Here is a 56159-nt window from a genome sequence, read left to right as displayed (position 1 = left end):
CCTCGGGCATGTCGTCTGGGCGGTCTGCGGGTGGACGGCTCCCGATCAGGGGCAGCATATGGGCGCCGGTTGCGCTGGCGATCTCCGGGGTTTCCGGTCGGCGCCAGCTCAGAGTGTCGAAACTGCTGCAGTTTTCGCAGACCGGCACCCATTCGGCGTGGATGTGATTGCAGCTGTCGCAGATCCATTGCGGGCCGCGTGGCGCATTCAGCGCCCGGGTGAGCCAGCCCTGCACCACCGCATCCGAGGCGCCCTCGCCGCGTTCGATCGCCGCCATCAGTGTAAAGGCCCGCGCATCCGGTGCGCGCTCGACCAGATCGCCCAGCGCCCGGCGCGCCTCGGGGAAGTCCTCGGCCACGATATTGAGTTCCGCCATCACCAGACGGGTTTCCTCGTCATGAGGTTTCAACCGCGCCAGCTGGCCGAAGCGTTTCACGCGCTCGGCAGCGGACTCAGTCGGCGCCACCTCGGCAAAGGCATGGGCCAGATCCGGGTGCGGCTGCGCCTCCCAGGCTTTTTTCAGGATCCGCACCGCGTTGCGGGTCTTGTCCCGCGCGATATAGGCGCGGGCGGCCATGGCGGCGGCAGGCACCAGATCGGGGGACAGGCGGTTGGCCTCGATGGCCTGTTCCTGTTGTTCAATCGTGGCGCCTTTTTCGATCACGCCCCTGGAGGCCGACAGCGCCAGCACCGCGTCACGCCGCTTGAAGACATCGCGCGGCAGGGTACCGGTCTTCAGCTTGGTCGCAAGCGTCTTGCGCGCGCCTGCCCAATCCTCGGCCCGGGCCTGCAGGTGCAGCAGCGTATCCTGCACCTCTTCGTGCTTGGGGCGCAGGGCCAGCGCCTTTTCGGCCAGTTGCCGGGCGGTATCGGTGTCGCCATCCGACAGCTTCTGCTTCATGATCCCACGGATCCCGACGAAGCGCGTGTTCTGATTGCCCAGAAGCCGCTTGTAGGCCTCGGCGGCCTTCTTCGTGTCCCCGGCCATTTCGGCAGCCTGGGCGGTCAGGAGATCGGTCAGCTCGGGTTTTTCCAGATAGCGCGCCGCGCGCGAGGCCTTGGCCAGCGCCAGACGCCCCTCGCCCGAGGCCAGCGCCATCATCCCGTCCGACAGCGCCTGATAGCCCTTCGCCTCGCGCCCCTTGTCGAAATAGCGCGACAGCGCGGTTTCATCCCCATTGAGGAACCGCAGCGTGGCGACCAGCAGCGACAAGAGCTTGAAGAACAGCCAGACCAGCAGCACCAGAACAACAAGGGCCATCACCGATTGCAGCGCGCCAAGGGTGTATTCCGTGCCCGCAACGGTGATCTGCACCCCGCCGGCGGTTTCCATCAGGATCCCGGCGCCCAGGGCCAGAAGCGCGACGATTGCAACAAAGACGAGGATTTTCAGCAGTGACCAGAGCATGGCAGGGTCCCTATTTGGCGTTCAGGCTACGGGAAAGCTCGGCGGCGGCAGACACCGCTGCGATGCGGCTGCGGGCAGCGGCCTCCCAATCGGAAAGAGCCGCGCGGGCAGTGTCGGGCAGAGCGTCAAGTTCCGACAGCGCAGCAGCGATCTTGCCCTGATCGACAAGGGCACCCGCGCGGGACAGCACCGCATCCGGATCATCGCCTTCCCGTGGCGCAACCGACCGTGCGCCCAGATGGCGCTTGACATAGTCCATCACAGTCCCGCTGCCCTTGGCCTCTTCGCGTGCTGCGGCAAGGGCGGTGCGTGCGGCGGGGGCAAATGTGTCGCGCAGGCCGGTGAGGGTAGCCACGCCGCTCTCTGCCGGGCCGGTCAGCGCATCCGGGGCGGTCACGTTCAGGGCCTGCAGTTCAGCGATCAGGGCCGCATAACCGCTGCCATTGTCCAGAGCGGAGCGCAGATGCGCCAGGACTGTTTGGGCGCTGGCAATGCGCGCGGCCTCGGCGCTGGCGGCATCCATCTGGCGCGCCTCTGCCAGCATCTGTTCCACCTCGGCGCGCTGCGCGGCAAGGCTGTCCTGCAATTTCGCCAGCTGTGCATCCACGGCGGCAATCGCTTCCGGAGATCCGGCATCGGCGATCGGGCGCTGTTCCAGCGCGGCCAGCCGGTCGGTGATCGCCGCAAGCTCTGCCTGTAGGGTATCACTTTGCGGTGCAGCTTCAGCGGCGGCAGCAAGAGCCGCATCAAGAGCCTCTAGGCGCGCATTGAGCGGTGCCAGATCCGGGATAGCGAGATTTGAAACCTGGGACTGCAAGGCATCGAGATCAGAGCGCAGCGCAGCTTGCTGTGCCTCAATCGCGGCAACATCCACGGTGGGCGTTTTCAGGCTGGACGGCAGGACAGCATCCAACACGCCGCCCTGACCAAGCACAAAACCGATAACCGCTGCGGCAGCTCCGCCAAGCAGAGCGGCGCCGAACCCACCGCGTTTTTCCACGACACGTTCGATGACCTGTTGCGGTTCAGGCTGGGCGGGCGTGGTGTTTTCAGGCTCTGGCTCTGCGGTCGCTTCGGCTTCGGCTTCGGCTTCGGCTTCGGCTTCGGCTTCGGCTTCGGCTTCGGCTTCGGCTTCGGCTTCGGCTTCGGAAGCCTCAACGACGCTCACCTCTGCGCTGTCAACCGGATCCGGCACGTCCGTTTTGCCATCCTCGGGCGGCGTGACATCGACGATCTCCGCGTCCGTTCCATCATCCGGAGTTTTCTTCTCAGCCACGTCGACCTCCCACTCAAATAACACCGCCTCAAGTCTCGTACGATTCTCGCAGCGTTGTCGCTCAAATCCATGCGCGACACTACTGCCCGCGCGCAGCACCCTCAACCCGAACCAGCCGGGCTGCGGCATCACGAACCAGTGCAGCCATGGCATCGGCTTCCGGCGATGTACATACCTGCAAGTCCTTGCAGTTCAAGGCTTTCAGGGGCTGTTCCACCGCGTGACTGAACGCAATCAAATGCAAATTCGACGCATCCGGGCAGATCTCGGCGAAATGCCGCGCAGTTCGGGGCGAAAAAATTGGCACGATCAGCCTTGTCTGCGCGCGAAATGCGCGCTTTGCCTCATCACTCAGCGGCAAGAGGATCTGATCGTAGACCTCCTGACCCCGGCACGGCAGCCCCGCTGCGGCGAGGCGATCTGCCACATCCCCGCGCGTGTGGCGCCCATGCAGGTGCAACAGGGGGCATTCCGGGCGCAGGTCCTTCAGGGCCTCAATCAACTCCTCTGCCGTTCTGCCGACACTTTGCGCGGACCAGCCCGCCGCGCCCGCCTCTGCCGTGGTGCGGGCACCGACGCAATAGGCGGGCAGATCCACCGGGACACGCCCTTTGGCCGCCGCAACACCATTGCCAGAGGTAAAGATCAGCCCGGCAGTGTCCGATGCATCGATCTCTCCGTGGATGACCTCAATCTCCATCAGCGGGTTGTAGATCACCTCCAATTGCGCAGGGGTTTCAGCGGGCAGATCGGCCACGAAGCGGCGCGCCGAAGCCAGGGGGCGCGTCATCAATAGGCCCACGGCAGGGCTGGTCTTCGCATCGCTCACGTCACGCTCCCGGGATTGTTTGCGGCTGTCATAGGTGGTAGCTGCGGCGCGGAGCTGATGCAACGGTAGCCATATGACACAGAGCCTGACGATCCTCGGACTGGAAAGCAGCTGCGACGATACCGCGGCCGCCGTGGTGCGCCAATCCGATGGGGATATGGCCGAGGTTCTCTCTTCTGTCGTCTTCGGCCAGACCGAGCTGCACAGCGCCTATGGCGGTGTGGTGCCGGAAATCGCCGCCCGCGCCCATGCGGAAAAGCTGGATCTCTGCGTGATCGAGGCGCTGAAAGAGGCGGGCGTCAGCTTTCAGGATCTGGACGCCGTCGCGGTCACCGCAGGTCCCGGCCTGATCGGCGGCGTCATGTCCGGTGTGATGTGCGCCAAGGGGATCGCGGCTGCCACTGGCCTGCCCTTGGTCGGGGTAAACCATCTGGCGGGCCATGCGCTGACGCCGCGGCTGACCGATGACATTGCCTTTCCCTATCTGATGCTGCTGGTGTCCGGCGGACACTGCCAATATCTGATCGTGCGCGGCCATGAGGATTTCACCCGTCTGGGCGGCACCATTGATGACGCTCCGGGCGAAGCCTTTGACAAGACCGCGCGGCTGTTGGGCCTGCCGCAGCCCGGTGGCCCCTCGGTTCAGGCCGAGGCGGAAACCGGAGATCCCAAACGCTTCCGCTTCCCGCGTCCGCTATTGGATCGGCCTGACTGCAACCTGTCCTTTTCCGGCCTGAAAACCGCGCTGATGCGAATGCGCGATCAGATCGTTGCTGAAAAGGGCGGGCTGACGCGGCAGGACCGGGCCGATCTCTGCGCCGGGTTCCAGGCCGCCGTGGTCGACACCCTGGCCGAGAAGACCCGCCGCGCGCTTACGATCTACATGGAGGAAAACCCGGCCACTCCGACCGTTGCCGTGGCCGGCGGTGTCGCTGCCAATACCGCCATCCGTGCCGCCTTGCAGACAGTCTGTGCCGATGCGGGCGCCGCCTTCACCGCGCCGCCCCTGCGCCTGTGCACCGATAACGCCGCGATGATTGCCTATGCCGGACTTGAGCGGTTCAAATCCGGCGCCCGCGATGGGCTGGATCTGACCGCCCGCCCGCGCTGGCCGCTGGATCAGACCAGCCCCGCCCTGATCGGATCGGGCAAGAAGGGGGCCAAGGCATGAGCGTTTCGGTTCTCGGTGCCGGCGCCTTTGGCACGGCGCTTGCCATTTCGCTGGCGGGCAATGGGCCGGTCACCCTTTGGGCCCGCAGCACGACCCATGCAGATCAAATGGCACAGAGTGGCCGCAATGACGCGCGCTTGCCCGGTGTCGATCTGCCGGAAGACCTGCGCGTTACCTCCAATCTGATCGAGGCCGCAACGGCAGACACGATCCTTCTGTCCGTTCCGATGCAGAAGCTGCGCAGCCTGCTGAAAGACAACGCCGCAGTTCTGCAGGGAAAGGTCCTTGTGGCCTGCTGCAAGGGGATTGAACTGTCGACAGGACTTGGCCCCATTGCGGTCATTCGCGACTGCCTGCCGGATGCCCGGCCTGCGCTGCTGACCGGTCCCAGCTTTGCCGCCGATATTGCACGCGGCCTGCCCACCGCGCTGACGCTTGCCTGCGAGGACCGCGATCTGGGCGCCTCCTTGCAGGCAGAGCTGACCACGGCGAACCTGCGCCTCTATCGCACCACCGATACCGTTGGGGCGGAACTGGGTGGCGCCTTGAAGAACGTGATTGCCATCGCCTGCGGTGCTGTGATCGGTGCGGGTCTGGGCGAAAGCGCCCGCGCCGCCCTGATGACCCGTGGATATGCCGAGATGCAGCGCATGGCGCTGGCCTGCGGCGCCCGTGCGGAAACCCTGGCAGGGCTGTCGGGCTTTGGTGATCTCACACTCACCTGCAGTTCGGAACTGTCGCGCAACTACCAGCTTGGCCTTGCCATCGGGCGGGGCGACACCTTCGATCCATCGGTTACAGTCGAAGGGGCGGCCACCGCCCGCGCCACCGCCGACAAGGCCGCCGCGATGGGCCTCGACATGCCGATCACAAGCACTGTCGTGGGCTTGCTCGATGGTGACTTGACGATCCAGGACGCAACCGCTCAACTGCTGTCACGACCACTGAAAGAGGAATGAAATGCTTATTGCATTGATTGCACGCGATAAACCTGGCCACCTGGAAACCCGGAAGGCGAATCGCGCCGCGCATCTGGCCTATATCGACGAGACCGGAGCCGTGGCGCAGGCCGGGCCCTTGCTGGACCAGAACGGCGAAATGGTCGGATCGCTGATCATCCTGGATGTGGAAGACATGGCCGCGGGCGAGACTTGGGCCGCGAATGATCCCTACAACAAGGCGGGCCTGTTTGAAGCGGTCGAGTTGATCACCTGGAAAAAGGTCGTCGGCTGATGGCCTATTGGCTGTTCAAATCCGAACCCTCGACCTGGAGCTGGCAAGATCAGCAAGCCAAGGGAGACGCGGGGGAGGAATGGGACGGCGTGCGCAATTACCAGGCGCGCAATTTCATGCGGCAGATGAAACTCGGCGATCGCGGCTTCTTCTATCACTCTCAAAAGGAGAAATCCGTGGTCGGTATCGTCGAGGTCTGTGCCGAGGCGCATCCCGACAGCACAAGTGACGACGACCGCTGGGACTGCGTGGACATCCGTGCGATCCGATCCTTTGAACACCCCGTCTCCCTGGCGCAGATCAAGGCGGATCCGCGCCTTGCCGAGATGGCGCTGGTCAAAAGCTCTCGCCTGTCGGTGCAACCTGTCACGGATGAGGAATGGCGCGTGGTCTGTGCCCTGGGCGGCACGAACGCCGAGTGAACCCGTTTCACGCCCGAAACGCAGCCCATAAACCGAAAAAGGGAAGACCCTGTGAAAGCAGGACCTTCCCTTCACCCCGCGTGCTCCGTAGCCACCACACGCGTATGAGAAATTCGGTTCCTGCCTTCCTGGCGGGTTGATCCCTTGATAGCCCGAAGGCGCTGGATCGCGCAACTGAATAGACCGGACAATACCTTTAAAATACGACGGGTATTGAGGCGATCTGCACCAAACCATTGACCGCGCCATTGAAGGTTTGCGCCGCGCGCGCCAAGCGGATAGGCAGGGGCAAAATCGCCGCAAGACCCGGATTCACCCGATGCCCCCAAAACCCGTCCGCGCCTGGCAACGCATGTTGTCCGGGCGCCGCCTTGACCTTCTGGACCCCACCCCCGTCGATATCGAGATCGAAGATATCGCCCACGGGCTGGCCTTTGTGGCGCGTTGGAACGGCCAGACCCAGGGCGATTTTGCCTATACCGTGGCTGAGCATTCTCTATTGGTCGAAACCCTGTTCACCCGCCTTTACCCCAAAGTGCCGGTGAAATGGCGCCTGGCCGCATTGCTGCACGATGCGCCGGAATATGTGATCGGCGACATGATTTCCCCGGTGAAGGCCGCGGTCGGCCCCGGCTATGAAGAGCTGGATCAGCGGCTGACCACGGCAATCCACGTGCGCTTTGGCCTGCCCGCCGCCCTGCCCAAGACCATCAAGTCCAAGATCAAACGCGCCGACAAGATCAGCGCCTGGATGGAAGCGGTGCAGATCGCGGGGTTTTCGGAAGCCGAAGCCAACAAGTTCTTTGGCCGCGTGGATCAGCAGGTCATCGGCGACCTTTCCATTCACCTGCGCCCGCCGGTCGAGGTGCGCCGTGATTTCGTGGCCCGCCACGCAGAGCTTCTGGCGCAGATCTAGACCTCTGCGCTTTTTGTCTCGCGCCGGGCGCGGCGGGTCCGGCGCGCCTCTCGGACCCTTTGCTGTTTGAACTCGGGCGATTCGATGAAACGGTCCCCGCCGCCAAACCCCTTGTCCAACAGGATCTGGCTGCGTTCTTTATCGCTCAGCACCGGCCATTTGGCATCGGGTGAAATGAACCCGTGTTGCGCCAGGGCCCGTCCGATCAGCGAATGATCAATCTCGCCAAAACTGTTGCGGCTGGATTTTGGCTTGTCCTTGGGCACCCATTCGGTCCTCAACCCGCCGATCACCAGCGGGGTGCACTTGCAGAAATGCGCCACGTTGGCCGCCAGGAGGTTGTGCGCGCCCGACCGCCGCCGCAGCACGATGGCAACCTTCTGATCCGGGCGGCCCACCATGGCATAGAGATGGATCGCCGACCCATCCGCAGCGATCACCTGTTTCGCAGCCTTGTAGCGCGCCAGCTGTTCCGACAGGCTGTGATCCTGCGGGTGAAAGATCTCATAGCCTTCGGCGCGCAGCCGCTCTTCCATCTGTTCTTCGCCCAGCAGCCCACCCTTGCCGAGGCCAAGCTTGGAGCGGGAGATATAGATCTTCTCAGGCCCTTCGGGTTTTACATCACGGGCAAAGCGGCTGTGCACCGCGTTGCGGAACTTGCGCGTGCCTTGGGTGATCTGCCCCAGGCCAAATCCCTGCCCCGGCACCACGAGTTCCTCCACCCGGCTCGGTTCGGCGACAACGCGGATCGGCAGGCCGGGCGCGAAAAGATCGATGAACTCATGCTGATAGCCGTGCGTTTCATCCCCGACAGAGGGGCGCTTGGGGATGAACAGGATCCCGTCCACCGGCTGATCGAGATGCGCCAGCGCCCATAGGCGAGAGGAGCTTTCCACCAGGAAATGCCCGAAATGCACCCAGAGCACACCGCCCCACAGCCAGCGCCCGGAAATCGTTTCCTTGATCTCCTCTGGCTGGTCCGGCGCGATGGTGATGGGGCGAAACTTGCGCCAGAGCGCAGCTTCGGGACAGTAGCTCCCATCGGCCTTCAGGACACCGGCCTGCTGCACGAGGGCGCTTTCGACCGGGGGCACAACGCAGGCGTCTTGCAGGGTCAGGATCTGTTCCGACCAGCCACCGCCCGGCAGCGGTTGATCTTCTGGTCCGGTGCCAAGCTCTGTCATCTGCCGTCCTACCGTGGAATGCGCCGCTTATTTCGGGCTGCGTTTGGCCAGGATCCGCTGCAGGGTCCGCCGGTGCATGTTCAACCGTCGCGCGGTTTCCGAGACATTGCGGTCGCACAGCTCGTAGATCCGCTGGATATGTTCCCAACGCACGCGATCCGCGCTCATCGGGTTTTCCGGCGGCGGCGGCAGTTCATCGGCCGAGGCCAGAAGCGCATTTGTGATATCCGTCGCATCGGCAGGCTTGGACAGGTAATCCGTCGCGCCGATCTTGACCGCGGCCACGGCGGTGGCGATGGCGCCATAGCCCGTCAGCACCACAACCCGGCTATCGGGGCGTTTTTCGCGCAGCACCTCGACCACATCGAGACCATTGCCATCCTCAAGCCGCAGGTCGACCACGGCATAGGCAGGCGGGCGAGCGGTGGCGATGGCACTGCCTGCCGCCACAGATCCAGCCGTCTCTACGTCGAAACCGCGTTTCTCCATGGCCTTGGCCAGGCGCCGCAGAAATGGTTCATCATCATCGACCAACAAAAGCGATTTGTCCGGCCCGATGTCCCTTTGCGTCGCTTCGCCCATGACCGCTCCTCCGCGTTCGTTCATCATATTCTTGTTTTTGATATTAAACGCCGGGTGGCAAAGGTCAAATACCAGAACGGCTTACATGTTGTCGATGAAACAGCCGATCTTGTCAGCAACCTGTTCGGGCGTGTCGTCGCGGCGGAAGAATTCCACAAAGCCTTCCTCGGGCAGGACCAGGTAGGCGAAGGTGGAGTGATCCACCAGGTAATACTCCTCGTCCCCGTCCTGTTTCTTGTAATAGGTCTTGTAGGCTTGGCTGGCGGCCTTGATCTGCTCGGGCGAGCCGGTGAGACCGATCATCTTCTCATGCATGTTATAGGCAAAATCCCCCACCACTTCGGGCGTGTCGCGTTCGGGATCGATAGAGATGAACACCGGAGTCACGCTATAGCCGCGCTCGGCCAGAACATCGATCGCCTCGGCATTGCGCGACACATCCAGCGGGCAGACATCGGGGCAGAAGGTATAGCCGAAGTACAACAGCGAGGGCTCGGTGATCACATCCTTGTCGGTGACCGTCTCGCCCTTGGCATTGAGCAGTTCGAAGGGACCACCGATGGCACCCGCGCCGCCGGCAATCTGGCTGCTGCGGCACTGGGCGAACTTGTCGTCACTATCGCCCGGTCGGGTCAGGAACCAGGTGCCCCCGGCCAGGGCGGCGATGAACAGGGCGGCAAGCAATGCGTAGAGACGGGTCATTTGATCACACTTTGCGACAGGGTTGAGTTGTTGATCGTTTGCGGCGCCAGACCTATCAAGAAACTCAGCCGATGCAACTGGCGCACGGCGTCACACCGCCGATGGCGCGTGATCGTGATAACGTGCGGCAAATCAGGAGGCCCGGATGAGCGAGACCCAATTTGGCCTGATGCAGGGCCAGGAGCGCAGCCACTGGATTCGTCTGCGAACGCTGATCCTGCTGCGATGGGTGGCCCTTGCCGGGCAGATCACCGCGATCCTGGTCGCCCAGTACATATACAAGCTGCAGCTGGAACTGATCCTGTGCTTTGCCGCGGTCGGGGTCGCGATCCTTGGCAATCTGATCGTCACCTTGATGTTCCCCGAGAACAAGCGACTTTCAGAATTTGAAAACTTCCTCATGGTCCTCTTCGACCTGCTGCAGCTGTCCTTTTTACTTTACCTTACCGGCGGCCTGCACAATCCCTTTGCCTTGCTGGTCCTCGCGCCGGTCACGATTTCCGCTGCCATGATGGGGCTGCGATCGACCCTGATCATCGGCGGAGCGGCGATCATTCTGGTCACGTTGATGGCCGAGTTTCACATCTCCCTGCGCACCGAACAGGGGTTCCTGTTGCGCATTCCGGATATCTTCGTTTTTGGCAACTGGACGGCCATTGTCATCGCCATCCTGTTCATCGGCGCCTATTCCTTTCGGATCAGCGCCGAAATCCGCAGCATGTCCGACGCGCTTGCCGCGACTCAGCTGGCGCTGTCGCGGGAACAGAAACTGACCGATCTGGGCGGTGTGGTTGCGGCTGCCGCGCATGAGTTGGGCACCCCCCTTGCGACGATCAAACTTACCAGCGCCGAACTTCTGGACGAGTTGGAAGACCGCCCCGACCTGCGCGAGGATGCCGCCCTGATCCGCGAACAGGCCGACCGTTGCCGGGATATCCTGCGCAGTATGGGACGAGCCGGAAAAGACGATCTGCACCTGCGTCAGGCGCCCCTGTCCACGGTGATCCACGAAGCCGCCGAGCCGCATGTAAATCGCGGCAAGACAATCATCTTCCACGAAGCACCGCTGGCCGAGGACAACCTGCAGCAGCCCAAGATCCTGCGCAAACCCGAGATCATCCACGGGCTGCGCAACCTCATCCAAAACGCGGTGGATTTCGCGGGCAGCACCGTCTGGATCGATGCCGCCTGGGATGATGACAGGATCACCATCACGATCAGCGACAACGGGCGCGGCTATCCCACGCAGATGCTGGGGCGGATCGGCGATCCCTTTGTGCGGCGGCGACGCAGTTCCTCGGAACGCAGACAGCGCCCCGCCTACGAGGGCATGGGACTGGGTCTCTTCATCGCCAAGACCCTGCTGGAACGCAGCGGCGCTTCCTTACGGTTTACCAATGGATCAAACCCACTGCCGGGCCTTGCCCTGCCGAAGGAACGGCGCGGCGCTATCGTTGAGGTTGTATGGCCTCGCGCTCAGGTTGACGCGATTCGCGGCGAGAACGCCGTTCCGACCGGAGAAAACAGACGAATAGAATTTTAACTATTCATTTTTTGGCAACTAATTAAACTTCGCTTAACCATTATTGGTGAACCATTGGTAAAACGATACGCTAGCAAGGCAGAACAAGATGCAGAACATCGTTTCGATCGAATGGTTGGTTTTGGCAGCCCTCTGTGCGGCAACCGCAGCCGTCGCGGTCTGGTGGCTGTCCCCCGGCACCCACGGCAAATCGCTGGAGCAGGACCTGCTGTCCAGTGACGGGCGGACCGATGCGGTGTTCCTGTTCGACGACACCACTCTGATTGGATGGTCATCGGGCGCGCGCAAGTTCATCGGCGAACATGCCGAAAGCTTCAGCTGGAACATGCTGCGCGATCAGCTTGCCCGCAACTATCCCGGCCTGCCGCAATCCCCCGGTTTCCTGAAGGATGTCGGCCCGCTGGTCCTCTCGGGTACCGCCGCCGCCGAAAGCCGCGAAGCGCACTGCGAATGGATCGACGGGATCACCCGCGTGCAATTGCGCCGCTCCACCCTGGAAGAGCAGAACCGGTCCCTGGATCAGGAGCTGACCACCCTGCGCGCCGCCGTCCATCAGGCGCCCTACCCGGTCTGGCTGCAATCGGACGAAGGCGCGATCACCTGGTCGAACCTTGCCTATGACAACCTCATCCACAAGATCCGCGGCCGCGAGTCGGACGTGACGGACCCCTTGTTCACCAATCTTGAAAAGCCGAAATTCAGCGGCAAGCCCGAGCGGATCTCGATCCCGCTGCCCGAGAGCAATAAGCAGCTCTGGTACAATATCTCCACCACGGAAACCGAGGCCGGCTGGCTGTGCCATGCGGTCGATGTGAACGCGGTGGTGGATGCCGAAGTGGCCCAGCGCAACTTCGTGCAGACCCTGGCAAAGACATTCGCCCAGCTCTCCATCGGTCTTGCGATCTTCGACCGCAACCGTCAGCTGGTTCTGTTCAACCCGGTTCTGGTCGATCTGACCGCCCTGTCGCCGGATTTCCTCAGCTCGCGCCCCAATCTGATGAGCTTTTTCGACCGCCTGCGCGATCAGCGCATGATGCCGGAACCGAAGGACTATACCAGCTGGCGCCAGCAGATCGAAGAGCTGCTCGCCGCCGCCGCCGAGGGCCGCTATCAGGAAACATGGTCGCTGCCGTCGGGGTCTGTCTACTCCGTGTCGGGCCGCCCGCATCCCGATGGAGCCATCGCCTTCCTCTTCGAGGACATCACCGCCGAGGTGACCCTCACCCGTCAGTTCCGCTCCGAGCTGGAGATGGGTCAGTCGATCATGGATCAGATGGACGAAGCCATCGCGGTCTTTGCCAATGATGGCACCATGACCTTCTCCAACACCGCCTATCACGGTCTTTGGAAGATGGATCCCGATGCCAGCTTTGCCAAAGTGTCGATCATGGATGCCAGCCGTGTCTGGCAGGACACCTGTGCTCCCACGCCGGCCTGGGGCGAGATCCGCGATTTCGTGGCCGCCAGCGAGACACGTCAGCCCTGGTGGGCAAAGGTGAAGCTGCGCGACGGCACCCCGCTGATGTGTAAGGTCACCGGCATCCAGAACGGCGCCACCATGGTCAGCTTCCGCAATCCGCAGGCCAGCCTGCCGCGCGCCGATCAGGAACGTTTCGCGATCACTGATCAGAGCTGAGATGCAATCCCGTCCGGCGCCCCATGCGCCGGGCAATCCCGCTTGCAGCGACGGGCCCACGAGGCCATTGTGTCGCCATGACGACAAGCCCTGCATCCTGCACCCTCCACACAGCCGAAGACACCGCCGCACTGGCGGAAAAGATCGCCGGGGCCGTAGGCCCGGGCGATTGCCTGCTTCTGGAGGGCCCCATTGGCGCCGGAAAGACCCATTTCGCCCGCCATCTGATCCAGTCCTTGCAGGATCCCCCCGAGGATGTGCCCTCTCCCACCTTCACGCTGGTGCAGACCTATGACGTGGCTGCCGGGGAACTCTGGCACACGGACCTGTACCGCCTGACTTCGCTGGACGAGATCGAGGAACTTGGTCTGATCACCGCCTTTGACGAGGCGATCACCCTGGTGGAATGGCCGGACCGGCTGGCCGAGCTGACCCCCGCCCATGCCCTGCATCTGACCTTTGCCCTTGATCCCGACGACGAAAACGCGCGTCAGTTGACGCTCGAATGGGGTGATAAGAAATGGCAGCCCCTGATGGAACGGATCTTGCCATGACAGACAGAACAGAGCTGATTACCACCTTCCTGGAGCAGGCCGGATACGGCAGCTGGACGCGCAGCCCGCTGGCCGGGGATGCCTCCATGCGCCGCTATGAACGGCTCAGTTCAGCGCAGGGGGAGACCCTGGTGCTGATGGATGCGCCACCAGAGAAGGGCGAGGACATCCGCCCCTTTGTCGAGGTGGACAGCTATCTGCGCGCACAAGGCGTCAGCGCACCGGAAATCCTGGCGGAAGATGCGGAAAACGGCTTTCTCTTGACCGAGGATCTGGGCGATGCACTGTTCAGCACTGTCATCCGTGACGACCCGAGCCAGGAAATGCTGCTCTACCGCGCGGCAACCGACCTGCTTCTTGCCCTGCATCGCGCGCCGGTGCCGGATCTCGCCCCGCTTGGCCCGCGTGTGATGGCCGAAATGGCCAGCCTTGTGATGACCTCCTACCGTGCGGGCATCCTGGGAGAGGAGAACGAGGTTCTGACCCATCGGTTCGAGGACCAGTTCGAGGACATCCTGCGCCACAGCGTCAAGGGCGACATGGTCTTCGTACATCGGGATTTTCACGCCCAGAACCTGTTGTGGCTGCCACAGCGAGAGGGCATTGCCCGCGTCGGCGTCATCGATTTCCAGGACGCGCGCACCGGCCATCCGGCCTATGATCTGGTCTCGCTTCTGCAGGACGCGCGTCGTGACGTGCCCGCCGGGGTCGAGATGCAGATGATCGACCACTATATCGAAGCATCCGGCGTTGATGCCTCGGGCTTTCGCACCGCCTATGCCGTGATCGGCGTGCAGCGCAACCTCCGCATCCTTGGCATCTTTGCGCGGCTGTCGCAGGAGATGGGAAAACCGCAGTACCTGGAGCTGATCCCACGCGTCTGGGCGCATGTCATGCGCGGGTTGGAGCACCCGGCCCTGGCAACCCTGTCAGACTGGCTGCGCAACGAATTGCCTGCGCCCAGCGCCGAAAACCTGGATAGGCTCAGATAGATGGACTGCGATCTTCCCCGTTCCGTGATGGTCTATGCGGCCGGTTTCGGCACCCGCATGAAGGCGCTGACCCGTGAGATGCCAAAACCGATGATCCCGGTCGCCGGGCGGCCGCTGATCGACCACACGCTGGATCTCGCCCGCGCGGTTGATCCCGAGCGTATCGTCGTCAACACCCACTACAAGGCTGCGATGCTGCAGGATCACCTGGCGCCGCAGGGTGTTCTGATCAGTGATGAACAGCCCACGATCCTGGATACCGGCGGCGGGCTTCGCCATGCGCTGCCGCTCTTGGGCGATGGGCCGGTCTATACCTCAAACTCGGACGCGATCTGGGCCGGGCCCAACCCGTTTCAGATGCTGCGCGCCGCCTGGGATCCGGTCCGGATGGATGGTCTAATGCTTTGCTTGCCACTGGCCCGCGCGGTCGGGCGCCAAGGTGGCGGCGATTTCTCGGCCGATGACACGGGGCGTATTTCATGGAGCGGCGATCTGGTCTGGGGCGGGGTTCAGATCATCAAGACAAACGGGTTGCATGCCATCGATGAGGCCGCCTTCTCCACCCGCCTGCTGTGGAACCCTATGATCGAAGCCGGGCGCCTGGTGGCCCTGGAATACCCCGGTCACTGGTGCGATGTGGGCCATCCCGAAGGCATCACCCTGGCCGAACAAATGCTGGCAGGTGCGCATGTTTGAGAGCCAAGACAAGCCCCGCGTCTTTGCTCTGCCCTGCGGCGTCGATTTCCCACGCGCGCTGGTCGATGGGCTGATCGCCCGCAGCGCGGGCCAGCCCCCCGAGGCGCTGGCCCGCGCCGAGGTGATCGTCAACACCGCTCGGATGCAGCGGCGGGTGCGTAGCCTGTTCGATGCCGGTCCCACATTGCTGCTGCCGCGCCTGATGCTGCTGACCGATCTGGCCCAGCGCGCGGCGCGCAGCGGTCTGCCCCCGGCCCTGCCCGCCCTGCGCCGCAGGTTGGAACTCTCACAGCTGATCGCCAAGCTGCTCGATGCGCAGCCGGATCTGGCCTCTCGCGCCTCGCTTTACGATCTCTCCGACAGCCTGGCGACGCTTTTTGATGAAATGCAGAGCGAGGGCGTCAGCACGGACATCATCCGCAATCTGGACGTTTCCGACCTCTCCGATCACTGGTCGCGGGCGCAGCAGTTCATTGCCATCGCCGATGAATTCGTGGACCGCACCGATGACGCCATGGATAAGGAAGCCCGGCAGCGGCAGGTGGTGCTGAGCCTGATCGAACAATGGCAAATCGCCCCGCCGCAGCACCCGGTGATCCTTGCCGGCTCCACCGGATCGCGCGGCACCACCCTAATGCTGATGGAGGCGATCGCCCGCCTGCCCCAGGGCGCCGTGGTGCTGCCCGGGTTCGATTTCGACCAGCCGGACCGCGTCTGGGCGGGGCTCGACGATCCGCTGATATCGGAAGATCACCCGCAGTACCGCTTCTACAAGCTGATGAAGGATCTGGAGCTGTCGCCCCGTGATGTGCAGCCCTGGACCATGGACAGCCCGCCTTTCCCGGCGCGCAACCGGATGGTTTCTCTGGCGCTGCGCCCGGCGCCCGTCACCGACGCCTGGATGAGCGAGGGACCAAGCCTGACCGATCTCGACCACGCCACGGATACGGTGACGCTGGTGGAGGCCCCAAACCCGCGGGCCGAAGCGCTCACCATCGCGCTGCGCCTGCGCCAGGCTGCCGAAGACGGGCAGAGTGCCGCCCTGATCACACCCGACCGGATGCTGACGCGGCAGGTTTCGGCCGCTCTCGATCGCTGGGACATCCTGCCAGACGATTCCGCCGGCCAGCCTCTGCAACTGTCACCACCCGGCCGCTTCCTGCGCCATGTGGCAGAGCTGTTCTGTCACGAATTAACACCGGACAGGCTGCTGACACTTCTGAAACACCCGCTGACCCATGACGGACCAGAGGCCGCACGCGGGGAACATCTGCGCCACACCCGCGACTACGAGTTGCACCTGCGCCGCAATGGTCCTCCCTTTCCCGATGCAGACAGCTTTGCCGCCTATGCCGCCGCGCATGAGTTGATGCCCGGCTGGGCCGATTGGCTGAGTGAACATTTCGCCGCTCAGACCGTCTTTGGCACCTTGCCCCTGACGGATTGGATCACCCGCCTGCGTGCACGCGCCGAGGGCATCGCCACGGGCAGTCAGGCAGATGGCAGTGGCACCCTCTGGGACAAGAAGGCGGGACAGAAGGCGCTAGAGGTTATTACCGATCTCGAAGACAACGCCCATTACGGCGGCGAGATGACTGCGCGCGACTTTGCCGATCTCTTGGGTGCGCTTCTGGCACAAGGAGAAGTGCGCGACCGCGATGCGCCCTATGGCTCGATCATGATCTGGGGCACGCTGGAGGCCCGGGTGCAGGGCGCCGATCTGGTCATCCTTGCGGGCCTCAAAGAGGGCAGCTGGCCCGAGGCTGCCAGCCCCGATCCCTGGCTCAATCGCCAGATGCGCCACAAGGCAGGGCTATTGCTGCCCGAGCGGCGCATCGGTCTGTCGGCGCATGACTTCCAGCAAGCCGTCGCCGCGCCCGAGGTCTGGCTGACCCGCGCCGTGCGATCCGAAGAGGCCGATACCGTGCCGTCGCGCTGGCTCAACCGGATGCAAAACCTGCTGCGTGGCCTGCCGGATCAGGGCGGACGTGCAGCATTAGACGCCATGCGCGCCCGTGGTCAGATCTGGCTGGACTGGGCATCGGCGCTAGAGGTACCACTGCCAAGCGATCCGGCCCAGCGCCCTGCTCCACGCCCGCCAGTTGCGGCCCGCCCGCGACAGCTGTCGATCACGGAAATCCCGAAGCTGATCCGCGACCCCTATGCGATCTACGCCAAACACGTGCTGCGCCTGAAACCGCTGGACCCCTTGATGCGCGAACCCGATGCACTGCTCCGAGGCATCGTGGTGCACAAGGTCTTCGAGGATTTCATCCGCGACAGCCGTGACAACCCAGATCTGCTGACTCCTGAGATCCTGATCGAACGCACCCGCGCCCAATTGCAGGCCGAGGTTCCCTGGCCCGTCGCCCGCAGCCTGTGGCTGGCCCGGATCGCCCGCATCGCCGAAAGCTTTGTTGCCGGTGAGCAGACCCGACGCGCCGCCGCGCTCCCCTCGGGGTTTGAAAAGAAGGGCACGGTGCGCCTGGATCCGCTGGATTTCCACATCACAGGACAGGCGGACCGGATCGACGTGGACGCGCGCGGTTGCCTGCATCTGTTCGACTACAAGACCGGTGATCCGCCGACCGATAAACAACAGCGCTCCTTTGACAAGCAGCTGTTGATTGAGGCCGCCATGGCCGAACAGGGCGCCTTTGCAGACTATGGCGCGGCGCGGGTGGAGCGCGCTGTGTTCATCGGCCTGAAATCCCCGATCAAGGAGGTGCCCGCCCCGCTGGCCGATGAACCTCCGGCCAAGGTCTGGTCCGAACTCAAGACGCTGATCGAGGCCTATTTCGACCCTGCGCAGGGATATAGCAGCCGCCGCATGGTGCACCGGGACGATTTTGCCGGGGATTACGATCATCTGGCACGCTACGGCGAATGGGATCGCAGTGACATGCCCAAGCCGGAGGATCTGACATGAGCGCTCCCCGCGATGCGGCCTCAGAGGCGCAGTTTCGCGCCGCGCGGCCCGATTCCTCCACCTGGCTGGCGGCCAATGCCGGATCGGGCAAGACCAAGGTTCTGACCGACCGGGTGGCGCGGCTTTTGCTGAAGGGCGTGCAGCCACAGCACATTCTGTGCCTGACCTACACCAAGGCCGCCGCCAGCGAGATGCAGAACCGCCTGTTCCAGCGTCTGGGCGAATGGGCGATGCTCGAGGATGTTGAGCTTGCCAATTCGCTGAATGATCTCGGCGCGGGCGATGTGGCCCATGGCGAGGGGCTGGCGCAGTCGCGCACGCTCTTTGCCCGCGCGATCGAAACGCCCGGCGGGCTCAAAATCCAGACGATCCATTCCTTCTGTTCCTCCCTGTTGCGCCGCTTCCCGCTCGAGGCCGGCGTCAGCCCACAATTCGCCGAGATGGAAGACCGCGCCGCCACGCTGTTGCGCGGCGAAATCGTGGAGGACATTGCCAAGGGGCCAGAGGCGCATCTGGTCGATGCACTCGCCCGCCACGTGGCGGGCAGCGATTTCGACGAGCTGACCGCCGCCATCTGTCAGCGCCGCGCCGAGTTTGCAGACCCCCTGGACCGCGCGGGCCTGCTGAGGCTCTTCGACCTGCCCGAACAGTTTGACGCCGCCACACTGGAAGCCTTGGTGTTCCTTGGCGGTGAGGCTGACCTGCTGACCCGCACCCGCGAAATGCTGGCGACAGGCGGCACAAACGATCAGAAGGCCGCCGCGAAATTGGCCGGGATCGGCACGCCCTCTATCGAAGATTTGCCCGTGTTAGAGTCTGTTTTCCTGACAGGCGCCAGCGCCAAAGAGCCGTTTACCGCCAAGATCGGCAGCTTCCCGACCAAGAAGCTGCAAAAGGACAATCCCGACCTGATGGATCGGCTTGAACCCTTCATGCTGCGGGTGGAGGATGCCCGCGCCAAACGGCTCGCCTTGATGGCGGCGGATAAATCCGAGGATCTGCACGCCTTTGCTTCCGTGTTCCTGCCGGAGTACGAGCGCCGCAAACAGCTGCGCGGATGGCTCGACTTTGATGATCTGATCCTGAAGGCCCGGGGCCTTTTGAACGATCCGGCGGTGGCGGCCTGGGTGCTCTATCGCCTGGATGGCGGCATCGACCATATCCTGGTGGACGAGGCGCAGGACACCAGCCCGGTGCAATGGGATGTGATCGAGAAACTGGCGCAGGAGTTCACCTCCGGTGCCGGGGCGCGCTCCGAGGTGGAGCGCACGATCTTTGTCGTCGGCGACAAGAAACAGTCGATCTATTCCTTTCAAGGCGCCGACCCGGATGCCTTTGACCGGATGCAGCAAGAGTTCGGGCAGCGTCTGGCCGAAACCGGCGCTGGCCTTCAGAACGCGGCGCTGGAGTTCTCCTTCCGCTCCTCGGCGGCGATCCTGAAACTGGTGGATCTGGTATTTCAGGACTTTCCCCGCGCAGGATTTCACAAGGACTCGCTGCACCGCGCCTTCAAATCCGACCTGCCGGGGCGGGTGGATCTTTGGCCTGCGGTGGACAAGCTGGACGAGGAAGAGGATCGCGACTGGACCGATCCCGTGGACCGGCCTGGCGCACGCCATCACACGGTGATCCTGGCCGAACGGATCGCCCGTGAGATCAAGCGGATGATCGATCAAAAGGTCACCATCCCCGAAGACGGCCCCACGCGCGGAACCTTCCAGCGCCGCCCGGTGCATGCAGGCGATTTCCTGATCCTGGTGCAGCGCCGGTCCGAGCTGTTTTCCGAGATCATCCGCGCCTGCAAGGCAGCCCGCCTGCCCATCGCCGGGGCCGACCGGCTGAAGGTGGGCGCGGAACTGGCGGTGAAGGATATCGCCGCGCTTTTGTCCTTCCTGGCAACACCCGAGGATAACCTGTCGCTGGCCGCCGCGCTGAAGTCGCCGCTGTTTGGCTGGTCCGAGCAGAGGCTGTTCGACCTTGCTCATCGCCGCAAACCGGGCAGCTATCTTTGGACGGCCCTACGGGAGCGGGCGGCAGACTTTCCCGAGACGATGGAGATCCTCGACGATCTGCGCGGGCAGACAGATTTCCTGCGCCCCTATGACCTGATCGAACGGGTTCTGACCCGGCACAAGGGGCGGCAAAAACTGCTCGGCCGTCTGGGCCCCGAAGCGGAAGACGGGATCAACGCGCTTTTGTCTCAGGCACTGGCATACGAGCGCACGGATATTCCCAGCCTCACCGGGTTCCTTGTCTGGATGCAGACGGATGATCTGGAGATCAAACGCCAGATGGGCGCGGCTGGCGATATGATCCGGGTGATGTCAGTGCATGGCTCCAAGGGACTGGAGGCGCCGATCGTGATCCTGCCTGACACCGCCAAACGCAAGCCGCCCATGGATGCCGAAATCATGGTGGCCGAGGGCGCGCCGCTGTGGCGGGTGCCGAAGGATCAAATGCCAGCAGCCATGGGGGCCGCCCGCGAGGCCGCGCAGGAAAAGCAGCGCAACGAACGGCTGCGGCTGTTGTATGTGGCTCTGACACGGGCTGAGAAGTGGCTGATCGTCGCCGGCGCCGGGGAGCTGTCGAAAGAGGGCGATAGCTGGTACCAGATGGTCGAAGGCGCCCTGCGGACCGGCGGCGGGGTCGAGGCCGATATGCCGGGCGGACCGGGCCTCAGGATGCAGCATGGCGATTGGGACGGGCTGGAGCTGGTCCATCGCGATGCGCCCGAAACCAAAGCGGTTTCCCTCCCGGATCTGTTCACGCGCCCTGCGCCCGCCTATGTGGCGCCCGAGGCGACCCTCAGCCCATCGGAGCTAGGCGGCGCCAAGGCCCTGCCCGGCGATCTGGGGCTGGAGGAAGAGGCCGCCAAGGCGCGCGGAACCGCCCTTCACCTGCTATTGGAACATCTGCCGGGCCAGCCCGAGGAAACCTGGCCCGCTCTTGCACAGGCGCTGCTGAACGGGGCTGAGATCGCCGAGACCCTTCTGGATGAGGCCAGCGCCGTGCTGCGCAATCCCGATCTTGCCCATGTGTTTGCACCGGAAACGCTCGCCGAGGTGCCTGTCACCGCCGCTATCGATGGGGTGCGCCTGCATGGGGTGATCGACCGGCTGATCGTCGGGGCCGACAGGGTTCTGGCAGTGGATTTCAAATCCAACGCCACCGTGCCGCAAACCCTGGCCGCCTGCCCTGAAGGATTGCTGCGGCAAATGGGCGCCTATGCCCTGGCGCTGGCGCAGATCTACCCGGAGAAAACCGTGGAAACCGCCCTGCTATGGACGCGCAATGCGACCCTCATGCCCCTGCCGCACGATCTTGTGACTGCGGCCTTTGCGCGGCGCGGGGAACCTTGACGAGTCCTTAAGCCCTACCTAGGTTCTGCAGCAAGTTGCCATTCATCTCAGGAGACATGAGCATGTCCACCGTAGCCGTCACCGACGAAACATTTGACGCCGAAGTCAAGAACTCCTCCGTTCCCGTAGTGGTGGATTTCTGGGCCGAATGGTGTGGTCCCTGCAAGCAGATCGGCCCCGCTCTGGAAGAGCTGGCCGCCGAATACGGCGACAAGGTGAAGATCGCCAAGGTCGATGTGGACAGCAACCCGAACTCTGCCGCCGCCATGGGCGTGCGCGGCATTCCGGCGCTGTTCATCTTCAAGGACGGTCAGGTTGTGTCCAACCGCGCCGGCGCCGCCCCCAAGGCCGCGCTGCAAAGCTGGATCGACGACAGCATCTGATCCCGCCTTTGAAGGTACGGATTTTCAAGGGGCGCCCAAGGGGCGCCCCTTTTCCTTGGCACTTGCCCATCGATCGAAAACATGTGCTTCGCTATTTCGACGTGCGGGAAAACACCATCTTCTGGTTGGCCAGCTTGTCCTGATCCCCGACCCAAGCGTAGCACAGCAGCGACGGGTTATGTTCGGCCACGGTGATGCGATGAAGCTGCCCCGGCGGGTTGAAGATCAAGGACCCCGGCGCATAGACGCCCTGGTCGTTTTCCGAAACGGCACCAGACAGGCAGATATAGCTTTCCGAGATCCCGTCATGGGCATGGGCAGGATAGGTGCATCCCGGCGCAAACAGCACCAATCCCAGGATCACCTCGTCGGTCATCACCGGGCCGGTGGGGCCGGCCAGTTCGGCATAGGCATATCTGCGCTCCAGCCCACGCGGCACCTTTTCATAGCCGTATTGCCAGACCAGATGGTCGCGCACGGCTTCGATCGCGCGGATAAAGGCGCCGTGACGTTCCTGCCGCCCATTGTCGAGCGCCCGCTGCAAATGCGCCGTCACCGGTTTGTCGACACTGGCACCGGCGCGCACTTCGGCATTGGATTTCAGAACCCGGCTGATCCGCTCGCGAACCATGCGCTGGTGGGCGCGGATCTTGACGCTGCCACCGGCCGACAGGCGACGATAGAGCTCGTAGAAGTCCCTGAGGAGATATTCCCATTCAGGGCATTCCCTGAGACGTGTCTGATCTGTCATGCCCCTGTCCCCTTTGTTGGCCTGCGCCAAACATGTCATCCGAGTTCACCGCCTCTATCTTCGGCGCGACGGCCTGGTGTCGCATTCGGAACCCAAAGCACTTCCGACCCTTTCCTCCGTTCTCCATTCCCGGCAAAGTGAGTGCAAAGAACAGGAGGATCCTCATGGCCAAAACCCGGGTATTGGTGGAGTTCGGCATGGGCACTTCCCTGCGCCGCGCCGATTACACCGAAGCGGCGAAACGTGCGATCAGGGATGCGCTGTGGCACAACTCGGTCAATATGGCCGAGCTGTTCGATTTCCCGAAGGAAGCGATGATCATCGATGCCGAGATCGGCGTGCAAGAGCCCGATCAGGTCGATGCAGAGGCCCTGAAAGAGATCTTCCCCTATGGTCGCCCCGATATCCGCATCAGCAAGGGCGGCCTTGATATCGACAAACCCGGCGGTGGCAAGACTGTCATCGCCAATGCCGCCGTGATCGTCTCGTTCCAGATGGAGGCCGTGTGATGGCAGACAAACGCATCATCCTGGAAATGGGTGCCGGCAACGACCTGTACGGTCAGGATTACACCAAGGCAGCCCGACGGGCGGTGCAGGATGCGCTGCATCATTCCTCGATCACTCTGTTTTCCGAACTGGGGATCGATCACAGTGAAATGCGGGTCGAGGTCACCATCGGTGTGCAAAACCCTGAAGCCGTGGATTGCGATCTGGTCGCCTCCGATCTGCCGCGCGGGCGGGCAAGGGTGCGGGCCGTGTTTGGCGGGCTGGATGTGGCGGGCGCGGATGGCAAGGCGCCGCATGTGATCGCCACGGCAGCTGTGGAAGCCTGGCTGCCGGATCAGGCGGGGCGTTTTCGCTGGTCGGAGTAGACCCCTACAATAGCGAAAAGCCGCCCTGGGATGGACGGCTTTACTAGCGATAAGATGTCATTGGAAAGTCTGCCTGTCAGATCTTTGCAATGTCGTCGCGGGTCAGACCGATATCGGTCAGCTGGGCGTCGCTCAGACGGGACAGAGCGCGGCGGGTGATGCGGGCTTCGCGCGCGTCACGGAATGCGGATTTTGCGTTGAGGACAGTATCCACCACGCGCAGAACGGCAACAGCGCCGAGCGGTGCATGGATGTTTGCAGTTGTGGCCATGTGAAGGCTCCTGAAATAGCGAAACCGGCCCCATGCCGGTTCTGAGGCCCATGTAGGAAACCAATGTGAGTCTCACAATTGCCGGTTTTACAGCCCCGATCTGCGTGTGATGCATAACAAATGAACAGTTTGTTAACTTTTGCCCCAGCACCCCCCTGCGCGATACGCCCAGATACAAGGTTGAGCATGCCGCCCCCAGCGCCCATATATGCTGCAACGAGATTGGAGGCGCATATGGCAGACGACCAGTTCCCCGGATGGCACGGGACCACCATTATCGGTGTCAAGAAAGACGGGCTTGTGGTGATTGCCGGCGATGGGCAGGTCTCTTTGGGGCAGACCGTGATCAAGGGCAGCGCCCGCAAGGTGCGCCGCCTGTCGCCGGGCGGCTATGATGTGGTGGCGGGCTTTGCCGGGTCAACCGCCGATGCCTTTACCCTGCTGGAGCGTCTTGAAGCCAAGCTGGAAGCCACCCCTGGCCAACTGGCCCGCGCCAGTGTGGAACTGGCCAAGGACTGGCGCACCGACAAGTACCTGCAAAAACTCGAAGCGATGCTCATCGTGACAGATGGCACCGACCTGTTGGTGATCACCGGGGCCGGCGATGTGCTAGAACCGGAACATGATGTGGCCGCCATCGGATCGGGGGGCAACTTTGCCCTGGCCGCCGCGCGCGCCATGATGGACAGCGACAAATCCGCCGAAACCGTTGCCCGTGAAGCCATGGCGATCGCCGCGGATATCTGCGTCTATACCAACGGTAACCTGACGGTTGAAACCATCGGGGCGGGTCACTGAGGTGTCGGACATCGACCGCAACGACCTGCGCGCCGCAGTTGGCTCGGGCCTGTTGAGCGAGGCCCAGGCGGCCTCGCTGCTGGCCCTGGCCCAAAGCCGCAAGGGCGCGCGGGAGAACCTCGCCGAAGGTGATGAGCCGTTTGAGCTGTTCAAGGGCTTCAACGAGATCTTCATCGTCATCGGCCTGTTGATCCTGGCCTCGGGCTGGGCGGCGGTCACAGCAACCAATCTGGCGGTCAGCGTCGGTGGCTATCAGGGCAAGACCGTCACCGCTGCCATCCTGGGTGCCGCGGTGCTTTGGGCCCTGTCCGAGTATTTCATCCGCCGCCGCCGCATGGTGGCCCCGGCGATTGCCCTGTCGATCCTATGGGCCTTAAATGCCGGGATGGGGCTGACAGCGCAGTTTTCCCAGCCCTTCATGATGGCACAGTCGGATTACTCCAGCATGCAACTGCCCATCGCGCTTTGCACCGGGGCGATTGCGATCTACTGGCTGCGGTTCAAGGTGCCCTTTGCCATGGCGCTGATCGCGCTTGGTGTCTTTGCGCTGGCGCTGTTGATGGGGGCGATCCGCATGGGGACCCCTGCGGATATCGGCGAATTCTTCCTGCTGTCCGCCTCTGGTCCCTTTGCCTGGATCACGCTGCTGGTGGGGCTTGCGGTCTTCATCGTTGCGATGGTCTTTGACATGAGCGATCCGCACCGGGTCACCCGCCGCTCGGCCCAGGGGTTCTGGCTGCATGTAGTGGCGGCCCCTGCCCTGGTGAACACCATCGCGCTCAGCCTGCTGGAAAACGGCAGCAACGGCGCGCATCTGCTGCTTCTGGCGGTGCTGGTCGGTTTTGCCTTTGTCGCCATCGTGATCGACCGGCGGTCCTTCCTGATCGCCGCCATCGGCTATAGCGTGACGCTGGCAGGCACCGTCTTCGATGGCGAAGGCGCTGCTTCCACCATCCTGGTGCTCGGCGTCTTCCTGGTGGCGCTGGGGGCCTTCTGGACCCGCATTCGCGCCGCGCTTCTTTCACCCTTGTCCGGGCTGGTGCCGCTGGATCGGCTGCCGCCCTCTCATTGATACGGGACTATACATGACTGACCTCACCCCCCGCGAAATCGTTTCCGAACTGGACCGATTCATCATCGGCCAGAAAGAGGCCAAGCGCGCCGTTGCCGTCGCCCTGCGCAACCGCTGGCGGCGCAAGCAGTTGGGCGATGACCTGCGCGACGAAGTCTATCCCAAGAACATCCTGATGATCGGCCCCACCGGCGTCGGCAAGACCGAGATCAGCCGCCGCCTGGCGAAACTCGCCCGTGCGCCTTTCATCAAGGTCGAGGCCACCAAGTTCACCGAAGTGGGTTACGTGGGCCGCGACGTGGAGCAGATCGTGCGGGACCTGGTGGATACCGCAATCCTGCAGACCCGTGAATTCATGCGCGAAGATGTGAAGGCCAAGGCCCATAAGGCGGCCGAGGATCGCGTCATCACCGCCATTGCCGGCGCCGAAGCCCGCGAGGGCACCCGCGAGGTGTTCCGCAAGAAACTGAAATCCGGTGAACTGGATGACACGGTGATCGAGCTGGAGGTCACCGATACCTCGAACCCGATGGGTGGCATGTTCGACATTCCCGGCCAGCCGGGCAGCCCCATGGGCGGCATGATGAACCTCGGGGATCTCTTCGGTAAGGCCATGGGCGGGCGCACAGTAAAGAAACGCCTCACCGTCGCCGAAAGCTACGAGGTGCTGATCGGCGAAGAGGCGGACAAGCTCTTGGACGATGAAACGGTCACCCGCACCGCGCTGGAATCGGTTGAACAGAACGGCATCGTCTTCCTGGATGAGATCGACAAGGTCTGCGCCCGCTCGGACGCGCGCGGCGGCGATGTCAGCCGCGAAGGCGTGCAGCGGGATCTGCTGCCGCTGATCGAGGGCACCACCGTCAGTACCAAACATGGGCCCGTAAAGACCGACCATATCCTGTTCATCGCCTCCGGCGCCTTCCATATCGCCAAGCCTTCGGACCTGTTGCCGGAACTGCAGGGCCGTCTGCCGATCCGGGTCAACCTGCGCGCGCTCAGCGAAAAGGACTTTATCCGCATCCTGACCGAGACCGACAATGCGCTGACCCGTCAGTACACCGCACTGATGGGCACCGAAGAGGTCAAGGTTACCTTCACCGAGGACGGCATCGCGGCCCTGGCCAAGATCGCCGCCGAGGTCAATCAGGCGGTGGAAAACATCGGGGCCCGGCGTCTTTACACGGTGATGGAGCGGGTCTTTGAGGAACTGTCCTTTACCGCACCGGACCGGGCCGGCGAGGCGATCACCGTGGACGCAAGGTTCGTCACCACAAACCTTGGCGAGTTGAGCCGGTCAAACGATCTCAGCCGCTACGTGTTGTAAACAGCAAGCAACCCGTAATTTCTGATCTATGCCGCTTGGAACCGGGCGGCATACATCCTATCCATGGTCCTGTTTGGTTTTGGACGGCGCAGATGCGGTATTTTCGGGTATTTCTCTATCTATTCCTGCTGGGCGCAGCGGCCTGCACGCCGCGCCCCTATTCGCCCACCATGCCCGAGGCGCTGGAGGTCGGCACACCAAAAACGGTCTTTGCCGCAACCATCCGCGACCCCCGCCCCGAGGGAGGGTTCGGGGTCGGGCGAACCGACGGCTATCACCTGCTGGAGCTGACGGTGTCGATCCCGCCGGAGCGCAAGCCGGGGCAGCTCATCTTCGGCGGCGAGGCCCCCGATCCCAACCGCGAGTTCACCATGGCCGCGCGCCGGGAATTCGACAGTCCCGCCGCGTTCTCGGCGCGGATAGATCATGAGCTGCAGCAGTTTGCGCCGGATGAGCGCGATATCACCCTCTTTGTGCATGGGTTCAATTCCACCCAGTCCGAAACCGCCTTTCGTGCCGCCCAGCTCACTCATGATATCGGCGTGCCGGGTGTCACCGTAGTCTATTCCTGGCCCAGCCTCGCCAGCCCGTTGGGCTATGCCTATGACGCCGACAGCGTGATGTTCGCGCGGGACGGCTTGGAGCGTCTTCTCAAGGACCTGAGTCGCACCAAGGCCCGGCGCGTGGTTCTGGTGGCGCATTCGATGGGGTCGATGCTGGCCATGGAGGTCCTGCGGCAGATCGAGATTGAAACGCCGGGCTGGGCACATAGAAATCTTGAAGGCGTCATCCTGATGTCGCCGGATCTTGACCTGGATGTGTTCAAAAGCCAGATGAGCCGTATCGATCCGGTGCCGCAGCCCTTCCTTGTTTTTGTGTCCCGCAAGGACAAGATCCTGACCCTGTCACAGCGCCTGCGCGGAACGCACAGTCGCTCGCGGCTTGGCAATCTGGCCTCGGTGGAAGAACTGAACACCCTGCCGATCAGCATCATCGATACAACCGCCTATGCGGATACGGCGGATTCCGGCCATCTGGTTGCAGGCACCTCCCCTGCCCTGCTGACCATCCTCAGTGCCGCCCGCGCAACAACGCAGGCCTTTGAGCGCGGCGGGCTTGTCTTCAACACCATCCTGCCGCCCCCCGTGGTCGAGGAAAAGCGCGTCAAGGATCTGTCGCTTGTACGGCTGGTTGACAGCCCGCGTTAAGCCGAGGCTCAGGACCCATTAATCCTACGCCACTGGCGCCAAATCCACGAGATATCAGGGGTTTGGCGCGCGCCGTGCATATGGCTCTATTCGCAAGCGTGACAAGCCACTGAGATGAAGTGGATTTGACGTCCTTCGGATTGGACGGAATTTCCGCCTGCTTGCCTCTCAATGCTTTGAAATAGAACCACTATTGCGGCAGCATTGCTCGTGAGCAGACAGTAATTCTGTCAAACCAGTGGCGTAGGATTAATGGGTCCTTAGCCTAACGACTGCGGCGCAGGTAGATGTAATAGGCGCCCTCTCCTCCGTGGCTGATGTGAGCCGGTGTCACCTGCAACACGGCCTGCGCCAGCGGGGGCAAGGCCAGCCATTGCGGCACCCGGTGGCGCAGCACGCCGCGCGGTGTCGGGATCGGTCCAGGCTCGTCCCGGTCCTTGCCCTTGCCGGTCACCACCAGCACCAACCGCTTGCCTGAGGCCTGCGCCGTGAGGATGAACCGCGTCAACGCCGGATGCGCCGTATCGACACGCATCCCGTGCAGGTCAAGCTTGCCCTCGGGGCGCAGCTTGCCGCGCTTCATCCGGCGATAGGCTTTTTCATCCATCTGCACGGGTGCTCTGGACAGGGACTGCGCAACCGGTGCCTTCAGATCGTGTTTGCCCGGTTTTCCCTGCGCCCGGCTGCCAATGCGAAACCCCTCGATCTGCGGTGCGGCATGGGCATGCGGGGTCTTCTTCGGCTTGGGTTTGGGCAGCGGCAGGTCCGGCGGCGTCGAATGACTGCCCGGATGCAGCTGCTCTGCATGTTTCACGACCTTGTGCCACAGGTCGATTTCTTCCGAAGTCAGCTTGCGGCGGGTCATCAGTAGCCTTCCGGCAGCATGGCATAGGCACGCTGGATCGGCAGCAGAACCACCATCCGCCCCGGATCGCGCAACCGGCCGGCCGCCTGTCCGGCTTCGTCTCCGGTGCCAAAGAAGATATCGGCGCGCTGCGCGCCCTTGATCGCCGACCCGGTATCCTGGGCAATCATCAAACGCCGCAGCGGCGATTCACCATCCTTTTCCACCCAAACCGGCGCCCCAAGAGGCGTGTACTTCGGATCGACCGCGATGCTGCGCATCGCCGTGACAGACCGGTTCATTGCCCCAAGCGGCCCATCGGTGGCGCGCACCCGGCGCACTTCGCGAAAGAACACATAGGACGGGTTGTGCAGCAAGAGTTCATGACCGGCGACCGGGTTGCGCCTGACCCAGGCCTTGATAACCTGGGCACTGACCTGATGCGCCTTGTAGATGCCTCGACGCACCATTTCCGCGCCAACCGAGCGATAGGGATGCCCGTTGGCACCGCCATAACCGACCCGGACGGTAGAGCCATCTTGCATGCGGATCCGACCAGAACCTTGTATTTGCAGAAAGAACAGCTCTACCGGATCATCGACCCAGGCAATCTCAAGTCCACGGCCATCCATCACACCGCTGGTCAGGATGTCACGGCGCGGCAGCCAAAGATCGGTCCGGCGCGCTTCCTGGGGCATGCGGTAGACAGGGTAGCGAAACCGGCCCGTCGGATAGCGGGAGCCATCCAGCTCCGGTTCGAAATATCCGGTGAACAGCGCGGTGTCCGCCCCATCCTGGATCAGCACGGGACGAAAGAACAGTTCGAAAAACCGCCGCGCCGCATCCGGTGTTTCGGATTGGGCTTGTGATTGAGCCAAGGCGCAAAGGCTTTGCCAATCGGGATCGTCCAGATCGGCGCAGGTGCCCAGGAATACCTCCAGGGCCTCGGCGTGATTGTCCTCTTCCCAGCCCTGAAGCTGGGAGAAGTTCAGCAGGGAATAGGCAGTCTCGCCGGTTGCGCCCGAGGCGGTCATGGCAGCGCCAAGAATGGCTGCTGCCCGCAATGCCGCCCGGAGCGCACCAATCATGCGTCCGTAGCCACCAGTTGCCAGTTCGGATCGCTTGCGCCCATGGCGCGGGAGAAGGTCCAGGTGTCCTTCAGGCGCTTGATGGCCTTGGGGTCGCCCTCGACGATCTCACCCTCCGCGTTGCGCACCACCGAAGTCATCTCGGCAACGAACCGCATGGTGATTTCGGCAGTACGGGTCGCCTCGTCAAACCGGGCGTCCTCGACCGCGGTTTCCCGCACGCCGATGAATTCGGCCTCGATGGTCAGCCCCTGATCCTCGCGCTGTGCCACGGCATCGACAAAGCTTTCATAGACATCTTCGGCCAGGAAGGGCTGGATCTCATCGAGATTGCCGTTTTCAAAGCCCATCAGGATCATCTCATAGGCACCGCGCGCGCCTTGGACGAAATCCTGAACCTGGAAGGAGGACTCGGTCCGTTTCATCGCGGCAAGGGCCTCCGCCTGTGGCGAGCCTTCGGCGACGTAATCGATGATATCGCGGTCGGGGCCGCCTTCGATCACCTCGAACCCCGGGCGTCGTTTCTCGGCCGCAGGCATCTGCGGCGGCGTTGGCTTTTCGAACCCGTCACGGGTGCCCAGGACGCTTTTCAGGCGCAGGATCAGGAAGACGGCAATGCCGGCCAAAACCAAAATCTGAATCAAGGGCGACTCCATGTGAACCTCTTGCTAGGCAACCAAGCCTTGTTTGAAACCAAAGCGGACTGCTCTTATGTAGGTGACGGGTGGGGCCAAGTCCACCATCCAGCGCAAGTTTAAAGGACCCCAAGATGTATCTTTTTCTGGCCTTTTTGATGGTGCCACTGATTGAAATCGCCCTGTTCATTCAGATCGGCGGCGTGATCGGCCTGTGGCCGACGCTCGCAATCGTGGTTCTGACCGCCATCCTGGGGACGTCTCTGGTGCGCTCGCAGGGGCGGTTGGCGATGGGTCAGCTGCGATCCTCTTTCCAGACCCTGTCCGATCCGGCAGAACCCCTGGCCCATGGTGCGATGATCCTTTTTGCCGGCGCGCTGCTGCTGACACCTGGTTTTTTCACCGACGGGGTCGGGTTTGCCCTGCTGATGCCCCCTGTCCGCATGGCGGTGATCCGTTACCTGGGCAAGAGGATCACGGTTGCGCAGTTCGAAATGGGCAGCATGCATCAGCGCAGCGCCGGTCACGATCCCCGTGGGCCTCATCATCGCCACCATCCGGGCGGGAGTGGCGACGTGATTGACGGCGATTTTGAAGACGTCACGCCAAACAGGCCCACGGACCGGCCTTCGGGCTGGGTCAAGGGGCCGGAATAATCCCAGATATGACAGGGAGGTCACATACTTCGGCTGACCGTTGAGCTACCTGCAACAAGCTGATAAGCAATCTCCAAAGTCATATTTTCAGGAGTATCTCCATGGCCGAGAATGGCACCACCGAGGGCGCAGCAGCAGAAGCCCCGCAGCAGCCGCAAGTCCAGATGAACGTTCTGGGACAGTTCATCCGTGACATGTCCTTTGAAAACGTCATGGCCCAAAAGGGTGCCGGCGGCGAGGTACAGCCCGATGTGAACGTTCAGGTCAACCTGGACGCCAAGAAACGCGCGGTCGAAAACCAGTACGAGGTGATGACCAAGCTGATCGTCGAATCCAAGAACAAGGAAGGCGGCGACGTTCTTTTTGTTCTGGAAATCGAATATGTCGGCGTCTTCAACATCCAGGGCGTGCCGGATGAGCAGCTGCACCCCTTCCTGCTGATCGAATGCCCGCGCATGACCTTCCCCTTCCTGCGCCGCATCGTATCCGACGTGACCCGCGACGGTGGTTTCCCGCCGCTGAATCTCGACAACATCGATTTTGTCGCGATCTACCGCAACGAACTGGCCCGCCGTCAGGCAGAAGCCCAGCCGCAGCAGTAAATCCTTTTACTCAATCGAAAATCAGGCGCTGTCGGCCATGCCGGCAGCGTTTTTCTTTGCCCGAACCGGCGGTTTAGGATTGCCCGGACGCCCAAAGAGCGCCGTCGCCCAGTTTCTCCACAAAGGCGTCATGGGCCTCTTTTTCCTCGGCCGTCAGCCGCGCGGGCAGGGGGGTCGGGCGCGGGGTCGGGCGCCAATCCGATTGGGCAGTAGCGCCATCTGCACCTCGTCCACCGGTCGAAAGCGCAAAATCCGGCTGCCGACCGCCGATCAGCTCTAGATAGACTTCGGCCAGGATTTCCGAGTCCAGAAGCGCGCCGTGCAGAGTCCGGTTCGAGTTGTCGATACTGAACCGGCGGCACAGGGCATCCAGCGTGGCCGGCGAGCCGGGGAACCGTTTGCGCGCCATGGCCAGCGTATCAATCGCCTGATCCATCGGCAGCTGCGGCAGGTTCATCCAGCCCAGTTCGGCGTTGAGGAACTTCATGTCAAAGCTGGCGTTGTGAATCACCAGCCGCGCGTCGCCGACGAAATCGAGGAAGCTCTGGCCGATCTTGGCAAAAACCGGCTTGTCGCGCAGGGTCACGGCACCGGGGGCAGGGGGCTGCGGCGGGCTCAGCAGATCCGGACCGATACCATGGACGCCAAAGGCCTCTTCCGGCATGTCGCGTTCGGGGTTGATGTATTCGTGGTAGGTCTTGCCGGTAGGCATGTGGTTATACAGTTCCACCGCACCGATCTCGACGATGCGATCGCCGGAAAAGGGATCAAAGCCCGTGGTTTCGGTATCCAGAACGATCTCACGCATCTGCCATCTTTCCCCTGATATCCTTCAGGATCTCTTCCACCTGCGCACGGGCGTGCTCCATCGTGTCGGTCTCGATCACGTAATCGGCACGGGCGCGTTTGTCTTCGATTGGCATCTGCTTTTGCAGGATCTGGGTGAATTGCTCAACCGTCATGGTGCCGCGATCCAGTACCCGTTGTTTCTGGGTTTCGGCGTCCACCCAGACGCAGGCGACCGCATCCATCGCCGCCTCGCCACCCGTTTCGAAAAGCAGCGGAATATCAAAGACAAGGATGTCGCTGTCCGCATTGCGACGGAATTCTGCACGGTCCTCGGCCACCAAGGGGTGAACGATTTTCTCAATGGTGGATAGGGCAGAGGGGTCGCGAGAGATGATCTCTTTCAGCGCGCCGCGGTCCACCACACCATCTTTGATTGCCTCGGGAAAGGCTTCAGCCATCGGCGCAACCGCCGCGCCGCCCAGGCCATAAAGACGGTGCACCGCCGCATCCGCGTCCCAGACCGCACAGCCAAGCTCGGCAAAAATCTTCGCCGTGGTGCTTTTGCCCATGCCGATGGAGCCGGTCAGACCCAGAGAAAACCTCATGCCAGCGCCGCCGCGCGGGTTGCCTCATCCACCTTGGGCCGTTGTCCGAACCAGCGTTCAAATCCGGGAACCGCCTGATGCAGCAGCATGCCCAAACCATCGACCACGGTGCAGCCGGCATCCTCGCCGGCCTGGATCAGATCGGTCTTGAGCGGTGTGTAGACAAGATCCGTCACCACGCAGCTGGTCTGCAGCCCGTCCATCGGCACCCGCAGGGGGCGTTTGCCCTCCATGCCCAGTGATGTGGCGTTGACCACCAAAGAGGCGTCCTCCACCGCATTGCCAGCCTTGACCCAGTCGATAACCTGGATGCGCTTGCCGAACTCCTTGCGGAGCTGATCCGCCCGTTCGCGGGTGCGGTTGGACAGCATGATTTCCGGCACGCCGGCTTCGACCAAAGAAGCAATCACAGCACGACATGCACCGCCCGCACCCAGCACCAGAGCCGGGCCGACATTGGGTTTCCAATCCGGTGCGCCTTGATGGAGATTGGTAATGAAGCCGTAGCCATCGGTATTGTCGGCCAGGACGGATCCGTCTTCGCGGAAGATCAGCGTGTTGGCAGCCCCCATGAGTGTTGCGCGATCCGTCACCTTATCGGCGATCTGCATGACCGCTTCCTTATGCGGGATGGTGACATTCGCCCCGACAAACCCCGCCTTGGGGAGGGAACGGATGACCGTTTCCAGATCTTGCGGCTCTACATGCATGGGCACGTAATAGCCTGCGATCTCGTAGGTTTTCAGCCAGTGGTTCTGGATCTGAGGAGAGCGTGAATGGGCCACCGGGCAGCCAATGACCCCGGCCAGCGGTATCTTCCTGTCGCTCATTGATCGATAACTCCCTGCAGTCCCAGGTAGTTTATAAGTTCAGTCAGCGGTAATCCCAAAACGTTAAAATAGCTTCCCTCGATACTGGCAAAGAGACGCACGCCTTCTTCTTCCAGCTTGTAGGCGCCGACGGCGTGACGGATGCTGTCCCAGTTACGCGTCACATAGTCCTGCAGATAGGCATCTGAGGCCTTGCGCATCAACAGGCGCACCTGTCCGACGTGACGCCACAGGGGCTCTCCATCGCGGTAGATCACCGCCGCGGACAAAAGCATATGACGATGCCCGCGCATGTCGCTAAGCTGAGACAGCGCCTCTTCGGGAGTTTTTGGCTTGGACAGCAGGTGCCCCTGGAAATCCAGCACCTGATCGCAGCCAATCACCATGCGACCGGGATGTTTGCCGCTGATCTTGCGCGCCTTTGCTTCGGCCAGGGCATCAGCGATATCGCGCGGCGGGGCCCCTTCGGCCAGAAGCGCGGCCTTGATGCTGTCTTCATCCAGACGCGGCACATCGCAATCAAACGGAATGGCGGCCTGACGGAGAAGGTGCGCCCTGATCTCGGACCCGGACGCCAGCACTATGTGGGCAGTCATGTGGAAAACCCCGTGGGTAATAGGTTCGCAGTATTGGCATGTTTTGTATGGTTTTCCCCCGGTTTGGCAAGCCCACAGACGAAGTGTCGATTTCATCCCGACTGTACCGCGATTCGTCCCGCGTGGATTGGGATAACTCCGCGCATGGGGATATCTGAGACTCCCGCAAATGATCCCGGGGTTATCCCCATGTTTACCTCGGTTAACAACTCGTTAAGAACACATGAAACAAAGGCCCTTAAGGGTTTATTCACCATTTTCACCCTGTGCCGCATGGCAAGTTGTCCACGCTGGGGATAGGCATGGGAAGGACTGAAGTATCCACGGAAATCCCTATGCCCTACAAAAACATCATCCTTTAAATCTTTCTTTATTATTTTAGGGTGCCCCACGAGAGAGCAGGAAAGAGAGAACCCATGAACCTGACAGACTGGATGTATGTCCTCTACCCCTATGCCAAGTCACTGCACATCATGGCGGTGCTCAGCTGGATGGCGGGTCTGTTCTATCTGCCACGTCTGTTTGTCTATCACGTGGAAGAGGCTGAGAAGGTTCAGGATGCCATTCCGATCTTTCTGACCATGGAACGCAAGCTGATGAAAGTGATCATGAGCCCGGCCATGCACACCGCCTGGGTCGCCGGTCTGTTCATTGTCTTCACACCGGGATTTGTCGACTGGTCCTCTGTCTGGCCCTGGACCAAAGGGATCAGCGTCATCGGCATGACCCTCTATCACATGTGGCTGAAACGGCAGATCCGGGTCTTCGAAGAGGATCGCAATCAGCTGACCGGTCGCCAATTCCGGATGATGAATGAGGTGCCCACCCTGTTCATGATCGTCATCGTGGTCTCTGTGATCTTCAAGTTCTGATCACGACCCCTCTGACAGCGTCGGAGCGGCCCGTAGACGCGATGTTTGACTCATCTGGACGTTCCGCTTATGAGAGGGTCCAAACGGGCCCGTCCGGGCACTCGTGTCTTCCGTATTCAATATGACTGCTTTCCCCGGCCAAAGGGGAAGAGAAGGTTTATTCTGATGACTAATCAAGCCCTCAACCTGTCCGACCTCAAAGCCAAGAGCCCCAAAGCCCTTCTGGCCATGGCGGAAGAGTTGGAGATCGAAAACGCCTCGACCATGCGCAAGGGCGAGATGATGTTCCAGATCCTGCGCGAACGCGCGGATGAAGGCTGGGATATCGGCGGTGACGGTGTTCTTGAGGTGCTGCAGGACGGCTTTGGCTTCCTGCGTTCGCCCGAGGCGAACTACCTGCCGGGTCCGGACGATATTTATGTCTCGCCCGACATGATCCGCCAGTATTCCCTGCGCACCGGCGATACGGTGGAAGGCCAGATCAAGGCGCCGCTGGAAAACGAGCGGTATTTTGCCCTGACAAACGTGACGAAGATCAACTTCGAAGAGCCGGAAAAGGCCCGTCACAAGATCGCATTCGACAACCTGACGCCGCTTTACCCGGATGAGCGCCTGAAGATGGAGATCGAGGATCCCACCATCAAGGACAAATCCGCCCGCGTGATCGACCTGGTTGCGCCGATCGGTAAGGGCCAGCGTTCGCTGATCGTGGCGCCGCCCCGGACCGGTAAGACCGTGATCCTGCAGAACATCGCCCACTCGATCGAGAAAAATCACCCGGAATGCTATCTGATCGTCCTTCTGATCGATGAACGCCCGGAAGAAGTCACCGACATGCAGCGGTCGGTGAAGGGGGAAGTCGTCTCCTCCACCTTTGACGAACCGGCAACCCGTCACGTGGCGGTTTCGGAAATGGTGATCGAAAAGGCCAAGCGCCTGGTCGAACATAAACGAGATGTTGTTATTCTTCTCGACTCGATCACAAGACTTGGTAGGGCCTTTAACACCGTGGTGCCGTCTTCCGGTAAGGTTCTGACCGGTGGTGTGGATGCAAACGCGCTGCAACGGCCCAAACGGTTCTTCGGTGCGGCCCGGAATATCGAAGAGGGTGGCTCGCTGACAATCATCGCAACCGCGCTGATCGATACCGGCAGCCGGATGGATGAAGTTATCTTTGAAGAATTCAAAGGGACGGGTAACTCCGAACTGGTTCTGGATCGCAAAATTGCCGATAAACGCGTCTTCCCGGCGATCGATATTCTCAAGTCCGGCACCCGTAAGGAAGACCTTCTGGTTGACAAGGCGGATCTGGCTAAGACCTTTGTTTTGCGTCGTATTTTGAACCCAATGGGGACAACGGACGCAATCGAGTTCCTGCTGTCCAAGCTGAAGCAGACCAAGACGAACTCTGAGTTCTTCGACTCGATGAACACCTAAGATTAGGTTTCAAAGAAAGGAAGGCCAGACATGGATACGATCTTTGCCTTGGCCTCTGCCCAGGGAAAGGCCGGAGTCTCCGTTGTGCGGGTTTCCGGCCCGGATGCTTTGTCCGCGCTCGAACAGCTGTGCACGGTTCCCGTAGCAGTGCCAGGCCGTGGTTTGCGCGGTCTGCGCGATCTTTCCGGTGAACATCTGGACGAGGCTCTGGTGCTGACCTTTCGGGCTCCGCACAGCTTTACCGGCGAAGATGTTGTCGAACTTCAGGTGCATGGCAGCACGGCGGTTGTGAGCGCATTGCTTGATACGCTGGGACGAATTGCCGGTCTGCGTGTGGCAGAGCCCGGGGAATTCACCCGCCGAGCCCTGGAAAACGGCCAATTGGATTTGGCTCAGGTGGAAGGCTTGGCGGATCTTATTGACGCCGAAACCGAAGCCCAAAGGAAACAGGCGCAGTTGGTCTTGTCCGGGGAATTGGGCAGGTTGGCTGAACGCTGGCGGAAGGACCTGATCCGCGCGGCCTCATTGATCGAAGTCACCATTGATTTCGCGGATGAGGAGGTGCCGGTTGACGTCACTCCGGAAGTCTCTGCCTTGTTGTCCGCTGTTCAAAAGGACCTGCAGGCAGAGGTCAACGGTGTGAAAATCGCTGAGCGAATCCGGTCTGGTTTTGAGGTAGCGATTGTCGGAGCACCAAACGTTGGGAAGTCGACATTGCTGAACGCGCTTTCCGGTCGGGACGCTGCCATCACATCGGAATATGCCGGCACAACGCGGGATATTATTGAGGTCCGAATGGATCTTGGCGGGCTTCCCGTTACACTGCTTGATACAGCTGGTCTGCGCGACACGGACGATCACGTCGAAAACATTGGTATCGCTTTGGCCCGGAAAAGAGCAGAGCAGGCCGACATCAGGGTTTTTCTGGCAGAGCCGGAAGAGACCTTGGATGTGGCAATGCGCCCAGGGGATCTTCGCCTGGTACCAAAGGCGGATCAACGGGATGGGTCGGTAGAAGGATCGATCTCGGGTAAAACGGGGCAGGGGATTGATGCCTTGGTTGCTCATCTCTTGTCAGAGCTGAAAGAGCGATCATCGCAGGTGGGTGTAGCCACTCGAAATCGTCATCGCGATACGTTGTTTTCCGCGCTGGAAAGCCTAGCTCAGGCGCAAGCTGTTCTGGAGCTGGGACCGGACCACTATGAGTTGGCAGCAGAGGATATGCGATCTGCAATTCGCGCGCTGGAGATGTTGGTTGGTCGCGTGGGTGTCGAAAACTTGCTGGATGAGATTTTCTCCAGCTTCTGTTTGGGTAAGTAAGGAGTGTTTCACGTGAAACATTCGAACTACGATGTGATTGTTGTCGGCGGTGGACACGCAGGGACCGAAGCCGCGCACGCTGCTGCCCGCATGGGGGTCAGAACTGCTCTGATCACATTGCGAAAAGACGGCATCGGCGTGATGTCCTGCAACCCGGCTATTGGCGGCTTGGGGAAAGGCCACCTTGTTCGCGAAATTGATGCCATGGATGGCGTGATGGGTCGCGTGGCCGATCTTGCAGGCATTCAGTTTCGCTTGCTGAATCGGCGTAAAGGTCCGGCCGTGCAGGGGCCACGAGCGCAATCTGACCGGGCGATCTACCGCAAAGAGATGCTGCGCCTCACCGAAGAGCAGAATAACCTGGATATCATCGAAGGGGAAGTCACTGACTTTGTGATGGAGGGAGAGGCCGTCAAGGGCGTGGTTCTCGCCGACGGCAGCCAGATTTCCTCATCCGCAGTGATTTTGACTTCTGGAACATTTTTGCGCGGTGTAATCCATATCGGTGATGTATCACGACCAGGTGGTCGCATGGGTGATAAACCATCAATCCAGCTTGCCGAGCGTCTGGTCAGTTTTGAACTCCCTCTCGGACGGTTGAAAACCGGCACGCCACCGCGACTGGATGGAAAGACAATCGACTGGAGTAAGTTGGAAAGTCAGCCCGGTGACGATGATCCGACGTTCTTTTCATTTACGACAACGCAGCTGAATGCTGCCCAGGTGTCCTGCGGCATTACGCATACCAACGAGAAAACCCACGACATCATCCGACAGAACCTTGATCGCTCGGCGATGTATGGTGGACATATCGAAGGGGTTGGGCCGCGGTACTGTCCCTCGATTGAGGACAAGATCGTTCGGTTTGCGGATAAGACATCGCATCAGATCTTCTTGGAACCAGAAGGCGTGTCGGATGACACGGTATATCCTAACGGTATTTCCACAAGTCTGCCCGTTGACGTGCAAGAGGACTATGTTCAATCGATCTTTGGTCTGGAAAACGCTCGGATCCTGCAGCCGGGCTACGCGATTGAATATGACTATGTCGATCCACGTGCTTTGACGCTGGGCCTTGAAGTCAAGTCGGTACCCGGATTGTTCTTGGCAGGTCAGATCAACGGTACCACAGGCTACGAAGAGGCAGCTGCCCAGGGCCTGGTTGCGGGCTTGAATGCGGCGCGGAGATCAAAGGAAGAAGAGCCGGTCCATTTTGGCAGATCCGAAAGCTACATCGGCGTCATGGTCGATGACCTGACCACAAATGGCGTGACCGAGCCCTATCGCATGTTCACATCCCGGGCCGAGTTCCGACTGTCCCTTCGGGCAGACAACGCTGATCAGCGGTTGACTCCGAAAGCAATCGAACTCGGTTGTGCGTCGGAAGAGCGAAAACGGTTGTTTGGGTCAAAGGCCGAAAGGTTGGAGGTTGCGATGGAGCAGCTGACCGGAAAAACCTTTTCCCCGAAACAGATTGCAGCCGTTGGCATACGAATCAACCAGGATGGCAACAAACGCACGGGATTGGAGGTTCTGGCCTTCCCGGACGTGGTATTCGAAGACGTTATCCCGCTGATCCCCGAGTTGGACAACAGCCACGACGTGATCCGTCGGCAGGTGGAGCGTGACGCGCTCTACGCAAACTATATCGAACGCCAAAAGCGGGAAATAGCTGCTTTGAAACGGGACGAGGACTATCTGATTCCGAGCGGGTTCATTTATGCAGGGATCGAAGGTCTATCTGCTGAACTCCAGCAAAAGCTTACAAAGACACAGCCGGAGAACCTGGCACAAGCGGCTCGGGTGGACGGGATGACTCCGGCTGCCTTGGCTTTGCTGCTGGCACGGTTGCGTAAGGAACCCCGTCGTCGGAGCGCGGCAACATGAGTGCAGAGGATCTTCTGGGTAAGCTGAATGTTTCACGTGAAACAATTGACCGGCTGAAAGTTTTCGAAAGCACCATTCGAAAGTGGAACCCCAAGATCAACCTGGTTTCGCGAAGTAGCCTGGAGGATCTTTGGACGCGACACTTTGTGGATTCGATCCAGGTGTTCCGCTGTGCAACGCCGCCCGATCATTGGGTGGATATCGGAAGCGGGGGAGGGTTTCCGGGGGTGGTCGTCGCGATCCTAGCGGCAGACGAATCGCCACAAACACGCGTGACGTTGATCGAATCAGATCAACGAAAATCCGCCTTTCTTCGGACTGTAGCCCGCGAATGTGGTGCAAAAGTTGAGGTTATTTCTAAGCGAATCGAGGCCGCTGACCCCCAAAACGCGGATGTCCTGTCCGCACGCGCTTTGGCTGATCTGTCGATCCTGCTTGAATTCACCGAACGTCATCTCAAGCCGGGGGGCGTTTCGCTGTTCCCGAAAGGGGTGACTTGGAAAAAAGAAGTGGATAACGCGCGAGAGCGATGGCGATTCGATTTGGAACCTATTACAAGTTTAACTGAACCCGACGCGGTCGTGCTGAAAATCAAGGGAGTTGCTCGTGTCTGACTTATCCCGCCCGGATGGGCCCCGTATCATAGCGGTCGCTAATCAAAAGGGCGGAGTGGGAAAGACAACGACAGCGATTAACCTTGCAGCAGCGCTGGTTGAAGCAGGGATGCGCGTTCTGGTGGTGGATCTTGATCCGCAGGGCAATGCCTCTACCGGGCTTGGTATTGAACCGGAAAATCGCGACTACACCACCTATGATTTGTTGGTCGATGATGCGCCGTTGTCTGAGGTGATCCGGGCAACTGAGATTGAAGATCTTTGCGTCATTCCGGCCACCGTTGACCTGAGTTCGGCCGATATCGAGCTTTTTGCCAATGAAAAGCGCAGTTTCCTTTTGCATGATGCGCTGCGGCAGACGGCAATGGATGACTATGATTGGGACTATGTCCTGATCGATTGCCCGCCGTCTTTGAACCTGTTGACAGTCAACGCCATGGTCGCGGCGCATTCGGTCTTGATCCCGTTGCAAAGCGAGTTCTTTGCCTTGGAAGGCGTGTCGCAACTGATGCTGACCATTCGCGAGGTTCGCCAGGCTGCCAACCCCGATCTAAGGATCGAGGGTGTCGTGTTAACCATGTATGATCGCCGTAACAACCTGTCTCAACAGGTTGAACAGGACGCGCGCGATAATCTGGGTGAATTGGTGTTCAGAACCGTTATCCCGCGAAATGTGCGTGTCAGCGAAGCGCCATCTTATGCTTTGCCGGTTCTGAACTACGATACGAATTCACTGGGCGCGCGGGCCTATCGCGCACTGGCAGAGGAAATTGTTTCGAATCATCAAAAGCTTGCAGCTTAAACCGGGGAGGGCACAATGACAGAAAAGAAGAACAAGCCACGCGGCCTGGGCCGAGGATTGTCCGCACTTATGGCGGATGTAAATCCGGATCCTGTGAGCACCCAGGCAGAGGCGCCCAGAAACGCCGAAATCCTGGTTCCAATCGAAAAGGTCACGGCAAATCCCGATCAGCCACGGCGTCAGTTTCTTCAGGAAGACCTGGATGATCTGACTGCTTCGATCAAGGAAAAGGGCGTCCTGCAGCCGCTGATCGTGCGTCCCCGTGATGGTGGGATGTATGAGATCGTCGCCGGGGAACGCCGCTGGCGGGCAGCACAGGCCGCGCAACTGCACGAGGTTCCGGTCCTGATCCGGGACTATGACGATCTGGAGATGCTTGAAGTTGCGATCATCGAGAACATTCAGCGCTCTGATCTGAATGCGATGGAAGAGGCGCAGAGCTACAAGCAGCTGATGGAAAAGTTCGGCCATACCCAGGAGCGTATGGCAGAGGCCTTGGGGAAGAGCCGCAGCCATATTGCGAACCTGGTGCGCCTGCTGCATCTTCCCAAGGATGTGCAGCAGCTTGTTCAGGATCGCAAGCTGTCCGCCGGGCATGCTCGGGCTTTGATCACATCTGATAACGCATCCGATCTGGCCAGAAAGATCGTGAAGGGCGGCTTGTCGGTTCGCGCAACCGAGACATTGGTGAAGAAGGACGCGGCCGGCGCCACACCATCTACGGCGTCCAAAAAGCCGCGCAAGGATGTTGAGAAGGATGCCGATACCCGCGCGCTTGAGGGGGATCTTTCGGCCATGTTGCGGATGAAAGTTTCCATCGATCACAAGCCGGGCGGGGAAACCGGATCGGTTACGATCAGCTATGAGACGCTCGATCAGCTGGATGAGCTGTGCAATCTTCTTAGCCGTTAGGCCGGGTCCAGATAAAGATCAGAACGCCGGACAGAACCAGGGCCTGAATCGCAAGCACATGGGACGGCGCACCCATTACAAGGGACAATAGAAAAACGGCGGCAATCGATCCGGTTGCCGCCTTTTTTGCGGTTGGGAGAATTGCTCCGTTGTCGCGCCAATCCAGGATCATGGGGCCAAAGGTGGGGTGGGAGATGATCCAATTGTGCAGCCGCTCCGACGAGTTGGCAAAAAAGAACGTCGCAAGAAGAAGGAAGGGGACAGTTGGCAGCAGAGGCAGAACAACACCCAAAAGGCCAAGCGCCACGCAGAACAATCCCAGCCCGGCATAAATGTAGCGCATGTGATTAGCCCACCAATAGGTCACGCAGGATGGCGTTCAGGACTGGCCGCCCTTGATCCGTTGCACAAAGTCTCCGATCAGAGATAGTCACCATACCGAGGTTGGCAAGGTTGATGAGTTGTTCCTGCTCCAACGGAGCCTGCGCCACAGAAGCATAGCGATCCAGGTCGACACCTTCCACCAGCCGAAGACCCATCATCAGAAGTTCGGCAGCGGCTTCGGAATGGTCCAGACTTTCTCGCAAGGATTCCCCGGTTCCCTTTGAAACGGCCTCGAGCCAGGCACCGGGGGCGCGGTAGGTTTCGGTGGCATAGCGTATACCGCCCATGGTGATCCGCCCATGCGCGCCGGGACCGATGCCAAGGTAATCTCCGTAGCGCCAGTAGATCTGGTTGTGGCGGCTTTCAGCGCCGGGGCGGGCGTGGTTGGAGATCTCATAGGCGGGCATGCCATGAGCGGCACAGATGTCCTGCGTTAGCTGATACATATCGGCCGCGCTGTCATCGCTGGGCAGATCGCGCAGCTTACCACGGGCATAACGGTCGCCAAAGGCGGTGCCATCCTCGATGGTCAGCTGGTACAGCGACAGGTGGTCGATGGCCATCGACAGGGCGGTTTGCAGCTCTGTCTCCCAGTCCTGGGGTGTCTGGCCCTGGCGCGCATAGATCAGATCGAAACTGACACGGTCGAAACAACTCCGGGCGATATCAAAGGCAGCTCTGGCTTCCGCGACAGAGTGGATCCTGCCCAGGCGGCGGAGGTCTTCATCATTGAGCGCCTGGATCCCCATGGAGATCCGGTTGACCCCGGCATCGCGATAGCCTGCAAACCTGCCCGCCTCAACAGAACCCGGGTTGGCTTCCAGCGAGATTTCGATGTCATTGGCAAAGGGCCAGATTTCGCGTGCGGCCTCGATCACCGCCGCAACCGTATCCGGGTGCATCAAGGATGGCGTGCCGCCGCCAAAGAAGATCGTGTTAAGGACCCGGCCGCGCAGCGCCTCGGGCGTGCGTGCAAGTTCCTGGTTATAGGATTTAACCCATTGTTTTTGATCAATATTAGCCGTGACATGGCTGTTGAAGTCGCAATAGGGGCATTTGGCCTGGCAAAAGGGCCAATGCACGTAAAGACCAAAGCCCCCGTTGCGCCAATCATCCAGCAGATCGGTCATTCACCGAAACAGCCCTTGATGAACTTTGCGACCGCATCGCCGCGATGGCTGATCTTGTTCTTCTCCCAACGATCCATCTCGGCAAAGGTCACGTCATGGCCTTCGGGCACGAACATCGGATCATAGCCAAAGCCCTCGGCGCCACGGATCGGCCAGATCAGGTGACCGGGGGCCACGCCCTCGAACACCTCGTCATGGCCATCGGGCCAGGCCAGAACCAGCGTGCAGCGGAACTGCGCAAGCCGGGGATGCGGCGCGTTCTTGGCTTCCAGCTCTTCATGGGCGCGGGTCATTGCCTTCATGAAATCGCGGCCATTGCCCGTTTCTGCCCAATCGGCGGTATAGACGCCCGGCGCGCCGTCCAGCGCATCGATGGTGATGCCGGAGTCATCTGACAGGGCAGGGAGGCCGGTTGCCTTGGCCGCCGCATGGGCCTTGATCCGGGCATTGCCGACAAAAGAGTCCTCAGTTTCCTCCGGTTCCGGCAGGTCCATGTCGGCCGCACCAACTACCGAAACGCCATAGGGCTGGAGGAGATGCGCCATCTCCTCCAGCTTGCCCTTGTTGTGGGTGGCGATCAGCAGCCGCTCACCTTCGAACTTGCGGGTCATGCGCAGGCGGCCTTCTGCATCTCGGCCAGCTCGGCAGTGCCCTGGGCGGCCAGATCCATCAGGTTGTTCATCTGCTCGCGCGAAAACATCGAACCTTCGGCGGACATCTGCACTTCGATCAGCTTGCCCGACCCGGTCATGATGAAGTTGCCATCGACGCCGGCCTCGGAATCTTCGGGGTAGTCCAGATCTAGCACCGGCTGGCCGGCATAGATGCCGCAGGACACGGCCGCGACAGGATCGATTAGCGGATCAATCGAGACATCGCCCGCCTTCATCAGCTTGTTCACCGCCAGGCGCAGCGCGACCCAGCCGCCGGTGATCGAGGCGCAGCGGGTGCCGCCATCGGCCTGCAGAACATCGCAGTCGATGCTGATCTGGCGCTCACCCAGGGCCACGCGATCCACACCGGCGCGCAGGGCACGGCCAATCAGGCGCTGGATCTCGACGGTACGCCCGCCCTGTTTGCCGGCGGCAGCCTCCCGGCGCATCCGGGTGTTGGTGGCGCGGGGCAGCATGCCGTATTCGGCGGTGACCCAACCCAGACCCGATCCCTTGATGAAGGGCGGCACGCGGTCCTCGATGGTGGCGGTGCACAGAACATGAGTGTCGCCCACCTTGATCAGGCAGGAGCCTTCGGCATGCTTGGTGAAGCCGGTTTCGATCGAAATCGGGCGCATCTCGTTCAACTGTCGTCCAGAGGGTCGCATGGAGTATCCTTTTGTTGCTGGCCTTCGGATAGCCCTGTGGGTGCGCGGGATGCAAGCACGATTGACCTTTGTGCGCAGGCCTCTTTAATGGCAATCCGGAAACCGGTTCCTATCTATATAGCGTTCAGCCGCTGAAATGCTCATGACAGATGCAAATGACATCCTGAAAGACATGAACGACCGCTCGCGGGACGTGTTCCGGGCGGTGGTGCAATCCTATCTCGAAAGCGGTGATCCCGTCGGCAGCCGCACCCTGACCCGATCCTTGAGCGAGAAGGTCAGCGCCGCGACCGTGCGCAACGTGATGCAGGATCTCGAATTCCTCGGCCTGCTCGATAGTCCGCATATCAGCGCCGGCCGGGTGCCGACGCAGATGGGGCTGCGGATGTTTGTCGACAGCCTGCTGGAGGTCGAGGATCTGAAGGCCCAGGACCGGGAAAAGATCGACGCGACGCTGGGGCGAAACTCAGGCGATGTCAGCGGTATGCTGGACCGCGTTGGTGCCGCGCTTTCTGGTGTGACGCAGGGCGCCTCATTGGTGCTGACGCCGAAACACGAGGCTGAGATCCGCCATATCGAATTCGTCTCGCTCGGGCACGACCGGGCCATGGTGGTTCTGGTGTTTTCCGATGGGCATGTCGAAAACCGCCTGTTCACACCGCCGCCGGGCCAGACGCCCAGCTCGATGCGCGAGGCAGCAAACTTCCTCAACGCCCTGGTGGAGGGGCGCACCCTTAGCGATGTGCGCCGCGACATGCAGGAAGAGATCACAGCCCGCCGCCAGGAGATCGACAACCTGGCGCATGATCTGATCGAAAGCGGGCTGGCCGCCTGGGAAGACAACGACAGCGATCAGGCCCGCCTGATCGTGCGGGGGCGCGCGAATCTTCTGGCCGATGGTGGCGCCACCAAGGAGCTGGATCTGATCCGCAGCCTGTTTGACGATCTGGAGCGCAAGCAGGATATTGCCGAATTCCTCGAACTCACCGAGGAAGGCGAAGGCGTGCGCATTTTTATTGGCTCGGAAAACAAACTTTTCTCACTTTCGGGTTCCTCTTTGGTGGTGTCTCCCTATATGAACGCGGATCGAAAGGTGATTGGTGCGGTTGGGGTGATTGGCCCGACCCGCCTGAACTACGGACGGATTGTGCCCATCGTGGACTATACGGCGCAACTGGTCGGCAAATTGCTGTCAGACCGGAGTTAGAGGTGAAAAATGGCAGAGCCCAAGAACGACGATTTTCTCGATGATATCGCGAATGCCGAGGCCGAAGAGCTGGCGGCCCAGACCGAAGAATTTGACGACGCGGAACTGGAACTGGACGCCCTGCGCGCCGAGCGGGACGAGTTCAAGGACCGTTTCATGCGCGCCTTGGCCGATGCGGAAAACGCCCGCAAGCGTGGCGACAAGGCACGCCGCGAGGCCGAACAATACGGTGGGTCGAAACTGGCGCGCGACATGCTGCCGGTCTTTGACAACATGAAACGCGCCGTGGAATCCGCCACCGAAGAGCAAAAGCAGGTCTCTGCCGCCCTGATCGAAGGTGTCGAGCTGACCATGCGTGCGCTGCTGGGTGTCTTCGAAAAGCATGGCATCCGCATCGTCTCGCCGCAGGTGGGTGACAAGTTCGACCCGCAGGTGCACGAAGCCATGTTCGAAGCCCCGGTGCCCGGCACCAAGGCCGGCGATATCATCCAGGTTTCCGCCGAAGGGTTCATGCTGCACGACCGCCTTCTGCGTCCGGCGCAGGTCGGGGTATCCTCCACCCCTGCGTAACGCGCATCTCACGGATAGAATTGAAAAAGGCGGCCCCGCAGGGTCGCCTTTTCTTTTACTTGGCCGCGTCCTTCAGGCGATAGAGCGCCTCCAGCGCTTCACGTGGGGTCAGATCGTCCGGGTGAATGTCGCTCAGGAGGTCATCCACCGGTGACGGGCCCGCAGCAGGTTTTGGCTGCGGCGGCGGGGCGGCGGCAAACAGCGGCAGATCGTCGATCTGGATCTTGGCGCCCGCGCCTTCACGGCTGCCTTGTTCCAGCATGTCGAGCACGTCCCGCGCTCGCGCCACCACCGAGGACGGCAAGCCGGCCAGCTGCGCCACCTGAACACCATAAGACCGGTCGGCCGCACCTTTCTTGACCTCGTGCAGGAAGATCACTTCGCCTTCCCATTCCTTCACGGTGACGGTGGCGTTGTCGACGCCTTCCAGCTTGTTCGCGAGCTGTGTCAGCTCGTGATAGTGGGTTGCGAATAGCGCGCGGGAGCGATTCACCTCATGCAGGTGTTCCAGCGTCGCCCAGGCGATAGAGAGGCCGTCATAGGTCGCCGTGCCGCGGCCGATCTCATCAAGGATCACCAGCGCGCGGTCATCGGCTTGGTTCAGGATCGCGGCGGTTTCCACCATCTCCACCATGAAGGTCGAGCGGCCCCGCGCCAGATCGTCGGAGGCGCCGACGCGGCTGAACAGCTGGCTGACAAGGCCGATATGGGCGGCCTCGGCGGGCACATAGCTGCCCATTTGCGCCAGCAGCGCGATCAGCGCGTTCTGCCGCAGGAAGGTCGACTTACCGGCCATGTTGGGACCGGTCAGAAGCCAGATTGCAGCGCCATCGCTTGCAGACAGATCACAATCATTGGCCACGAAACTGTCGCCACCCTGCTGCCGCAGTGCCTGTTCAACGACCGGGTGTCGTCCGCCCTCCACGTGAAACGCACGGGAGTTGTCCACTTTGGGCCGGGTCCAGTTTTCACCGCGTGCGAGATCGGCCAGGGCGGTGACAAGATCCAGCTCCGCCAGCCCCTTGGCAGCGGTATTGAGCCGCGCGGCTGTTTCCAGAATGGCGCCAGAAAGCCTTTCATAGAGCCGCTTTTCGATCTCCAGCGCCCGGTTGCCGGCATTGAGGATCCGGGTCTCGATCTCGCTCAGCTCCACCGTGGTGAAGCGCACTTGATTTGCGGTGGTTTGACGATGGATATAGGTTTCCGACAAGGGCGCTGAGAGCATCTTGTCCGCGTGGGTCGCGGTGGTTTCGATGAAATAGCCCAGCACATTGTTGTGCTTGATCTTCAGCGAGGCGATGCCGGTGTATTCGGAATACTTCTGCTGCATCCCGGCGATGACCGAACGACCTTCGTCGCGCAGGGTGCGCGCCTCGTCCAACTCGGGATCATAGCCAGCCGCAATAAACCCGCCGTCGCGCGCCATCAGCGGCGGTTCAGCCACCAGTGACGCATCCAGCAGCGACAGAAGGTCGTCAAATCCCAGAAGGTCGCGTACCGCGCCTGCGATCAGATCGGGAAGGTCTTGCCCCTCGCACATCTGGGCAATGGTTTCTGCCTGCATCAGCCCGTTGCGAATGGCGGCCAGATCCCGCGGCCCGCCGCGTTCCAGCGCAAGGCGGGACAGGGCGCGATCCAGATCCGGAGTCTTGCGCAGGGCGGCGCGAATATCTTGCGACAGCTGCGTCGCCTCCACCGCAAAATCCAGTGCCGCAAGACGTGCGTCGATCACATCCAGATTGCGCGAGGGGCTGGCCATGCGCTGTTCCAGCAGCCGCGCACCGCCGGGGGTGACGGTCCGGTCCACGACGGACAACAGCGATCCGGCACGCCCCCCCGACAGGGAGCGAGTCAGCTCCAGGCTGGCGCGGGTGGAGGCATCGATCTGCACCACCCGGTCCTGCGCTTCCTGCACCGGGGGCTGCAACAGCGGCAGTTTGCCCTTCTGGGTGATCTCCAGATAGTCGATCAGCGCGCCCATCGCCGAAACTTCGGCGCGGGAGAAGGTGCCAAAGCCATCTAGCGCGCCGACGTTGAACAGGGCGCAGATGCGTTTCTCGGCGGCAGTGCTGTCAAAGCTGGCCTTGCCGAGCGGGGTCAGCGGGATCTTGTATTCATCGGCCAAGGGTCGGGTGGCGTCATAGGGTGGACCATCGGCGACGATCAGTTCGGAGGGCGCCAGCCGTGCCAGTTCCGGCGACAGGCGCACGCGGGCAATCGGCATCACGTGAAACGCACCGGTTGAGATATCCGCCCAAGCCAGCGCCGCCTCGTCCCTGAGTTCAGAGTAGGAAACCAGGAAGTTGTGGCGCCGCGCCTCCAGCAGCGAATCCTCGGTCAGCGTGCCGGGGGTCACCAGCCGCACCACGTCGCGTTTCACCACGGATTTGGAGCCGCGTTTCTTGGCCTCGGCGGGGCTTTCGAGCTGTTCGCCCACGGCAACGCGGAAGCCTTTGCGGATCAGGGTCAGCAGGTAGCCTTCGGCGGCATGCACGGGAACGCCGCACATGGGGATGTCTTCGCCTTCGTGCTTGCCGCGTTTGGTCAGGGCGATGTCCAGCGCTTCGGCGGCATTGACCGCGTCCTCAAAGAACATCTCGTAGAAGTCGCCCATCCGATAAAAAAGCAACGCATCGGGATGCGCTGCCTTAATCTCAAGATACTGCGCCATCATGGGCGTCACGGTCATGCAAGATCCCCCGGAAGTAGTCGCCCGACATTTACTATGCAGACGGTCCAAGGAAAACCCGGTAGCGGTGGATCAGCTATGGGGCCGCGGCCAGGGCGGTCAGAACAGCACCCCAAGCGACTGAGGACTGTAGTTCGCGATCGACAGAGAGACGGTGCCCAGTTGCTTTTGCACGTTCAATGCCACCAGGCGCGCGGCGGTCTCTTCCATATTGGCATCGACCATCGCGCCAATACCCATGCGTGTTGCATCCTCCAGCTTACTGACAGTCTCGTTCTGGCTGGCAATCCGGCTGGCCGAAGAGCCAAGCGCCGCAGCGCCGTTGACGGCAAATTGCAGGAAGCCTTCGAGCTCTCCCAAAGCGGCCATTGCACTGGCTTGATCGGTAATCGCGCTGCGACCGTTGATGTCAAAGGCAGGATCGCCTTCAAAATCGGCTGTATCCACGTCGATCATCGACAGCGATACCCCGCCCGAGCCATCGCGATCCAGCGACGCGGCGACTGACAGGCTGGAGGCGCCACTGCCGTTGACATCGCTCTTCAGCAAGTTGACCCCATTGAACTGGGTCGATGAGATGATCGAATTGATCTGATCGGTTTTGTGCTGCATCTGCGCTTCGATCTTTGCATAGTCGACCGAGCCGCTGCTGGCCATGATCGCCAGCTCTTTCATCTCTGTCACCGTTTCGGCGATCCGCTCAGCGCCGACCGCGGCGACAGCCACCGTTGCTTCACCCAGAGAGAGAACCTTGGAGGTGGTGTTGAAGGCAGCGGCGTCGCTTTCCATGATCTGGGAAATCGCCCAGATTGCGGCATTGTCCTTCGCGCTGTTCACTTCCCGCCCGGTGGCGACGTTGTCTTGCACTTGTTGATACTGATCGACGGTGCCGCCCAACATCTGCAGCGCCGTCATGGCACCGCTGTTTGTATTGATACTCGTCATACTGCGCATCCCATGTTTACCCTGACTGCCGAGTTTCGGCAGCGGATGTGGTTGGTCAGAAATGATGGTATGCCCTTCTGACATATGCAGCCCGGGCCCGTGGTTTTTGGCCCAGGCGCCACCCGTTTGACGGGTGCTGTTCATAAGTATTAACGAAATGCAGCCCCCAGACGGCTAAACCATGTCAGCAATGTGGCGGACTCCATCGGCTTTTATTTGAAATAATATTGCTTTTTAGGGGGCGATTTCTTTCTGGTTCGGATTGAGGGGCGCGCATGGCTGGGATATGACTGTGCCCGATTAGGAGAGGACACCGACAGCCCATGCCCAAAGCGAAGATCACCAACGAAGAGGCGCTTGCCTTTCACCTGGAGCCCACCCCCGGCAAATGGGAGATCAACGCGACCGTCCCGATGACCACGCAACGGGATCTGTCGCTGGCCTATTCGCCCGGAGTTGCGGTGCCCTGCGAGGCCATCGCCGAGAACCCGGAAACCGCCTATGACTACACCAACAAGGGCAACCTGGTGGCGGTAATCTCCAACGGGACGGCGGTTCTGGGCCTTGGGAACCTTGGCGCGCTGGGCTCGAAACCGGTGATGGAAGGGAAATCGGTCCTGTTCAAACGCTTTGCCGATGTGAACTCGATCGATATCGAATTGGACACCGAGGACCCGGATGAATTCATCAAGGCGGTGCGCCTGATGGGTCCGACCTTTGGCGGTATCAACCTGGAAGACATCAAGGCGCCCGAGTGTTTCATCATCGAGCAGCGCCTGAAGGAAGAGATGGACATCCCCGTCTTCCACGACGACCAGCACGGTACGGCGGTGATCTGTGCGGCGGGTTTGATCAACGCGCTGCATATCTCGGGCAAGAAGATCGAGGATGTGAAGATCGTCCTCAACGGGGCAGGGGCCGCTGGCATTGCCTGTATCGAACTGTTGAAATCCATGGGCGCGCGCCATGACAACTGCATCGTCTGCGACACCAAGGGCGTGATCTACCAGGGCCGCACCGAAGGCATGAACCAGTGGAAATCGGCCCATGCGGTGAAGACCGAGCTGCGTACTCTTGAGGAAGCCATGCAGGGCGCGGATGTGTTTCTGGGCGTATCGGTCAAGGGCGCGGTGACGCAGGAGATGGTCAAGTCGATGGCTGACAATCCGGTGATCTTCGCCATGGCCAACCCGGACCCCGAGATTACCCCGGAAGAGGCCCATGAGGTGCGCGTCGATGCCATTGTCGCCACGGGTCGCTCGGACTACCCCAACCAGGTGAACAACGTTCTGGGCTTTCCCTACCTGTTCCGCGGCGCGCTCGACATCAACGCCCGCGCCATCAATGACGAGATGAAGATCGCCTGCGCCCACGCCCTGGCCGCGCTGGCGCGCGAAGACGTGCCGGACGAGGTGGCGCTGGCCTATGGCAAGTCGCTCAGCTTTGGTCGCGACTATATCATTCCGACGCCCTTTGATCCGCGTCTGATCCACCGGATCCCGCCTGCGGTTGCCAAGGCGGGCATGGACACCGGCGCCGCACGCCGCCCGATCATCGACATGGAGGCCTATGAGATCAGCCTCAAGAGCCGCATGGATCCGACCGCCTCGATCCTGCGCGGCCTGAATGCCCGCGCGCGTTCGGCCCAGTCGCGGATGATCTTTGCCGAAGGCGACGATCCCCGCGTGCTGCGCGCTGCCGTCACCTATCAGCGCTCCGGCTTTGGCAAGGCGCTGGTGGTGGGCCGCCCCGACGATGTGAAGGCCAAGCTGGAAACCGCGGGCCTTGGCGATGCGGTGCGCGAGCTGGAGGTGGTCAATGCCGCCAATACCCAGCATTTCGACACCTACAAGGATTTCCTGTTCAACCGCTTGCAGCGCAAGGGCTTTGACCGCAAGGATATCCACCGCCTGGTGGGCCGTGACCGGCATGTGTTCTCGGCGCTGATGCTGGCGCATGGTCACGGCGACGGTCTGGTTACCGGGGCAACCCGGAAATCCGCACACGTCATGGACCAGATCAACCACGTCTTTGACGCCGATGCCAAACATGGTGCCGCGGGCGTGACGGCTCTACTCCACAAAGGTCGCATCGTGCTGATCGGCGATACGCTGGTGCATGAATGGCCGGATGAAAACGATCTGGCCACCATTGCCGAGCGCGCCGCCGGGGTCGCCCGCCACATGGGGCTGGAGCCGCGCGTGGCCTTTGTCAGCTTCTCCACCTTCGGCTACCCGGTATCGGAACGCGCCGAGAAGATGCATATCGCCCCCGGCGTTCTGGATAAGCGCGGCGTCGATTTCGAATACGAAGGCGAGATGACCGTGGACGTGGCCCTGAACGCCAAGGCACAGGAGAACTACCCTTTCCAGCGCCTGTCCGGCCCGGCCAATATCCTGGTGGTGCCCGCGCGGCACTCGGCCTCGATCTCGGTCAAGCTGATGCAGGAGATGGGCGGCGCCACTGTGATTGGCCCGATCCTGTCTGGCGTCGACAAGCCGATCCAGATCTGCTCCACCACCTCCACCGCCAATGACGTGTTGAACATGGCGGTCTTGGCCGCCTGCAACATCGGCTAGGGGCGCATAATGGCGATCTGGAACCTGGGCTCGATCAATGCCGATATGGTCTACACCCTGCCGCATCTGCCGCAGGCCGGAGAGACCCTGGCGGCTACGGATTTTGCCCAGTTCCTGGGCGGCAAGGGGGCGAATATGTCCGTCGCCGCCGCCCGCGTCGGCTCGCATGTCTGCCATATCGGTGCGGTGGGGCCGGAAGGGATTTGGGCGCGGGACAGGTTGATGGAATATGGCGTCGATACCCGCCATATCGCGCAGATCGATACCCCCACCGGCCATGCCATCGTCGCGGTGGATCAGGCGGGGGAAAACCAGATCATCCTGTTTCCCGGCGCCAACCGGGCGATCCATTCCGATCAGCTGGGACAGGCGCTGTCCTCTGCCTCTGCCGGGGATATTCTGGTGATGCAGAATGAAACCAACCTGCAGGTCGAGGCCGCCAAGATGGGGCGTGATCTGGGCCTGCGGGTCGCCTATGCTGCAGCCCCCTTTGAGGCCGACGCCGTGCAGGCGGTTTTGCCCCATCTCGACATCCTGTTCATGAACGAGGTGGAAGCCCGCCAGCTTCAGGAAGCCACGGGCCTCGCGCCCGAGGCGCTGGGCGTTTCGGATGTGATCGTCACCCTGGGCGCAAAGGGCGCTCGCCATGTCCATGGTCCAAGCGGAACAACGCAAGACATCCCCGCGCTGCCCGTGACCCCGGTTGATACCACCGGGGCAGGGGATACTTTTACCGGTTATGTGCTGGCCGGTCTGGATCGCGGCATGCCGATGGCCCAGGCGATGGCCCAGGCCGCCCGCGCAGCGGCCCTGATGGTGACACGTCATGGCACCGCCGATGTCATTCCCGACCTGAAAGAGGTCCAGGACGCGCGCTTCTGACTTTGCCCTCTTTGGCTGGCAATCGCGCAACAAGGCTGCGCGCGCGGCATGCCCTATTGTATTTTACGGTGATATAGTGACGCAGGTCTTCACCGACAGAACAATATCGTACTGGTCAATTATCAAGCCATACCATTGTAAAACATACAGTTTTTGGAAGGCCAAAATTTAAGCATACCAAAAGTACTTCTGCGCTGCGATTTTCAAAACCCGATATTTCTTCAACCTTGTGCGGCATTGTTTAAGGGGTTTATGGCTACTGCTTTCCCAGGTGGAAAGGAGCCCGATATGTCCCTTCGAATGCGAATTGTTGTTTCCCTTCTGGTCAGTTCGCTGATCGCCATTGCCATTGTCACCGTGCCTCTGTTTCTTGGCCTCAATCGTCTTTCAGAGGAGGGGACATACCGCGAGCTGCATCAGTTCGAAGCGCGTATCTCCTCCGAAATCGAGGGGCGCCAGCAGCTTGCCCTGACCACTGCACAGGCGGTTGCCTCGATCCCCGAGGTTCAGCGCGCCGGGGGGGGGCGTGGCAGCATTTGAGCGGCGATTCGTCCCATGGTGAGGGCAGGCATGGATGTGCCGCACGATTTGTGCGCATGTTCAACGTATTGAGTTCTGTATTGATACTTTGGTGTGCAGCAAACCGGTTTTTCCGTATCAATCGCAACACATGTCCGATGCCCTAAGGGATTCTTAGGAAACGGGTACCAATGCTGCGCACGCATCATGCTGATGCTTATGCATTGTTTTCACGTGTGATCGCACCTAGTGAAAGGATCCGTTTGCCATGCCCAATTTTCTTTATCGGTTGCCGACCCGTATCTATGCCATGGCCGGGTTGGCCGTTGTTCTTGCCGCTGCTCTGACCTTTGCGCTGCTATCCCGCGCCGTGGACAATGCCTACGAGATGCGCGAAAATGAACTCGATAGCCTCACTGACGTCATGGTCGGCATTCTGGCGGATCTCGACGCACAGGTTCAAAGAGGGGCATTGACGCTGGACGATGCTCAGGCGCGCGGAATTACTGCGGTTGAGCTGCCGCGTTTCGGCACTGCTGGCTATTTCTTTGCCTTGAACCAGCAATACAATATGCTGGCTCATCCGACTGCGCCGCAGATGAAAGGTAAGGATCAAACGGGTTTCAAGGATGTAAACGGCGTTCTAATCTTTCAGGAAATGAAAAAGGTCGCAGAGCAATACGGGGCTGGGTCGGTCATTTATCACTTCAGTAAACCCGGCTCGGATATCCCAGAGGCCAAGATGGGTTTCGTGAAACTGTTCGAACCCTGGGGATGGATCATCGGCACCGGTGCCTATGTCGCTGATATCGAGGCTGATATTGCCGTCATGCGCAATTTCGCCATGGTTGCCCTGGTTGTCGGCTTGGCGGCCATGTGTGTGGTATCGTATTTCCTTGCGTGCAGCGTCATCAAACCGGTCAACCGGCTCAAGAGACGGATGCAGTCCATGGCGGACGGTGATCTAGACACCGAGATCAAGGGAATTGGGCGGCGTGATGAGGTCGGCAATATGGGGCGTACACTGGATGTTCTGCGTCAATCTCTGATCCGGCATCGGGACCGCGAAGCGAAGCAAAAAGAACTCGACGCGGCATCGCAGGCGCGTGTGGTGCAGACCCTGACAAGCCGTTTATCGATGCTGGCTAACGGCGACCTGACCGCCCGTATCGACAGCGCCTTTTCCGAAGAATATGAACAGCTCCGGTCAGATTTCAATCGCACGGTTGATAATCTTAGTGCTACAGTTGTGCAGGTGGTCGAGTCCGCCGCCAGCATCCGCAATGGCGCGGCCGAGATCAGCCAGTCCTCGGACGACCTGTCGCATC

Annotated in this window: 55 protein-coding genes (1 of these 55 running past the window's edge); 34 read left to right on the top strand and 21 right to left on the bottom strand. The window is 61.2% G+C overall.

Annotation, left to right across the window (positions count from 1 at the left end; all coding sequences use genetic code 11):
* The 3 genes from PXK01_RS16415 to PXK01_RS16405 form a co-directional block, all read right to left on the bottom strand.
* Positions 1–1408: the 5' portion of a heme biosynthesis protein HemY gene (locus tag PXK01_RS16415; protein WP_274860908.1), read on the bottom strand. Its footprint begins 104 nt before the window's first position; only the first 1408 of its 1512 coding nucleotides appear in the window; its start codon is at positions 1406–1408; its stop codon lies off the left edge, out of view.
* A gap of 10 nt (positions 1409–1418) precedes the next feature.
* The gene (locus PXK01_RS16410) at positions 1419–2684 is read right to left on the bottom strand and encodes a hypothetical protein (protein WP_274860907.1); all 1266 of its coding nucleotides are present in this window, start codon (positions 2682–2684) and stop codon (positions 1419–1421) included.
* Positions 2685–2763: 79 nt separating this feature from the next.
* The gene (locus tag PXK01_RS16405) at positions 2764–3513 is read right to left on the bottom strand and encodes a uroporphyrinogen-III synthase (RefSeq protein ID WP_274860906.1); all 750 of its coding nucleotides are present in this window, start codon (positions 3511–3513) and stop codon (positions 2764–2766) included.
* 73 nt (positions 3514–3586) lie between these two features.
* Between PXK01_RS16405 and tsaD the strand changes: the two genes are divergently transcribed.
* The 5 genes from tsaD to PXK01_RS16380 all read left to right on the top strand — a co-directional run bounded on the left by tsaD (position 3587) and on the right by PXK01_RS16380 (position 7255).
* A complete protein-coding gene (gene tsaD / locus PXK01_RS16400) occupies positions 3587–4684 on the top strand; it encodes a tRNA (adenosine(37)-N6)-threonylcarbamoyltransferase complex transferase subunit TsaD (RefSeq protein ID WP_274860905.1) in 1098 nt (365 codons plus the stop codon).
* Complete coding sequence (locus PXK01_RS16395; RefSeq protein WP_274860903.1) at positions 4681–5643, top strand: NAD(P)H-dependent glycerol-3-phosphate dehydrogenase; 963 nt, start codon at positions 4681–4683, stop codon at positions 5641–5643. Before tsaD ends, PXK01_RS16395 begins: the two co-directional genes overlap by 4 nt.
* Position 5644: 1 nt before the next feature.
* Positions 5645–5917 (top strand): YciI family protein, encoded by a 273-nt coding sequence (locus tag PXK01_RS16390; protein ID WP_274860902.1) that lies wholly within the window; start codon positions 5645–5647, stop codon positions 5915–5917.
* Entirely contained in the window at positions 5917–6339 is a 423-nt protein-coding gene (locus PXK01_RS16385) for an EVE domain-containing protein (protein ID WP_274860901.1), read from the top strand. Before PXK01_RS16390 ends, PXK01_RS16385 begins: the two co-directional genes overlap by 1 nt.
* 319 nt (positions 6340–6658) lie before the next feature.
* Complete coding sequence (locus PXK01_RS16380; RefSeq protein WP_274860899.1) at positions 6659–7255, top strand: HD domain-containing protein; 597 nt, start codon at positions 6659–6661, stop codon at positions 7253–7255.
* Here the strand turns inward: PXK01_RS16380 and PXK01_RS16375 are convergent.
* The 3 genes from PXK01_RS16375 to PXK01_RS16365 form a co-directional block, all read right to left on the bottom strand.
* Complete coding sequence (locus PXK01_RS16375) at positions 7252–8439, bottom strand: glycosyltransferase family 61 protein (protein ID WP_274860897.1); 1188 nt, start codon at positions 8437–8439, stop codon at positions 7252–7254. The genes PXK01_RS16380 and PXK01_RS16375 overlap by 4 nt on opposite strands.
* 27 nt (positions 8440–8466) lie before the next feature.
* Positions 8467–9021: an ActR/PrrA/RegA family redox response regulator transcription factor gene (locus tag PXK01_RS16370; RefSeq protein ID WP_274849640.1), complete on the bottom strand. Its 555-nt coding sequence runs from the start codon at positions 9019–9021 to the stop codon at positions 8467–8469.
* Positions 9022–9102: 81 nt separating this feature from the next.
* The gene (locus PXK01_RS16365) at positions 9103–9723 is read right to left on the bottom strand and encodes an SCO family protein (RefSeq protein WP_274860896.1); all 621 of its coding nucleotides are present in this window, start codon (positions 9721–9723) and stop codon (positions 9103–9105) included.
* 145 nt (positions 9724–9868) lie between these two features.
* Between PXK01_RS16365 and regB the strand changes: the two genes are divergently transcribed.
* The 8 genes from regB (at position 9869) to trxA (ending at position 21815) form a co-directional block, all read left to right on the top strand.
* Positions 9869–11266: a sensor histidine kinase RegB gene (gene regB / locus PXK01_RS16360; RefSeq protein WP_274860895.1), complete on the top strand. Its 1398-nt coding sequence runs from the start codon at positions 9869–9871 to the stop codon at positions 11264–11266.
* A gap of 88 nt (positions 11267–11354) precedes the next feature.
* Positions 11355–12902 carry a PAS-domain containing protein gene (locus PXK01_RS16355; protein WP_274860893.1) on the top strand — a complete coding sequence of 516 codons (1548 nt, stop codon included), beginning with the start codon at positions 11355–11357 and terminating at the stop codon, positions 12900–12902.
* Between the two features lie 77 nt (positions 12903–12979).
* Positions 12980–13456: a tRNA (adenosine(37)-N6)-threonylcarbamoyltransferase complex ATPase subunit type 1 TsaE gene (tsaE, locus tag PXK01_RS16350; RefSeq protein ID WP_274860892.1), complete on the top strand. Its 477-nt coding sequence runs from the start codon at positions 12980–12982 to the stop codon at positions 13454–13456.
* On the top strand, positions 13453–14448 hold the full coding sequence (locus PXK01_RS16345; RefSeq protein WP_274860891.1) for an aminoglycoside phosphotransferase family protein: 996 nt from the start codon (positions 13453–13455) through the stop codon (positions 14446–14448). Before tsaE ends, PXK01_RS16345 begins: the two co-directional genes overlap by 4 nt.
* Positions 14449–15144 (top strand): nucleotidyltransferase family protein, encoded by a 696-nt coding sequence (locus tag PXK01_RS16340; protein ID WP_274860889.1) that lies wholly within the window; start codon positions 14449–14451, stop codon positions 15142–15144.
* Positions 15137–18073 (top strand): double-strand break repair protein AddB, encoded by a 2937-nt coding sequence (gene addB / locus PXK01_RS16335; protein WP_274860888.1) that lies wholly within the window; start codon positions 15137–15139, stop codon positions 18071–18073. The genes PXK01_RS16340 and addB overlap by 8 nt, the downstream gene beginning before the upstream one ends.
* Entirely contained in the window at positions 18070–21432 is a 3363-nt protein-coding gene (gene addA / locus PXK01_RS16330) for a double-strand break repair helicase AddA (RefSeq protein WP_274860887.1), read from the top strand. Before addB ends, addA begins: the two co-directional genes overlap by 4 nt.
* A gap of 62 nt (positions 21433–21494) precedes the next feature.
* Positions 21495–21815, top strand: coding sequence for a thioredoxin (trxA, locus tag PXK01_RS16325; protein WP_274849474.1), 321 nt, complete (start codon positions 21495–21497; stop codon positions 21813–21815).
* A gap of 91 nt (positions 21816–21906) precedes the next feature.
* Here the strand turns inward: trxA and PXK01_RS16320 are convergent, their stop codons facing one another.
* Entirely contained in the window at positions 21907–22566 is a 660-nt protein-coding gene (locus PXK01_RS16320; RefSeq protein WP_274849475.1) for a dimethylsulfonioproprionate lyase family protein, read from the bottom strand.
* A 164-nt stretch (positions 22567–22730) separates the two neighbouring features.
* Between PXK01_RS16320 and PXK01_RS16315 the strand changes: the two genes are divergently transcribed.
* Together PXK01_RS16315 and PXK01_RS16310 are read left to right on the top strand one after the other, a co-directional pair.
* Positions 22731–23075 carry a Lin0512 family protein gene (locus PXK01_RS16315; protein WP_274849476.1) on the top strand — a complete coding sequence of 115 codons (345 nt, stop codon included), beginning with the start codon at positions 22731–22733 and terminating at the stop codon, positions 23073–23075.
* Positions 23075–23440 carry a Lin0512 family protein gene (locus PXK01_RS16310; RefSeq protein ID WP_274860886.1) on the top strand — a complete coding sequence of 122 codons (366 nt, stop codon included), beginning with the start codon at positions 23075–23077 and terminating at the stop codon, positions 23438–23440. The genes PXK01_RS16315 and PXK01_RS16310 overlap by 1 nt, the downstream gene beginning before the upstream one ends.
* A 76-nt stretch (positions 23441–23516) precedes the next feature.
* Here PXK01_RS16310 and PXK01_RS16305 read toward each other — a convergent pair whose 3' ends face one another.
* Entirely contained in the window at positions 23517–23711 is a 195-nt protein-coding gene (locus PXK01_RS16305) for a DUF1127 domain-containing protein (protein ID WP_274849478.1), read from the bottom strand.
* A gap of 234 nt (positions 23712–23945) precedes the next feature.
* Here PXK01_RS16305 and hslV point away from each other — a divergent pair, with 234 nt between their 5' ends.
* The 4 genes from hslV (at position 23946) to PXK01_RS16285 (ending at position 28116) form a co-directional block, all read left to right on the top strand.
* Entirely contained in the window at positions 23946–24509 is a 564-nt protein-coding gene (gene hslV / locus PXK01_RS16300) for an ATP-dependent protease subunit HslV (RefSeq protein WP_274849479.1), read from the top strand.
* Position 24510: 1 nt separating this feature from the next.
* Positions 24511–25581: a hypothetical protein gene (locus PXK01_RS16295; protein WP_274860885.1), complete on the top strand. Its 1071-nt coding sequence runs from the start codon at positions 24511–24513 to the stop codon at positions 25579–25581.
* A 13-nt stretch (positions 25582–25594) separates the two neighbouring features.
* Positions 25595–26908 carry an ATP-dependent protease ATPase subunit HslU gene (gene hslU, locus PXK01_RS16290; protein ID WP_274849481.1) on the top strand — a complete coding sequence of 438 codons (1314 nt, stop codon included), beginning with the start codon at positions 25595–25597 and terminating at the stop codon, positions 26906–26908.
* Positions 26909–27000: 92 nt separating this feature from the next.
* A complete protein-coding gene (locus PXK01_RS16285; protein WP_274849482.1) occupies positions 27001–28116 on the top strand; it encodes an alpha/beta hydrolase in 1116 nt (371 codons plus the stop codon).
* A gap of 265 nt (positions 28117–28381) precedes the next feature.
* On the opposite strand, the gene PXK01_RS16280 is transcribed toward PXK01_RS16285, so the two are convergent.
* Genes PXK01_RS16280 through PXK01_RS16270 form a run of 3 tightly spaced genes read right to left on the bottom strand, consistent with a single transcriptional unit; the run spans position 28382 to position 30704 of the window.
* Positions 28382–28981, bottom strand: coding sequence for a Smr/MutS family protein (locus tag PXK01_RS16280; RefSeq protein ID WP_274849483.1), 600 nt, complete (start codon positions 28979–28981; stop codon positions 28382–28384).
* Complete coding sequence (gene mltA, locus PXK01_RS16275; protein WP_274849484.1) at positions 28981–30048, bottom strand: murein transglycosylase A; 1068 nt, start codon at positions 30046–30048, stop codon at positions 28981–28983. The genes PXK01_RS16280 and mltA overlap by 1 nt, the downstream gene beginning before the upstream one ends.
* Positions 30045–30704 carry a Tim44/TimA family putative adaptor protein gene (locus PXK01_RS16270; RefSeq protein WP_274849485.1) on the bottom strand — a complete coding sequence of 220 codons (660 nt, stop codon included), beginning with the start codon at positions 30702–30704 and terminating at the stop codon, positions 30045–30047. Before PXK01_RS16270 ends, mltA begins: the two co-directional genes overlap by 4 nt.
* Positions 30705–30817: 113 nt before the next feature.
* On the opposite strand from PXK01_RS16270, the gene PXK01_RS16265 reads away from it, so the two are divergent.
* Together PXK01_RS16265 and secB are read left to right on the top strand one after the other, a co-directional pair.
* On the top strand, positions 30818–31339 hold the full coding sequence (locus PXK01_RS16265; protein ID WP_274860883.1) for an FxsA family protein: 522 nt from the start codon (positions 30818–30820) through the stop codon (positions 31337–31339).
* A gap of 101 nt (positions 31340–31440) precedes the next feature.
* Entirely contained in the window at positions 31441–31941 is a 501-nt protein-coding gene (secB, locus tag PXK01_RS16260) for a protein-export chaperone SecB (protein ID WP_274849487.1), read from the top strand.
* Between the two features lie 73 nt (positions 31942–32014).
* Here secB and dnaQ read toward each other — a convergent pair whose 3' ends face one another.
* Genes dnaQ through PXK01_RS16240 form a run of 4 tightly spaced genes read right to left on the bottom strand, consistent with a single transcriptional unit; the run spans position 32015 to position 34761 of the window.
* Positions 32015–32749 carry a DNA polymerase III subunit epsilon gene (gene dnaQ, locus PXK01_RS16255; RefSeq protein WP_274860882.1) on the bottom strand — a complete coding sequence of 245 codons (735 nt, stop codon included), beginning with the start codon at positions 32747–32749 and terminating at the stop codon, positions 32015–32017.
* Positions 32742–33335, bottom strand: coding sequence for a dephospho-CoA kinase (gene coaE, locus PXK01_RS16250; protein ID WP_274860880.1), 594 nt, complete (start codon positions 33333–33335; stop codon positions 32742–32744). The genes dnaQ and coaE overlap by 8 nt, the downstream gene beginning before the upstream one ends.
* Positions 33332–34165 (bottom strand): shikimate dehydrogenase, encoded by an 834-nt coding sequence (locus PXK01_RS16245; protein WP_274860879.1) that lies wholly within the window; start codon positions 34163–34165, stop codon positions 33332–33334. The genes coaE and PXK01_RS16245 overlap by 4 nt, the downstream gene beginning before the upstream one ends.
* Complete coding sequence (locus PXK01_RS16240; protein WP_274860878.1) at positions 34162–34761, bottom strand: Maf family protein; 600 nt, start codon at positions 34759–34761, stop codon at positions 34162–34164. Before PXK01_RS16240 ends, PXK01_RS16245 begins: the two co-directional genes overlap by 4 nt.
* Before the next feature lie 416 nt (positions 34762–35177).
* Between PXK01_RS16240 and PXK01_RS16235 the strand changes: the two genes are divergently transcribed.
* The 7 genes from PXK01_RS16235 (at position 35178) to PXK01_RS16205 (ending at position 42605) form a co-directional block, all read left to right on the top strand.
* A complete protein-coding gene (locus PXK01_RS16235) occupies positions 35178–35633 on the top strand; it encodes a CopD family protein (RefSeq protein WP_274860877.1) in 456 nt (151 codons plus the stop codon).
* Positions 35634–35798: 165 nt separating this feature from the next.
* Positions 35799–37070, top strand: coding sequence for a transcription termination factor Rho (gene rho / locus PXK01_RS16230; RefSeq protein ID WP_274849492.1), 1272 nt, complete (start codon positions 35799–35801; stop codon positions 37068–37070).
* A gap of 30 nt (positions 37071–37100) precedes the next feature.
* On the top strand, positions 37101–38390 hold the full coding sequence (gene mnmE, locus PXK01_RS16225) for a tRNA uridine-5-carboxymethylaminomethyl(34) synthesis GTPase MnmE (RefSeq protein WP_274860875.1): 1290 nt from the start codon (positions 37101–37103) through the stop codon (positions 38388–38390).
* 12 nt (positions 38391–38402) lie between these two features.
* The gene (gene mnmG, locus PXK01_RS16220; protein ID WP_274860874.1) at positions 38403–40277 is read left to right on the top strand and encodes a tRNA uridine-5-carboxymethylaminomethyl(34) synthesis enzyme MnmG; all 1875 of its coding nucleotides are present in this window, start codon (positions 38403–38405) and stop codon (positions 40275–40277) included.
* Positions 40274–40891, top strand: coding sequence for a 16S rRNA (guanine(527)-N(7))-methyltransferase RsmG (rsmG, locus tag PXK01_RS16215; protein WP_274849495.1), 618 nt, complete (start codon positions 40274–40276; stop codon positions 40889–40891). The genes mnmG and rsmG overlap by 4 nt, the downstream gene beginning before the upstream one ends.
* The gene (locus PXK01_RS16210; protein ID WP_274849496.1) at positions 40884–41693 is read left to right on the top strand and encodes a ParA family protein; all 810 of its coding nucleotides are present in this window, start codon (positions 40884–40886) and stop codon (positions 41691–41693) included. Before rsmG ends, PXK01_RS16210 begins: the two co-directional genes overlap by 8 nt.
* A 15-nt stretch (positions 41694–41708) precedes the next feature.
* Positions 41709–42605: a ParB/RepB/Spo0J family partition protein gene (locus PXK01_RS16205; protein WP_274849497.1), complete on the top strand. Its 897-nt coding sequence runs from the start codon at positions 41709–41711 to the stop codon at positions 42603–42605.
* Here the strand turns inward: PXK01_RS16205 and PXK01_RS16200 are convergent.
* From PXK01_RS16200 to rph, 4 genes are read right to left on the bottom strand one after another with little or no spacing between them, the layout of a single operon-like run.
* Positions 42595–42948: a YbaN family protein gene (locus PXK01_RS16200; RefSeq protein ID WP_274860923.1), complete on the bottom strand. Its 354-nt coding sequence runs from the start codon at positions 42946–42948 to the stop codon at positions 42595–42597. The two genes, PXK01_RS16205 and PXK01_RS16200, sit on opposite strands and share 11 nt — an antisense overlap.
* A 4-nt stretch (positions 42949–42952) precedes the next feature.
* Positions 42953–44107, bottom strand: a complete 1155-nt coding sequence (gene hemW / locus PXK01_RS16195) for a radical SAM family heme chaperone HemW (RefSeq protein ID WP_274860922.1) — start codon at positions 44105–44107, stop codon at positions 42953–42955.
* Between the two features lie 8 nt (positions 44108–44115).
* Positions 44116–44730, bottom strand: coding sequence for an RdgB/HAM1 family non-canonical purine NTP pyrophosphatase (rdgB, locus tag PXK01_RS16190; RefSeq protein ID WP_274860872.1), 615 nt, complete (start codon positions 44728–44730; stop codon positions 44116–44118).
* The gene (rph, locus tag PXK01_RS16185; RefSeq protein WP_274849500.1) at positions 44727–45440 is read right to left on the bottom strand and encodes a ribonuclease PH; all 714 of its coding nucleotides are present in this window, start codon (positions 45438–45440) and stop codon (positions 44727–44729) included. The genes rdgB and rph overlap by 4 nt, the downstream gene beginning before the upstream one ends.
* 142 nt (positions 45441–45582) lie before the next feature.
* On the opposite strand from rph, the gene hrcA reads away from it, so the two are divergent.
* Together hrcA and PXK01_RS16175 are read left to right on the top strand one after the other, a co-directional pair.
* Entirely contained in the window at positions 45583–46647 is a 1065-nt protein-coding gene (hrcA, locus tag PXK01_RS16180) for a heat-inducible transcriptional repressor HrcA (protein ID WP_274849501.1), read from the top strand.
* 9 nt (positions 46648–46656) lie between these two features.
* On the top strand, positions 46657–47217 hold the full coding sequence (locus tag PXK01_RS16175) for a nucleotide exchange factor GrpE (protein WP_274849502.1): 561 nt from the start codon (positions 46657–46659) through the stop codon (positions 47215–47217).
* A 55-nt stretch (positions 47218–47272) separates the two neighbouring features.
* On the opposite strand, the gene mutS is transcribed toward PXK01_RS16175, so the two are convergent.
* Positions 47273–49906, bottom strand: coding sequence for a DNA mismatch repair protein MutS (mutS, locus tag PXK01_RS16170; protein WP_274860870.1), 2634 nt, complete (start codon positions 49904–49906; stop codon positions 47273–47275).
* A 99-nt stretch (positions 49907–50005) separates the two neighbouring features.
* The gene (locus PXK01_RS16165; protein WP_274849511.1) at positions 50006–50851 is read right to left on the bottom strand and encodes a flagellin N-terminal helical domain-containing protein; all 846 of its coding nucleotides are present in this window, start codon (positions 50849–50851) and stop codon (positions 50006–50008) included.
* Between the two features lie 323 nt (positions 50852–51174).
* On the opposite strand from PXK01_RS16165, the gene PXK01_RS16160 reads away from it, so the two are divergent.
* From PXK01_RS16160 to PXK01_RS16145, 4 genes are all read left to right on the top strand, one after another.
* Complete coding sequence (locus PXK01_RS16160; protein WP_274849504.1) at positions 51175–53430, top strand: NADP-dependent malic enzyme; 2256 nt, start codon at positions 51175–51177, stop codon at positions 53428–53430.
* A gap of 9 nt (positions 53431–53439) precedes the next feature.
* On the top strand, positions 53440–54312 hold the full coding sequence (locus tag PXK01_RS16155; RefSeq protein WP_274860868.1) for a ribokinase: 873 nt from the start codon (positions 53440–53442) through the stop codon (positions 54310–54312).
* A gap of 288 nt (positions 54313–54600) precedes the next feature.
* The gene (locus PXK01_RS16150) at positions 54601–54852 is read left to right on the top strand and encodes a hypothetical protein (protein WP_274849506.1); all 252 of its coding nucleotides are present in this window, start codon (positions 54601–54603) and stop codon (positions 54850–54852) included.
* A gap of 247 nt (positions 54853–55099) precedes the next feature.
* Positions 55100–56159 (top strand): cache domain-containing protein (locus PXK01_RS16145; protein ID WP_274860866.1); only part of this gene is annotated, 1060 nt, incomplete at its 3' end.

It is taken from the genome of Phaeobacter sp. PT47_59 (assembly GCF_028890025.1).
Classification (GTDB): domain Bacteria; phylum Pseudomonadota; class Alphaproteobacteria; order Rhodobacterales; family Rhodobacteraceae; genus Phycobacter.
The sequence above is the reverse complement of the archived record's forward strand: the minus strand, read 5'-3'. Positions and strand labels throughout refer to the sequence as shown.

Excerpts from the sequence above, each read along its gene's own strand:
- mutS (WP_274860870.1), bottom strand. The coding sequence starts at position 49,906 with ATGACCGTGACGCCCATGATGGCGCAGTATCTTGAGATTAAGGCAGCG.
- PXK01_RS16150 (WP_274849506.1), top strand. The coding sequence starts at position 54,601 with ATGTCCCTTCGAATGCGAATTGTTGTTTCCCTTCTGGTCAGTTCGCTG.
- PXK01_RS16345 (WP_274860891.1), top strand. The coding sequence starts at position 13,453 with ATGACAGACAGAACAGAGCTGATTACCACCTTCCTGGAGCAGGCCGGA.
- dnaQ (WP_274860882.1), bottom strand. The coding sequence starts at position 32,749 with ATGCGTGAGATCGTTCTGGATACCGAAACCACGGGCTTTGATCCCTTT.
- rdgB (WP_274860872.1), bottom strand. The coding sequence starts at position 44,730 with ATGACCCGCAAGTTCGAAGGTGAGCGGCTGCTGATCGCCACCCACAAC.
- rho (WP_274849492.1), top strand. The coding sequence starts at position 35,799 with ATGACTAATCAAGCCCTCAACCTGTCCGACCTCAAAGCCAAGAGCCCC.
- tsaD (WP_274860905.1), top strand. The coding sequence starts at position 3,587 with ATGACACAGAGCCTGACGATCCTCGGACTGGAAAGCAGCTGCGACGAT.
- PXK01_RS16370 (WP_274849640.1), bottom strand. The coding sequence starts at position 9,021 with ATGGGCGAAGCGACGCAAAGGGACATCGGGCCGGACAAATCGCTTTTG.
- tsaE (WP_274860892.1), top strand. The coding sequence starts at position 12,980 with ATGACGACAAGCCCTGCATCCTGCACCCTCCACACAGCCGAAGACACC.
- rph (WP_274849500.1), bottom strand. The coding sequence starts at position 45,440 with ATGCGACCCTCTGGACGACAGTTGAACGAGATGCGCCCGATTTCGATC.
- regB (WP_274860895.1), top strand. The coding sequence starts at position 9,869 with ATGAGCGAGACCCAATTTGGCCTGATGCAGGGCCAGGAGCGCAGCCAC.
- coaE (WP_274860880.1), bottom strand. The coding sequence starts at position 33,335 with ATGAGGTTTTCTCTGGGTCTGACCGGCTCCATCGGCATGGGCAAAAGC.
- PXK01_RS16365 (WP_274860896.1), bottom strand. The coding sequence starts at position 9,723 with ATGACCCGTCTCTACGCATTGCTTGCCGCCCTGTTCATCGCCGCCCTG.
- mltA (WP_274849484.1), bottom strand. The coding sequence starts at position 30,048 with ATGATTGGTGCGCTCCGGGCGGCATTGCGGGCAGCAGCCATTCTTGGC.
- PXK01_RS16280 (WP_274849483.1), bottom strand. The coding sequence starts at position 28,981 with ATGACCCGCCGCAAGCTGACTTCGGAAGAAATCGACCTGTGGCACAAG.
- PXK01_RS16320 (WP_274849475.1), bottom strand. The coding sequence starts at position 22,566 with ATGACAGATCAGACACGTCTCAGGGAATGCCCTGAATGGGAATATCTC.
- hslV (WP_274849479.1), top strand. The coding sequence starts at position 23,946 with ATGGCAGACGACCAGTTCCCCGGATGGCACGGGACCACCATTATCGGT.
- PXK01_RS16285 (WP_274849482.1), top strand. The coding sequence starts at position 27,001 with ATGCGGTATTTTCGGGTATTTCTCTATCTATTCCTGCTGGGCGCAGCG.
- hslU (WP_274849481.1), top strand. The coding sequence starts at position 25,595 with ATGACTGACCTCACCCCCCGCGAAATCGTTTCCGAACTGGACCGATTC.
- addB (WP_274860888.1), top strand. The coding sequence starts at position 15,137 with ATGTTTGAGAGCCAAGACAAGCCCCGCGTCTTTGCTCTGCCCTGCGGC.
- PXK01_RS16235 (WP_274860877.1), top strand. The coding sequence starts at position 35,178 with ATGAACCTGACAGACTGGATGTATGTCCTCTACCCCTATGCCAAGTCA.
- PXK01_RS16315 (WP_274849476.1), top strand. The coding sequence starts at position 22,731 with ATGGCCAAAACCCGGGTATTGGTGGAGTTCGGCATGGGCACTTCCCTG.
- mnmE (WP_274860875.1), top strand. The coding sequence starts at position 37,101 with ATGGATACGATCTTTGCCTTGGCCTCTGCCCAGGGAAAGGCCGGAGTC.
- PXK01_RS16200 (WP_274860923.1), bottom strand. The coding sequence starts at position 42,948 with ATGCGCTACATTTATGCCGGGCTGGGATTGTTCTGCGTGGCGCTTGGC.
- PXK01_RS16380 (WP_274860899.1), top strand. The coding sequence starts at position 6,659 with ATGCCCCCAAAACCCGTCCGCGCCTGGCAACGCATGTTGTCCGGGCGC.
- PXK01_RS16355 (WP_274860893.1), top strand. The coding sequence starts at position 11,355 with ATGCAGAACATCGTTTCGATCGAATGGTTGGTTTTGGCAGCCCTCTGT.
- rsmG (WP_274849495.1), top strand. The coding sequence starts at position 40,274 with ATGAGTGCAGAGGATCTTCTGGGTAAGCTGAATGTTTCACGTGAAACA.
- addA (WP_274860887.1), top strand. The coding sequence starts at position 18,070 with ATGAGCGCTCCCCGCGATGCGGCCTCAGAGGCGCAGTTTCGCGCCGCG.
- PXK01_RS16265 (WP_274860883.1), top strand. The coding sequence starts at position 30,818 with ATGTATCTTTTTCTGGCCTTTTTGATGGTGCCACTGATTGAAATCGCC.
- PXK01_RS16245 (WP_274860879.1), bottom strand. The coding sequence starts at position 34,165 with ATGAGCGACAGGAAGATACCGCTGGCCGGGGTCATTGGCTGCCCGGTG.
- PXK01_RS16390 (WP_274860902.1), top strand. The coding sequence starts at position 5,645 with ATGCTTATTGCATTGATTGCACGCGATAAACCTGGCCACCTGGAAACC.
- PXK01_RS16175 (WP_274849502.1), top strand. The coding sequence starts at position 46,657 with ATGGCAGAGCCCAAGAACGACGATTTTCTCGATGATATCGCGAATGCC.
- trxA (WP_274849474.1), top strand. The coding sequence starts at position 21,495 with ATGTCCACCGTAGCCGTCACCGACGAAACATTTGACGCCGAAGTCAAG.
- secB (WP_274849487.1), top strand. The coding sequence starts at position 31,441 with ATGGCCGAGAATGGCACCACCGAGGGCGCAGCAGCAGAAGCCCCGCAG.
- PXK01_RS16305 (WP_274849478.1), bottom strand. The coding sequence starts at position 23,711 with ATGGCCACAACTGCAAACATCCATGCACCGCTCGGCGCTGTTGCCGTT.
- PXK01_RS16240 (WP_274860878.1), bottom strand. The coding sequence starts at position 34,761 with ATGACTGCCCACATAGTGCTGGCGTCCGGGTCCGAGATCAGGGCGCAC.
- PXK01_RS16165 (WP_274849511.1), bottom strand. The coding sequence starts at position 50,851 with ATGACGAGTATCAATACAAACAGCGGTGCCATGACGGCGCTGCAGATG.
- PXK01_RS16385 (WP_274860901.1), top strand. The coding sequence starts at position 5,917 with ATGGCCTATTGGCTGTTCAAATCCGAACCCTCGACCTGGAGCTGGCAA.
- PXK01_RS16205 (WP_274849497.1), top strand. The coding sequence starts at position 41,709 with ATGACAGAAAAGAAGAACAAGCCACGCGGCCTGGGCCGAGGATTGTCC.
- PXK01_RS16155 (WP_274860868.1), top strand. The coding sequence starts at position 53,440 with ATGGCGATCTGGAACCTGGGCTCGATCAATGCCGATATGGTCTACACC.
- PXK01_RS16310 (WP_274860886.1), top strand. The coding sequence starts at position 23,075 with ATGGCAGACAAACGCATCATCCTGGAAATGGGTGCCGGCAACGACCTG.
- hrcA (WP_274849501.1), top strand. The coding sequence starts at position 45,583 with ATGACAGATGCAAATGACATCCTGAAAGACATGAACGACCGCTCGCGG.
- PXK01_RS16340 (WP_274860889.1), top strand. The coding sequence starts at position 14,449 with ATGGACTGCGATCTTCCCCGTTCCGTGATGGTCTATGCGGCCGGTTTC.
- PXK01_RS16395 (WP_274860903.1), top strand. The coding sequence starts at position 4,681 with ATGAGCGTTTCGGTTCTCGGTGCCGGCGCCTTTGGCACGGCGCTTGCC.
- PXK01_RS16375 (WP_274860897.1), bottom strand. The coding sequence starts at position 8,439 with ATGACAGAGCTTGGCACCGGACCAGAAGATCAACCGCTGCCGGGCGGT.
- PXK01_RS16160 (WP_274849504.1), top strand. The coding sequence starts at position 51,175 with ATGCCCAAAGCGAAGATCACCAACGAAGAGGCGCTTGCCTTTCACCTG.
- PXK01_RS16270 (WP_274849485.1), bottom strand. The coding sequence starts at position 30,704 with ATGGAGTCGCCCTTGATTCAGATTTTGGTTTTGGCCGGCATTGCCGTC.